The 55,235-nt window shown below is 70.5% G+C and carries 55 protein-coding genes (1 of these 55 running past the window's edge); 35 read left to right on the forward strand and 20 right to left on the reverse strand.

What is annotated here, in order from left to right; genetic code table 11:
* Positions 1-306 precede the first annotated feature (306 nt).
* Complete coding sequence (ftsH, locus tag ACRWK7_RS33425; RefSeq protein ID WP_431861899.1) at positions 307-2,082, reverse strand: ATP-dependent zinc metalloprotease FtsH; 1,776 nt, start codon at positions 2,080-2,082, stop codon at positions 307-309.
* A gap of 167 nt (positions 2,083-2,249) precedes the next feature.
* Positions 2,250-2,426 carry a CsbD family protein gene (locus tag ACRWK7_RS33430; RefSeq protein ID WP_431861901.1) on the reverse strand — a complete coding sequence of 59 codons (177 nt, stop codon included), beginning with the start codon at positions 2,424-2,426 and terminating at the stop codon, positions 2,250-2,252.
* 160 nt (positions 2,427-2,586) lie between these two features.
* On the opposite strand from ACRWK7_RS33430, the gene ACRWK7_RS33435 reads away from it, so the two are divergent.
* On the forward strand, positions 2,587-2,856 hold the full coding sequence (locus tag ACRWK7_RS33435) for a DUF3126 family protein (RefSeq protein WP_431861903.1): 270 nt from the start codon (positions 2,587-2,589) through the stop codon (positions 2,854-2,856).
* 158 nt (positions 2,857-3,014) lie between these two features.
* Positions 3,015-3,230 carry a hypothetical protein gene (locus ACRWK7_RS33440; protein ID WP_431861905.1) on the forward strand — a complete coding sequence of 72 codons (216 nt, stop codon included), beginning with the start codon at positions 3,015-3,017 and terminating at the stop codon, positions 3,228-3,230.
* A 24-nt stretch (positions 3,231-3,254) separates the two neighbouring features.
* Here ACRWK7_RS33440 and ACRWK7_RS33445 read toward each other — a convergent pair whose 3' ends face one another.
* The 3 genes from ACRWK7_RS33445 to ACRWK7_RS33455 form a co-directional block, all read right to left on the reverse strand.
* Positions 3,255-3,587, reverse strand: coding sequence for a hypothetical protein (locus ACRWK7_RS33445; RefSeq protein ID WP_431861907.1), 333 nt, complete (start codon positions 3,585-3,587; stop codon positions 3,255-3,257).
* Positions 3,588-3,763: 176 nt separating this feature from the next.
* Positions 3,764-4,234: a hypothetical protein gene (locus ACRWK7_RS33450; RefSeq protein ID WP_431861908.1), complete on the reverse strand. Its 471-nt coding sequence runs from the start codon at positions 4,232-4,234 to the stop codon at positions 3,764-3,766.
* A gap of 43 nt (positions 4,235-4,277) precedes the next feature.
* Entirely contained in the window at positions 4,278-4,442 is a 165-nt protein-coding gene (locus tag ACRWK7_RS33455; RefSeq protein WP_431861910.1) for a YdcH family protein, read from the reverse strand.
* 173 nt (positions 4,443-4,615) lie between these two features.
* Between ACRWK7_RS33455 and ACRWK7_RS33460 the strand changes: the two genes are divergently transcribed.
* The 3 genes from ACRWK7_RS33460 to queC all read left to right on the forward strand — a co-directional run bounded on the left by ACRWK7_RS33460 (position 4,616) and on the right by queC (position 6,303).
* Positions 4,616-5,110: a substrate-binding domain-containing protein gene (locus ACRWK7_RS33460; RefSeq protein ID WP_431861912.1), complete on the forward strand. Its 495-nt coding sequence runs from the start codon at positions 4,616-4,618 to the stop codon at positions 5,108-5,110.
* Between the two features lie 83 nt (positions 5,111-5,193).
* A complete protein-coding gene (locus tag ACRWK7_RS33465) occupies positions 5,194-5,535 on the forward strand; it encodes a hypothetical protein (RefSeq protein ID WP_431861914.1) in 342 nt (113 codons plus the stop codon).
* Between the two features lie 30 nt (positions 5,536-5,565).
* Positions 5,566-6,303 (forward strand): 7-cyano-7-deazaguanine synthase QueC, encoded by a 738-nt coding sequence (queC, locus tag ACRWK7_RS33470; RefSeq protein WP_431861916.1) that lies wholly within the window; start codon positions 5,566-5,568, stop codon positions 6,301-6,303.
* Here the strand turns inward: queC and ACRWK7_RS33475 are convergent.
* Positions 6,252-6,698, reverse strand: coding sequence for a hypothetical protein (locus ACRWK7_RS33475; RefSeq protein WP_431861918.1), 447 nt, complete (start codon positions 6,696-6,698; stop codon positions 6,252-6,254). The genes queC and ACRWK7_RS33475 overlap by 52 nt on opposite strands.
* Before the next feature lie 363 nt (positions 6,699-7,061).
* Here ACRWK7_RS33475 and fusA point away from each other — a divergent pair, with 363 nt between their 5' ends.
* Both fusA and ACRWK7_RS33485 read left to right on the forward strand, forming a co-directional pair.
* Positions 7,062-9,206, forward strand: coding sequence for an elongation factor G (gene fusA, locus ACRWK7_RS33480; RefSeq protein WP_431861920.1), 2,145 nt, complete (start codon positions 7,062-7,064; stop codon positions 9,204-9,206).
* Positions 9,207-9,309: 103 nt separating this feature from the next.
* The gene (locus ACRWK7_RS33485) at positions 9,310-10,302 is read left to right on the forward strand and encodes a threonine ammonia-lyase (RefSeq protein ID WP_431861922.1); all 993 of its coding nucleotides are present in this window, start codon (positions 9,310-9,312) and stop codon (positions 10,300-10,302) included.
* Between the two features lie 34 nt (positions 10,303-10,336).
* Here the strand turns inward: ACRWK7_RS33485 and ACRWK7_RS33490 are convergent, their stop codons facing one another.
* From ACRWK7_RS33490 to ACRWK7_RS33500, 3 genes are all read right to left on the reverse strand, one after another.
* Positions 10,337-11,119 carry an oxepin-CoA hydrolase, alternative type gene (locus ACRWK7_RS33490; protein WP_431861924.1) on the reverse strand — a complete coding sequence of 261 codons (783 nt, stop codon included), beginning with the start codon at positions 11,117-11,119 and terminating at the stop codon, positions 10,337-10,339.
* Positions 11,120-11,209: 90 nt separating this feature from the next.
* Entirely contained in the window at positions 11,210-12,046 is an 837-nt protein-coding gene (locus ACRWK7_RS33495; protein WP_431861926.1) for an alpha/beta hydrolase, read from the reverse strand.
* A gap of 141 nt (positions 12,047-12,187) precedes the next feature.
* On the reverse strand, positions 12,188-13,816 hold the full coding sequence (locus ACRWK7_RS33500; RefSeq protein WP_431861928.1) for an AMP-binding protein: 1,629 nt from the start codon (positions 13,814-13,816) through the stop codon (positions 12,188-12,190).
* Between the two features lie 239 nt (positions 13,817-14,055).
* On the opposite strand from ACRWK7_RS33500, the gene ACRWK7_RS33505 reads away from it, so the two are divergent.
* From ACRWK7_RS33505 to ACRWK7_RS33530, 6 genes are all read left to right on the forward strand, one after another.
* A complete protein-coding gene (locus ACRWK7_RS33505) occupies positions 14,056-15,468 on the forward strand; it encodes a hypothetical protein (protein ID WP_431862077.1) in 1,413 nt (470 codons plus the stop codon).
* A gap of 150 nt (positions 15,469-15,618) precedes the next feature.
* Positions 15,619-16,320 carry an ABC transporter ATP-binding protein gene (locus ACRWK7_RS33510; protein WP_431862079.1) on the forward strand — a complete coding sequence of 234 codons (702 nt, stop codon included), beginning with the start codon at positions 15,619-15,621 and terminating at the stop codon, positions 16,318-16,320.
* A 24-nt stretch (positions 16,321-16,344) separates the two neighbouring features.
* The gene (locus ACRWK7_RS33515; RefSeq protein WP_431861929.1) at positions 16,345-17,505 is read left to right on the forward strand and encodes an ABC transporter substrate-binding protein; all 1,161 of its coding nucleotides are present in this window, start codon (positions 16,345-16,347) and stop codon (positions 17,503-17,505) included.
* A 133-nt stretch (positions 17,506-17,638) separates the two neighbouring features.
* Positions 17,639-18,571 carry a branched-chain amino acid ABC transporter permease gene (locus tag ACRWK7_RS33520; protein ID WP_431861931.1) on the forward strand — a complete coding sequence of 311 codons (933 nt, stop codon included), beginning with the start codon at positions 17,639-17,641 and terminating at the stop codon, positions 18,569-18,571.
* Positions 18,568-19,536, forward strand: coding sequence for a branched-chain amino acid ABC transporter permease (locus ACRWK7_RS33525; protein WP_431861933.1), 969 nt, complete (start codon positions 18,568-18,570; stop codon positions 19,534-19,536). The genes ACRWK7_RS33520 and ACRWK7_RS33525 overlap by 4 nt, the downstream gene beginning before the upstream one ends.
* Positions 19,533-20,291 (forward strand): ABC transporter ATP-binding protein, encoded by a 759-nt coding sequence (locus ACRWK7_RS33530; RefSeq protein ID WP_431861935.1) that lies wholly within the window; start codon positions 19,533-19,535, stop codon positions 20,289-20,291. Before ACRWK7_RS33525 ends, ACRWK7_RS33530 begins: the two co-directional genes overlap by 4 nt.
* Positions 20,292-20,304: 13 nt before the next feature.
* On the opposite strand, the gene ACRWK7_RS33535 is transcribed toward ACRWK7_RS33530, so the two are convergent.
* Positions 20,305-20,664: a hypothetical protein gene (locus ACRWK7_RS33535; RefSeq protein WP_431861937.1), complete on the reverse strand. Its 360-nt coding sequence runs from the start codon at positions 20,662-20,664 to the stop codon at positions 20,305-20,307.
* Between the two features lie 2 nt (positions 20,665-20,666).
* Positions 20,667-21,731, reverse strand: a complete 1,065-nt coding sequence (locus ACRWK7_RS33540; protein WP_431861939.1) for a tetratricopeptide repeat protein — start codon at positions 21,729-21,731, stop codon at positions 20,667-20,669.
* Positions 21,732-21,930: 199 nt separating this feature from the next.
* Between ACRWK7_RS33540 and boxC the strand changes: the two genes are divergently transcribed.
* Genes boxC through ACRWK7_RS33555 form a run of 3 tightly spaced genes read left to right on the forward strand, consistent with a single transcriptional unit; the run spans position 21,931 to position 25,180 of the window.
* Positions 21,931-23,556: a 2,3-epoxybenzoyl-CoA dihydrolase gene (boxC, locus tag ACRWK7_RS33545; protein WP_431861941.1), complete on the forward strand. Its 1,626-nt coding sequence runs from the start codon at positions 21,931-21,933 to the stop codon at positions 23,554-23,556.
* A gap of 5 nt (positions 23,557-23,561) precedes the next feature.
* Entirely contained in the window at positions 23,562-24,986 is a 1,425-nt protein-coding gene (gene boxB / locus ACRWK7_RS33550) for a benzoyl-CoA 2,3-epoxidase subunit BoxB (protein WP_431861943.1), read from the forward strand.
* Positions 24,983-25,180, forward strand: coding sequence for an alpha/beta fold hydrolase (locus ACRWK7_RS33555; RefSeq protein WP_431861945.1), 198 nt, complete (start codon positions 24,983-24,985; stop codon positions 25,178-25,180). Before boxB ends, ACRWK7_RS33555 begins: the two co-directional genes overlap by 4 nt.
* A 16-nt stretch (positions 25,181-25,196) precedes the next feature.
* Here the strand turns inward: ACRWK7_RS33555 and ACRWK7_RS33560 are convergent, their stop codons facing one another.
* Together ACRWK7_RS33560 and msrA are read right to left on the reverse strand one after the other, a co-directional pair.
* Positions 25,197-25,412 carry a hypothetical protein gene (locus ACRWK7_RS33560; RefSeq protein ID WP_431861946.1) on the reverse strand — a complete coding sequence of 72 codons (216 nt, stop codon included), beginning with the start codon at positions 25,410-25,412 and terminating at the stop codon, positions 25,197-25,199.
* Between the two features lie 181 nt (positions 25,413-25,593).
* Entirely contained in the window at positions 25,594-26,199 is a 606-nt protein-coding gene (gene msrA, locus ACRWK7_RS33565; RefSeq protein WP_431861948.1) for a peptide-methionine (S)-S-oxide reductase MsrA, read from the reverse strand.
* Between the two features lie 305 nt (positions 26,200-26,504).
* On the opposite strand from msrA, the gene ACRWK7_RS33570 reads away from it, so the two are divergent.
* The 10 genes from ACRWK7_RS33570 (at position 26,505) to ACRWK7_RS33615 (ending at position 36,972) form a co-directional block, all read left to right on the forward strand.
* Complete coding sequence (locus ACRWK7_RS33570; RefSeq protein WP_431861950.1) at positions 26,505-27,560, forward strand: C-terminal binding protein; 1,056 nt, start codon at positions 26,505-26,507, stop codon at positions 27,558-27,560.
* A gap of 3 nt (positions 27,561-27,563) precedes the next feature.
* On the forward strand, positions 27,564-28,637 hold the full coding sequence (locus ACRWK7_RS33575; RefSeq protein ID WP_431861952.1) for an ABC transporter ATP-binding protein: 1,074 nt from the start codon (positions 27,564-27,566) through the stop codon (positions 28,635-28,637).
* Between the two features lie 67 nt (positions 28,638-28,704).
* Complete coding sequence (locus ACRWK7_RS33580; RefSeq protein ID WP_431861954.1) at positions 28,705-30,009, forward strand: ABC transporter substrate-binding protein; 1,305 nt, start codon at positions 28,705-28,707, stop codon at positions 30,007-30,009.
* Positions 30,010-30,163: 154 nt separating this feature from the next.
* On the forward strand, positions 30,164-31,114 hold the full coding sequence (locus tag ACRWK7_RS33585; protein WP_431861956.1) for a carbohydrate ABC transporter permease: 951 nt from the start codon (positions 30,164-30,166) through the stop codon (positions 31,112-31,114).
* A 10-nt stretch (positions 31,115-31,124) separates the two neighbouring features.
* Entirely contained in the window at positions 31,125-32,006 is an 882-nt protein-coding gene (locus ACRWK7_RS33590; RefSeq protein ID WP_431861957.1) for a carbohydrate ABC transporter permease, read from the forward strand.
* A gap of 1 nt (position 32,007) precedes the next feature.
* The gene (locus ACRWK7_RS33595; RefSeq protein ID WP_431861959.1) at positions 32,008-32,733 is read left to right on the forward strand and encodes a FadR/GntR family transcriptional regulator; all 726 of its coding nucleotides are present in this window, start codon (positions 32,008-32,010) and stop codon (positions 32,731-32,733) included.
* Between the two features lie 10 nt (positions 32,734-32,743).
* Positions 32,744-34,471, forward strand: a complete 1,728-nt coding sequence (araD, locus tag ACRWK7_RS33600) for an L-arabinonate dehydratase (RefSeq protein ID WP_431861961.1) — start codon at positions 32,744-32,746, stop codon at positions 34,469-34,471.
* Positions 34,472-34,600: 129 nt separating this feature from the next.
* Positions 34,601-35,347: an SDR family NAD(P)-dependent oxidoreductase gene (locus ACRWK7_RS33605; protein WP_431861963.1), complete on the forward strand. Its 747-nt coding sequence runs from the start codon at positions 34,601-34,603 to the stop codon at positions 35,345-35,347.
* Positions 35,348-35,361: 14 nt separating this feature from the next.
* Positions 35,362-36,105 carry an SDR family oxidoreductase gene (locus ACRWK7_RS33610; protein ID WP_431861965.1) on the forward strand — a complete coding sequence of 248 codons (744 nt, stop codon included), beginning with the start codon at positions 35,362-35,364 and terminating at the stop codon, positions 36,103-36,105.
* 24 nt (positions 36,106-36,129) lie between these two features.
* Entirely contained in the window at positions 36,130-36,972 is an 843-nt protein-coding gene (locus ACRWK7_RS33615) for an ureidoglycolate lyase (protein ID WP_431861967.1), read from the forward strand.
* Between the two features lie 55 nt (positions 36,973-37,027).
* On the opposite strand, the gene ACRWK7_RS33620 is transcribed toward ACRWK7_RS33615, so the two are convergent.
* The 5 genes from ACRWK7_RS33620 to ACRWK7_RS33640 all read right to left on the reverse strand — a co-directional run bounded on the left by ACRWK7_RS33620 (position 37,028) and on the right by ACRWK7_RS33640 (position 42,525).
* Positions 37,028-38,143: a THUMP domain-containing class I SAM-dependent RNA methyltransferase gene (locus ACRWK7_RS33620; protein ID WP_431861969.1), complete on the reverse strand. Its 1,116-nt coding sequence runs from the start codon at positions 38,141-38,143 to the stop codon at positions 37,028-37,030.
* Between the two features lie 48 nt (positions 38,144-38,191).
* Positions 38,192-39,553, reverse strand: a complete 1,362-nt coding sequence (locus ACRWK7_RS33625; protein ID WP_431861971.1) for an aspartate aminotransferase family protein — start codon at positions 39,551-39,553, stop codon at positions 38,192-38,194.
* A 24-nt stretch (positions 39,554-39,577) separates the two neighbouring features.
* Entirely contained in the window at positions 39,578-40,423 is an 846-nt protein-coding gene (locus tag ACRWK7_RS33630) for a hypothetical protein (RefSeq protein ID WP_431861973.1), read from the reverse strand.
* A gap of 4 nt (positions 40,424-40,427) precedes the next feature.
* Positions 40,428-41,258 (reverse strand): phosphonoacetaldehyde hydrolase, encoded by an 831-nt coding sequence (gene phnX / locus ACRWK7_RS33635; protein ID WP_431861975.1) that lies wholly within the window; start codon positions 41,256-41,258, stop codon positions 40,428-40,430.
* A 154-nt stretch (positions 41,259-41,412) separates the two neighbouring features.
* On the reverse strand, positions 41,413-42,525 hold the full coding sequence (locus ACRWK7_RS33640; protein WP_431861977.1) for a 2-aminoethylphosphonate--pyruvate transaminase: 1,113 nt from the start codon (positions 42,523-42,525) through the stop codon (positions 41,413-41,415).
* A 399-nt stretch (positions 42,526-42,924) separates the two neighbouring features.
* On the opposite strand from ACRWK7_RS33640, the gene ACRWK7_RS33645 reads away from it, so the two are divergent.
* The gene (locus ACRWK7_RS33645) at positions 42,925-44,457 is read left to right on the forward strand and encodes a hypothetical protein (protein WP_431861979.1); all 1,533 of its coding nucleotides are present in this window, start codon (positions 42,925-42,927) and stop codon (positions 44,455-44,457) included.
* Between the two features lie 10 nt (positions 44,458-44,467).
* On the opposite strand, the gene hisN is transcribed toward ACRWK7_RS33645, so the two are convergent.
* Positions 44,468-45,241: a histidinol-phosphatase gene (gene hisN / locus ACRWK7_RS33650; protein ID WP_431861980.1), complete on the reverse strand. Its 774-nt coding sequence runs from the start codon at positions 45,239-45,241 to the stop codon at positions 44,468-44,470.
* Between the two features lie 106 nt (positions 45,242-45,347).
* On the opposite strand from hisN, the gene ACRWK7_RS33655 reads away from it, so the two are divergent.
* From ACRWK7_RS33655 to eutC, 6 genes are all read left to right on the forward strand, one after another.
* The gene (locus ACRWK7_RS33655; protein WP_431861981.1) at positions 45,348-46,154 is read left to right on the forward strand and encodes a DeoR/GlpR family DNA-binding transcription regulator; all 807 of its coding nucleotides are present in this window, start codon (positions 45,348-45,350) and stop codon (positions 46,152-46,154) included.
* 151 nt (positions 46,155-46,305) lie between these two features.
* Positions 46,306-47,343, forward strand: coding sequence for a putative 2-aminoethylphosphonate ABC transporter substrate-binding protein (locus ACRWK7_RS33660; protein ID WP_431861982.1), 1,038 nt, complete (start codon positions 46,306-46,308; stop codon positions 47,341-47,343).
* A 76-nt stretch (positions 47,344-47,419) separates the two neighbouring features.
* On the forward strand, positions 47,420-48,541 hold the full coding sequence (locus ACRWK7_RS33665) for a putative 2-aminoethylphosphonate ABC transporter ATP-binding protein (protein ID WP_431861983.1): 1,122 nt from the start codon (positions 47,420-47,422) through the stop codon (positions 48,539-48,541).
* A complete protein-coding gene (locus ACRWK7_RS33670) occupies positions 48,538-50,262 on the forward strand; it encodes a putative 2-aminoethylphosphonate ABC transporter permease subunit (protein ID WP_431861984.1) in 1,725 nt (574 codons plus the stop codon). The genes ACRWK7_RS33665 and ACRWK7_RS33670 overlap by 4 nt, the downstream gene beginning before the upstream one ends.
* A 10-nt stretch (positions 50,263-50,272) precedes the next feature.
* Entirely contained in the window at positions 50,273-51,664 is a 1,392-nt protein-coding gene (locus tag ACRWK7_RS33675) for an ethanolamine ammonia-lyase subunit EutB (protein WP_431861985.1), read from the forward strand.
* Positions 51,661-52,389: an ethanolamine ammonia-lyase subunit EutC gene (gene eutC / locus ACRWK7_RS33680; protein WP_431861986.1), complete on the forward strand. Its 729-nt coding sequence runs from the start codon at positions 51,661-51,663 to the stop codon at positions 52,387-52,389. Before ACRWK7_RS33675 ends, eutC begins: the two co-directional genes overlap by 4 nt.
* Positions 52,390-52,393: 4 nt before the next feature.
* On the opposite strand, the gene ACRWK7_RS33685 is transcribed toward eutC, so the two are convergent.
* Positions 52,394-53,413, reverse strand: coding sequence for a zinc-dependent alcohol dehydrogenase family protein (locus ACRWK7_RS33685; RefSeq protein ID WP_431861987.1), 1,020 nt, complete (start codon positions 53,411-53,413; stop codon positions 52,394-52,396).
* A gap of 135 nt (positions 53,414-53,548) precedes the next feature.
* On the opposite strand from ACRWK7_RS33685, the gene ACRWK7_RS33690 reads away from it, so the two are divergent.
* Entirely contained in the window at positions 53,549-54,037 is a 489-nt protein-coding gene (locus tag ACRWK7_RS33690) for a hypothetical protein (protein ID WP_431861988.1), read from the forward strand.
* On the forward strand, positions 54,034-55,235 hold the 5' portion of the coding sequence (locus tag ACRWK7_RS33695) for a GAF domain-containing protein (RefSeq protein ID WP_431861989.1). It continues 148 nt past the right edge of the window; 1,202 of the gene's 1,350 nt are visible here — the first part of the coding sequence; it begins with the start codon at positions 54,034-54,036; the stop codon falls past the right edge of the window. Before ACRWK7_RS33690 ends, ACRWK7_RS33695 begins: the two co-directional genes overlap by 4 nt.

Below are 55,235 nucleotides of genomic sequence, written 5' to 3' on the forward strand. Positions count from 1 at the left end.
CGTCATCCCCGCGAAAGCGGGGATCCAGGAGAGTTGGCAAGGGGTTGATTTCCCAAGGTTCTCTGGATCCCCGCTTTCGCGGGGATGACGAAAAATGAAAGAAACGCGCACGAGGCCGTCACATCCCCGAGGTGGAAACTCGGAACCACAGAACTCTGCCGTTTCAGAAGCTTAAACACGTTCCCCGGACAGCTGTGCGCGAAGGCGGGGATCCATACGTTCCACAGCGGTGCGCTCCGGGACTTATGGATCCCCGCCTTCGCGGGGATGACGGCAAAATAGGGGCTTGCGGAAGGAGGCGGCGCTCTACGCCGCCTCGGTCTCCAGCTTCGGTTCGGCCATCGCGACGATCTCGGCGCCGCTCAGCGTCTCGCGCTCCAGCAGCGCTTCCGAGATGGCGTCCAGCGCGGCGCGGTTGCCGGTCAGCAGGCGCTTGGCGCGCTCCATGCCCTCGTCGGTGATGCGGCGGACCTCCTCGTCGATCAGCCAGGCCATGCGTTCGGAGGTGGCGTTGCCGGGCTCGGCGGCGTGGGCGACGAAGCCGACGCTCTCGCTCATGCCCCAGGCCTTGACCATGCGACGGGCGATGTCGGTGGCGGCGCGGAAGTCGGCTTCGGCGCCCGTCGTCACCGCGTCGGCGCCGAACACCAGCTCCTCGGCGGCGCGGCCGGCCATGGCCACGGCGATGTCGGCCAGCAGCTTGGCGCGCGACAGCGACACCCGGTCGCCCTCCGGCAGGCGCACCACCATGCCCAGCGCGCGGCCGCGCGGGATGACGGTCGCCTTGTGGATCGGGTCGGCCTCGGGGATCTTCACCGAGACCAGGGCATGCCCGGCCTCGTGCACCGCGGTCAGCTTGCGCTCGTGCCCGGAGAGCGCCAGGGTGCGGCGCTCGGTGCCCATCAACACGCGGTCCTTGGCGGCCTCGAAATCGTTCATGTGGATGATGACGCGGCCCTGGCGCGCCGCCGACAGCGCCGCCTCGTTCACCAGGTTGGCGAGTTCCGCGCCGGAGAAGCCGGGGGTGCCGCGCGCCACCGTCTTCAGGCAGACGTCGGTCGCCAGCTTGCAGCGGCCGGTGTGCACGCCGAGGATGGCCTCGCGCCCGGTCACGTCGGGCGGGCTGACGTGAATGTGGCGGTCGAAGCGGCCGGGGCGCAGCACCGCCGCGTCCAGCATCTCCACCCGGTTGGTGGCGGCGATGATGATGACGTCGCCGCCCTCGACCACGCCGTCCATCTCGACCAGCAGCTGGTTCAGCGTCTGCTCCTTCTCGGAGTGCGAGTTGGCCTCGCCGCGCTTGCCGGCCAGGGCGTCGATCTCGTCGATGAACAGGATGCAGGGCGCCTTGGCGCGGGCCTGCTTGAACAGGTTGCGCACGCGCGCGGCGCCCAGGCCGACGAACATCTCGACGAAGTCGGAGCCCGAGGCGGTGAAGAACGGCACCCCGGCCTCGCCGGCGGCCGCCTTGGCCAGCATGGTCTTGCCGGTGCCCGGCGGGCCGACCAGCAGCAGCCCCTTGGGCACGCGGGCGCCGGCCATGGCGAAGCGGTGCGGGTCCTTGAGGAACTCCACGGTCTCGCGCAGTTCCTCCTTCGCCTCGTCCACGCCGGCGACGTCGTCGAACTTGACCGAGCTGTCGTCGGGACGCAGGCGGGTGGCGCGGCCCATGCCGAAGAAGTTGCCGCCGCTCAACGCCAGCGCGCCGACCATCAGGCCGATGATGATCACCGGCGCCAGCTTGTCGAGCACCGTCATGGTCTGCGGCATCAGCCCGTCCGGACCGTCGTCGAAGGAGATGGCGATCTTGCGCCCGCGCAGCTCGCTCAGCAGGTCGTCGGTGACCGGCACGACGATGCGGTACTGCTTGCCGTCCGCGGCGGTGGCGTGCGCCACGTTGTTGCCGAACACCACCGAGGCGACGTCGCCGCGGGCCGCCATGTCGACGAATTCGGAGTAGGTGGCGTTGTCCTGCGCCGCCTTGCGCGAATAGTCGTTCCAGGCGGCGAAGATGAACCAGCCGCTCACCACGGCGAGTACGGCGGCAATGGCGATGGTCGCTCGGCGGGGCAGGTGCGGCATGTCCACTCATACGGCTTGGAACGCAATTCGGATCATGAATGCGTTGCCCGAGCCGCGGCATCAACCGCTTTCATTGTGCGGCTTTTCTTTGACACGGATGAAGAAGCGTGGACGCTGCCGTAAATACACGGCGGGACGGGGTGTCGGCCGTCCCGCCGTGTTGACGCTTACTTGTTGCCGCGCAGGGCGTCCTTGATGCCGCCGATGGCGTTCTGGATCTTGCCCTTCACCTTGTCCATGGCGCCTTCCTGCTGGAGCTTCTGGTCACCGGTGACGCGGCCGGCGGCCTCCTTCAGGTCGCCCTTCATCTTGGTGCCGGAACCTTCGATGCGATCGCGGTCCATGGGTCTCCCCTCCAAAGCTGTGTCGCCACCACAAACAGGGGCGGGGCCGGGAAGTTTCGCGGAAAATGCATGGCTGGGGCTGTCCGGTGCAGTTCGGCCTTCCCATATCGCGGCGAGGCACTATTGTCGCGCCCACCAGACACAACCCTGCGGAACCGCCATGCCGCCCAGCAAGCCGACACAGGCCACCAAGTTTTCCGACACCGAGATCGCCCGCGTGCAGATGTACCTGCGCCGGACGTTCGGCAACGACAAGATCGCCGTGGAGGCGCCGCAGAAGGCCGGCCAGTCCGCCGAGGTGACCATTGCCGGCGAGTTCGTCGGCACGCTGCACCGTGATGTCGAGGACGACGAGGTCTCCTACGCCCTGCACGTGGTGATTCTGGAAGAGGACCTGCCGACGCCGCAGGTGCCGAAGCCGGGACGCTGACGTCCCGCCCGCCGCCTCCGCCCCAGGACCTACCTTAGGCGGAGGGGAATAGGCGGTTTGAAGCGGCCGTTAACCCCTCTGTCCGGCTGGGCGCCGCGGCGCCCTTCCGGTAAAAGGCGCCCCCAACGAACTAGGGGGCTTTCGCCCGAGGGGAAAACGTGCCGCGTCTGTTCTGCGCCTGCTGTGGTCGTCCGTTCGAACGCTCGTCGACCCGCGGGCCTTCTCCGCTCTACTGCTCGGCCGATTGCCGCCGCCAGATGGCGGTGCGCCGCCGCGCCTGGACCCGCGCCGACCTGATCGGCCCGCTGACGCTGGCGCAGCCGGGCGGGCGCGACGCCGAGCGCGCGCCCGGCCACGGCCGCTATGCGGCCTGACCTGGCCGGTTGTGACTGAGGGACTTACTCGCCGCGGGGCGGCGGGCGCAGCGGGCGGCGCTCGACGATCGGGGCCGGGCGCGGCTTGTTGAAGCCGCCGCCGGGGCCGCCGCCGTAGCCGCCCGAGGCCGGGCGCGGCGGCGCCGAGTCGTAGGAGGGCATGTCGCGCACGCGGAACACCCCGCGCTCCGCCGGCAGGCTCTCCGCCAGGACCACCACCGAGTTCAGCGAAACCTGCCCGTCGGCGGCGCCCGCGAAGGGCTTCAGCCGGCCGTCGGCCACGTAGCCGCTGACCTCCTCGACGGTGCATCCCAGCCACTTGGCAGCTTCGGTGAGAGAGAGCGGCTGATCGCGCATGGTGGGTCCCTGTGCCTTGGCGTTGTCTTGCGTGTCGTCTCGACTATTCACATGGTCGGCGCTGCAGGGACGGAACAGCCCCGCCGCGCCGCGGCGGCGCACCGCAGGACGGTGCGTTCCACCCGTGACAATAGGCGGTTTGCACGCGCGTGTCGCGCGTTGTGTGCGCCGCTGCGCTACTTTCGCCGGAGCATGCGCAGCGCCAGCGCCGCGCCGACGCCCCAGGCGCCGTTGACCAGCGGGCCGACCAGCACGCCGGGGAGGCTCCAGCCGCCGGCGGACGGCAGCCCCTTCAGCGGCTGCACGACGAACCACGCCACCAGCGTCGGCCCCAGCGCGCCGAACGCCGCGGCGGCCAGCCAGTACCCGGCGCCGCGCGGGAAGTGCCTGGCCACGCCGGCCAGCGCCACGCCCCACACCCCGCCCCAGAAGGCGGAGGACAGCACCGCCGGCACGCCCAGCGGCGGCACCGGCTGCAGCTGGAACGGCGCGCGCGCGACGAGGCCGGCGAGGTGGAGCAGCCCGACCATGCCCTGGTGGAACACCAGCACGGCGAGGAAGCCGGCCAGAAAGCCGGCGAGGGCGCCGGCCGCCGGGCGGCGGAAGCGCGGTTCGGGATGCGGGATGGGGAATTGGGTGTCGGTCATGCGGGGCAGGGCGGCGCCCAGGCGCCGCCCGCCGTTGATCGCGTCAGTGGGACAGCCGTTCGATCTCTTCCTTGAGGTGCAGCTTCTCCGTCTTCATGCGCGAAACGGCGACGTTGTCGTAGCTGTGGTGGGACTCCGCCTCGCGGATGCGCGTGTCCAGCTCGGCGTGACGCTGGCGGAGTGCGGAAATGTGGGATTCCTTGTTCATGGGACTGTCCCCCTGTTTGGCTGGAAGGCAAGGCGATCAGCGGGCGCCAGCGACAGAGTCTGCTTTCTTGGGCGGTTCCGCCGCCTGCCCGGAGCAACCGCCGCGCTGCGGCGTTTCCCGGTCCGGAGAGTCATTATGCTCCTGTTTCATCGGAGGGCGACGTGAAATTTCGCATGGGTCACTTGGCCGCTGTCGTGGCGGCAACCGTGCTGGCGGGCTGCCAGTTCCCCGGCTTCGCCACGTCGCAGCAGGCGGCGCTGCCAGCCCCGCCCCCCAAGCGCGCCGAGCCGCCGGCCGCGCGCGGCATCTGGATGGTCGGCACCCGGTCGGTCGAGCCGCGCATCCGCGCGGCGTCCGCAAGTTACGAGGGGACGCCCGACACCAAGCCGAACCTGACCGCCGAGGGCACCGCCTCGGGCCTGCGCGCGCTGTGCGCCGGCACCGGGGTGGAGCATCCGGACATGGCGCTCGCCGACCGCGCCATACGGGCCGAGGAGCTGCGGCGCTGCGCCGCCAAGGGAATTACGCTGACCGAATACGCGCTGGGGCCGAAGCAGTTCGTCTACGTGAAGGACGCGCACATGATGGCCATCCCCGGCGTTCGCGACTTCGTGGGCAGCTGGGGCGTGCAGGGCAAGCCGGTGAGCCCGGCCACCCAGCCGAGCTAGGCCCAAGCGGGGATGGGGGTACGGCGCTCAGGTGGATTGGCAGCGCGGAGCGCGGTGCCACCTTCTAATGAAGGAGGTGGCGCATGGACGACGAAGCCGCACTCCGCAGCGCGCTGCGCGCCGTGGATTACCTGCTCGGGCACATCGGCGACGATCCCGCGGTTTTGGCCGCGGCGGTCCGGCGGATGGCGGAGGTGGCCCGGCTGCTGCCGGCCGGCGGTCCCGGCGGGGGCGACGCCGCCGGCGCGGTGAGCGCCGCCGTCACCATGGCGCTGGAGGCCGGCGGCGACCGGACGCTGGCCGCGGCGCGGCTGCGGCTGGGCTGGATGGCGGCGGTGCGCTCGCTGGCCCGGCGCACGGGATTGCACGCGGTTCCCGGCCTCCCCGCCGACATTTCCCTCCCGCGGACGACCGGCGACGGGTAGGGTGGCGCGTCGTCAGCGAGGGGGCGTGCCGTGGCGGAGCAGGGCGGAGCGTTGGTGCTGTTTTCCGGCGGGCAGGATTCCACCGTCTGCCTCGCCTGGGCGCTGGACCGGTACCCGCGGGTGGAGACGGTGGGCTTCGACTACGGCCAGCGCCACGCCGTCGAGCTGGCATGCCGTGGCGGCGTGCGCGCCCGGCTGGCGGCGGAGAACCCGGCCTGGGCGCCGCGCCTCGGCGACGACCACACCGTGGATCTGCGCGGCCTGTCCGCCATCAGCGACACCGCGCTGACCCGCGAGGCGGAGATCCGCATGACCGCCGAGGGGCTGCCGAACACCTTCGTGCCCGGCCGCAATCTGATCTTCCTGGCCTACGCCGCGGCGCTGGCCTACCGGCGCGGGCTGACGCACATCGTCGGCGGCATGTGCGAGACCGACTATTCCGGCTATCCCGACTGCCGCGACGACACCATCAAGGCCATGCAGGTCGCGCTGAACCTCGGCATGGACCGCCGCTTCGCGCTGCACACGCCGCTGATGTGGCTGGACAAGGCCGAGACCTGGGGCCTGGCCCAGCGGCTGGGCGGCGCGGCGTTCGTGGACCTCGTGGTCGAGGAGACGCATACCTGCTATCTCGGCGACCGCACGCGGCGGCACGCCTGGGGCTACGGCTGCGGCACCTGTCCGGCGTGCGAGCTGCGCGCCAGGGGGTGGGAGCGCTACGCCGCCGCCCGCTCGCCGTCCTCCGCCGCCGGACGCACGTCCTCGTAGGGAATGGCGCGGAAGCGCGGGCCGGGGCCGGACCGCACGTGGCCGAGCGCCTCGCTGAACACCCGGTACTTGCCGTGCACGAGGTCGATGCCGACGATCTCGCCCTCCACCTCGACGCGGTTCCAGGCGCGGTCGTTGGTGACCACGCGAATCGCCGCGCCGTAGGCCAGCGCCGGCTGGATCCCGTGGTGCGCCACCCAGGCGGCGACCAGCCGGTCGTGCGCCCGCAGCCGCTCGACGGTGAAGTCCTCGGGCGCGCCGCCGCGTTGCGCCAGCGCGTGGGCGGCCATGTCGCGGACGATGGGCAGGCCCAGGGAGGGGCGCCGGCGGGGCGTGGTCCTGGCGGCGACGAAGCGGTCGGGGTCGGGGAGAGCGTGCAGGCGCGGGGCGTCCATGCCGGGGCCTCCTGTGTTGCGGAACCATGACATCTCGCCCGCACTAGGCGCCCAATATGGTTAACGAGAGGTGACCGCCCACATACGCCCTTGCCTTGCGCGCCGTAAGGGACTATCTGAGTGCGCCATAAGGCGCCCCCGTGTTGGTCACAGTGGCGCACGGGCTGTCGGCTGTGATAGAAGGCGGCCTGGAAATTGGGATCAACCGCGACGGAACGTCCGGGCGTGAGAGCGCGCGGGTGTTTCGCCTAACGTTCATTGTGCCTTAACCGAACACCCGTAAAACCCCAAACCACCCGCCGGAGCGGACGGCCTGATCGTCGTAGCTTCGCGTACAGGTTTACACCGTAACGGACCCGCCACATGCCGCGCCAAACGCCTCTTTCCGATCTCCGCAACATCGGCATCATCGCCCACGTCGACGCTGGCAAGACCACGACGACCGAGCGTCTCCTGTACTATACCGGCCGTAAGCACACGATCGTCGACGTGCACGAGACCAAGGATCTCAAGTCGTCGACCACGACCGACTACATGGAGCAGGAGCAGAAGCGCGGCATCACGATCCAGTCGGCCGCGGTCTCCGTGACCTGGCGCGGCAAGAAGATCAACGTCATCGACACCCCGGGCCACGTCGACTTCACCATCGAGGTGAACCGTTCCCTGCGCGTGCTCGACGGCGCGGTCGTGGTGTTCGACGGTGTGGCCGGCGTTGAGCCGCAGTCGGAGACCAACTGGCGTCTGGCCGACAACTACGACGTTCCGCGCATCTGCTACGTCAACAAGATGGACCGCTCCGGCGCCAACTTCCGCCGTTGCGTCGACATGATCCGCACCCGCCTGGGCGCGCGTCCGCTGCCGGTGATGGTTCCGATCGGGTCGGAAGACAACTTCCGCGGCATGGTCGATCTGGTCGAGATGAAGGCCCTGGTCTGGACTGCCGACGATCGCGACGCCAAGCCCGAGGTGTGGGAGATCACCGACGATCTGGCGGCGAAGCTGAACCTGTCGGTCAAGGAAGACCTCGACAACATCGCCAGCATCCCCGAGCTGCGCGCCGAGCTGATCGACACCTGCCTGGAGCAGGACGACGCGGCGATGGAAGTCTACCTCGAGACGGGTGAGGAGCCGTCGGCCGACGTGCTGCGCGCCTGCCTGCGCAAGGGCACCATCGCCGGCGCCTTCAACCCGGTGCTGTGCGGCTCGTCGTACAAGAACAAGGGCCCGGTCCAGGTTCTGGACGCGGTCGTCGACTACCTGCCGGCGCCGACCGACGTCGCCGCCATCAAGACGGTCGACCAGGACGGCAACCCGAACGGCGAGCGCATGAGCTCGGACGACGAGCCGTTCTCCGCGCTGGCCTTCAAGGTGATCAACGACACCTACGGCTCGCTGACCTTCATCCGCGTCTATTCGGGCGTGCTGACGAAGGGCATGTCGGTCATGAACTCGACCCGCGGCAAGCGCGAGAAGATCGGCCGCATGGTCGAGATGTTCGCGAACCAGCCGCACCCGCTGGAAGAGGCCCGCGCCGGCGACATCGTCGCCCTCGTCTCGCTCACCGAGACGGACACCGGCGACACGCTGTGCGACGCCGCCCATCCGGTGATCCTGGAGCGCATGCGCTTCCCCGAGCCCGTCATCAGCGTCTCGGTCGAGCCGAAGACCCGCGGCGAGCAGGAGAAGTTCTCGATCGCGCTGGGCAAGATGGTCCGCGCCGATCCGTCGCTCCGCCTGGAGACCGACCGCGAGACCGGCCAGACCATCCTGCGCGGCATGGGCGAGCTGCACCTCGAGGTGACGCTGGACCGCATGCGCACGGAGTTCGGCGTGGAAGGCAACATGGGCAAGCCCCAGGTCGCCTACCGCGAGACGATCACCAAGCCGGTCGAGTACACCTACACCCACAAGAAGCAGACCGGCGGTTCGGGCCAGTTCGCCGAGGTGAAGATCATCTTCGAGCCGCGGGAGCGTGGTGAAGGCTTCGAGTTCAAGGACGAGACGGTCGGCGGTTCGGTGCCGCGCGAGTACGTTCCGTCCGTGGGCAAGGGCCTGGAGCTGCAGAAGGAAGAGGGCGTCATGGCCGGGTACCCGACCGTGGACTTCCGCGCCCGCCTGGTGGACGGCAAGTACCACGACGTCGACTCGAACGCGCTGACGTTCGAAATCGCCGCCAAGGCCTGCTTCCGCGAGGCGCTCAAGCTCGCCAGCCCGATCCTGCTCGAGCCGGTGATGAAGGTCGAGGTCGTGACGCCGGAGGACTACCTCGGCGACGTGATCGGCGACATCAACCGCCGCCGCGGCATGGTCAACGGCCAGCTGGAGCGTGGTGCGAACATCGCCGTGGAGGCCCACGTGCCGCTGAACGAGATGTTCGGCTACATCGGCCAGCTGCGCGGCATGACCTCGGGCCGTGCGAGCTACACCATGGAGTTCAGCCACTACGAGCCGGTGCCGCGCAACGTCGCCGACGAGATCGTGGCCGGCCGCAACGCCAAGGCCGCCTGATCTCCAGGTTCGGTTTGAAGAACACGGCCGGCGGAGCGATCCGCCGGCCGTTTCTTTTTGTGCTATACAGGGCGCACAAGAACACAGGGATTGGGGAGAGACCATGAGCACCGACGCGCTCGCGATCCGCTTCGCCGACGTCGAAGCGGCGTCCGGACGTCTGGCCGGCAAGGCGGTGGTGACGCCGCTGCTGGAGAACCGTTTGCTCAACGACCGTGTCGGCGGGCGCGTGCTGCTCAAGCCGGAGGTCCTGCAGGTCAGCGGCTCGTTCAAGTTCCGCGGCGCCTACAACCGCCTCAGCCAGCTCGACGAGGCGCAGCGGCGCGCCGGGGTGGTGGCGTGGTCGTCGGGCAACCACGCGCAGGGCGTGGCCGCGGCGGCGCAGATGCTCGGCATCCCCGCGACCATCGTGATGCCCGAGGACGCGCCGGCGCTGAAGATCGCCAACACCCGCGGCTACGGCGCCGAGGTGGTGCTGTACGACCGCTGGCGGGAGAGCCGCGAGGGCATCGCCGCCGCCATCGCCGGGGAGCGCGGCGCCGTGCCGGTGCCACCCTACGACGACCCGCACATCATGGCCGGGCAGGGCACCGCGGGCCTGGAACTCGCCTGTCAGGCGCGCGACCTGGGGGCGACGCTCGACGTGGTTCTGGCGCCGTGCAGCGGCGGCGGGCTGGTCGGCGGCATCGCCACGGCGGTGAAGCACTTCTCGCCCCAGACCGAGGTCTACAGCGCCGAGCCGGCCGGGCTGGACGACCTCGCGCGCTCGCTGAAGGCCGGCGAGCGGGTGCGCAACGACCCGGCGGCGCGTTCCTTCTGCGACGCGCTGATGGCGCCGACGCCGGGCGAGCTGACCTTCCCGATCCACCGGGCGTTGCTGGCCGGCGGCGTGGCGGTGACCGACGACGAGGTGGCGGCGGCGATGGCCTACGCCTTCACCGTGCTGAAGCTGGTGGTCGAGCCGGGCGGCGCCGTGGCGCTGGCCGCCGTGCTCAGCGGCAGGGTGCCGACCGCCGGCCGCACCATCGGCGTGGTGCTGAGCGGCGGGAACGTCGATCCGGCGCTGTACGCGGAGGTGCTGGGGCGGGGGCGGTAAGCCCCTCCCCCGTGCGGGAGAGGGGCTATGTGCGTCACCGCTTGTGGAACACCGGCGGGCGCTTCTCGAAGAAGGCGGTGATCGCCTCGTGCGCCTCGGGGTGGTGCAGGGCCTCGACGAACTGGTCGCTCTCGCGGCCGAGCTGGGCGAGCAGGGACGTGTAGGCCTGCTCGATCAGCCGCTTGGCGCGGCCGATGGCGACCGTCGGGCCTTCGGCGAGGCGCTCGCCCCAGGCCACCGCCGTCTCCAGCGCCGTGCCCTTCGCCACCACCTTGTTGACCACGCCCAGCGTGTAGAGCCGCTGCGGGTCGACGCCGCCGCCCTCGAACAGAAGCTCGGCGGCGAGCTGCGGCGGCAGCGCACGGGCCAGCGAGCCGGAGATGCCGCCGTCCGCCGTCAGGCCGACCTTGGCGTAGGCGGCGATGAACTGGGCGTCCTCCGCCGCGACGATCAGATCGGACGCCAGCGCCAGCGCGAAGCCGGCGCCCGCGGCCGGCCCCTCGACCGCGGAGATCACCGGCTTCGGGCAGTCGCGCATGGCGCGGATCCAGCCGTGGAAGCGCTCGATGCCGTTGCGGTTCTCGGAGCGCGCCTGGGTGCGGTGGTTGTAGAGGCGCCCCAGGTGGCCGCCGGAGCTGAAGGCGTCGCCCGCCCCGGTCAGCACGACCGCGCCGACCCCGGGGTCCTGGACCGCCTGGTCGAAAGCGTCCCGCGCCCCGTCCATCATCTCCACGCCCAGCGCGTTGCGGCTCGTCGGGTCGTTCATGGTGAGGACCAGGACACGCCCCTTCCGTTCGACGTCGATGCGGCCGGCCATGCGTTCGCTCCCCCGATGATTTGGATTGGGAGCAATGATGCGCCTGTCCGGCCGCGCCGTCCAACGCGCCGTTGCCGCAGGGGCGCGCCGCTACCCCATCAGCGACTCGACCGTCCGCCACAGCTTGCCGTAGGGGGAGGCGAGGTCGTCGAGGACGTCGAAGTGGTGCCGGCCCTCGATCTCCATCAGCTTTGCCCCGGTCGCGGCGGCGTATTCGGCGGACTGGCGGCGGAACTCGTCGCTCTCCGCGCCGCCGACCGCCACGGCCAGCGGCACCGGGACGCTGTGCAGGTGGCGCATCGGGCTCTGCGCCAGGATCTCGTCGCCGCTCAGCTGCAGGGCGGGTTGCAGCCAGGACCAGCGCAGCGGCTCCAGGTCGAACAGGCCGCTGATCGGCAGCGCCGCCTTGATGAGGGTGTCGGGGATGCCGTAGTCGCGCTGCCACGCGGTGCTCAGCATCCGCGCCGTCAGGTGGCCGCCGGCGGAGTGGCCGGAAACGCCGATGCGGTCGCGGTCGCCGCCGAACTCCGCGATGTTGGCCCAGGTCCAGGCCAGCGCGGCGCGGCACTGGCGGACGATCTCGCCGATCGGGACGGCGGGGCAGAGCGCGTAGTTGACCACCACCGTGCACACGCCGCGCGCCACCGGCCCCTCGGCGATGAAGGAGAAGTCGCGGGCGCTGAAGGAGCGCCAGTAGCCGCCGTGCAGGAACACGTGCACCGGCGCGTTCGGCCGCGTCGTCGGGAAGACGTCCACGTACTCCGCCAGCGTCGGCCCGTAGGGCAGGCCGAGCCGGCCGCCGAGCTTGCGCCGCGCCTCCTCACTGCGCCGCGCCCAGCCGGCGAACCACCCGTCCACGTCCGGCACGCCCAGGCGCGGGTTGTAGGCGCGGTCGATCTCGTCCTGCGTGGTGAGGTGGCGGTACATGGAGATCCTTCTCAAACCCTCCCTCGCCTCCGGCGGGGGAGGGAGGGGCCCGCGCAGCGGGAGGGTGGGGGCCCGGACTCTCGGGGAGGCCGATGCCCCCACCCTAACCTCCCCCGCCGGAGGCGGGGGAGGGGTTTTCCGTCAGCTCGCCTTCGAGAGCCTTTGCTCTTCCATCTGGCGCAGCTTGAAACGCTGCACCTTGCCGGTCTCGGTGCGCGGCAGGCTGTCGATGAACTCCACCGCGCGGGGGTATTTGTACGGCGCGATGGTCTGCTTGACGAAGTCCTGCAACGCCTTCGCGTCGCGCGGCGCGCCGGGGCGCGGCACCACGAAGGCCTTGACGATGGCGCCGCGGTCGGGATCCGGCGCGCCGATCACCGCGCACTCCGCCACGTCGGGATGGGCCAGCAGCGCCTCCTCCACCTCGGGGCCGGCGATGTTGTAGCCCGAGGAGATGATCATGTCGTCGTTGCGCGCCTGGAACCAGAAATAGCCGTCCTCGTCCATCACGTAGGCGTCGCCGGTGATGTTCCAGCCATTCTCCACGTACACCGTCTGCCGCGGGTCGGCGAGGTAGCGGCATCCCGTCGGCCCGCGCACCGCCAGCCGGCCGGGCTCGCCGGGGGGCAGCGGGTTGCCCTCGGCATCGACGATGCGCGCCTCGTAGCCGGGGATCGGCTTGCCGGTGGCGCCGGGGCGGATGTCGTCGCCGGCCGTGGCGATGAAGATGTGCAGCATCTCGGTGGAGCCGAGGCCGTCGATGATCCTGATCCCCGTGGCGTCGTAGAACGCCTGCCACGTCGGCAGCGGCAGCGTCTCCCCCGCCGACACGCATTTGCGCAGCGAGGAGATGTCGTGCGCCGGCAGCAGCGGCAGCATGGCGCGATAGCCGGTGGGCGAGGTGAAGCAGACGCTGGCCCGGTGCCGCTCGATCGCCTCGGCCAGCAGCACCGGCGGCGAGGCGGCAGGCAGCAGCAGCGTCGAGGCGCCGAAACGCATCGGGAAGATCACCAGCCCGCCAAGACCGAAGGTGAAGGCCAGCGGCGGGCTGCCGCAGAACACGTCGTCCGGCTCCGGCTTCAGGGTCGAGCGCGGGAAGCAGTCCGCGATGGCCATGACGTCGCGGTGGACGTGCATGGTTCCCTTCGGCACGCCCGTCGTGCCGGACGTGAAGGCGATCAGGCAGACGTCCTCGGCGGCCGTGTCGACGTTGGCGAAATCGCCGCCCTTGGCGCGCATCCGCGCCTCCAGGCCGTCGGCGGCGTCGGTGCCGAAATAGGCGAGGTGGCGCAGCGTCGGGCACTTCGGCCGCGCCACCTCCATCTCGTCGGCCAGCGGGGCGGCGCACAGGGCGTGCGTCACCCGCGCCTTGTCGATGATGGTGCACAGCTCCTTGGCGCGCAGCAGCGGCATGGTGGACACCGCGATGCCGCCGGCCTTCATCACCGCGAACCAGCAGGCCACCATCATCGGCGCGTTGGCCGAGCGCAGCAGCACCCGGTTGCCGGGCACCAGCCCCATGTCCTCGGTCAGCACGCGGGCGATGCGGTTGGCCTTGTCCAGCAGGTCGGCGTAGGTCCAGCGCTCGGTCGGGGAGAGCACGCAGGGACGGTCGGCGAAGCCGCCGGCCACCATGCGGTCCAGCAGCTCGACACTGCAGTTCAGGCGCTTTGGGTACTGAAGTTCAGGAAGATCGAAGCGGATGTCCGGCCACAGCTCGCGCGGCGGCAGGTTGTCGCGGGCGAAGGTGTCCACATGCGCGGTGTGCATCGTGCCTCCCCTGGGTGCCGTGCCGGCACGCGCCGAGTCTCCGCCTTCTGTCGGGCGTTTTGCTTGAAGCTTAAAATTGGCTCGGACGATTGTCCATGTGGAATTCGGCCTATCCCGGCATGACTCTCGGACAGGTGTTGTCGGCGTGGGCTGGACTTTGCGGCAAATCGCGTGCACCATCCGGACACAAGGTGCTTTAAGCTTAAACGAACGCGCCGAGCAGGGAGGCAGCGGTGACCATGTGGCGCCCGCCGCAACGCATCGAGCACCGGCCGACGCCGGGCCGCTGGCCCGACGCCGCGGAGGCGGCATCCTCCCGCCTGTTCCAGCCGGTCCGGCTCGGCCCGGTGACTCTCGCGCAGCGCACCTGGGTGCCGGCCATGGTGCCGTGGCGCGCCACCGACGAGGGCTTCGTCAGCGACGGCGTGCTCGACTGGTACCGCCGCTTCGCCGAGGGGCGGCCCGGCGCCATCGTGGTGGAGGCGACGGGAATCCGCGACGTGCCCTCCGGCCCGCTGCTGCGCATCGGCCACGACCGCTTCCTGCCGGGTCTGGCCACGCTGGTGGAGACGGTGCGGGAGGCGTCCGGCGGCGAGACGCGGCTGTTCATCCAGATCATCGACTTCCTGACGATCCGCCGCCGCCCGACGCGCGAGGCGTTCCTCGGCCGCTTCCTGGCGGTCACCGACCGGCACCGGGAGGCGCTGGGCGTGTCCGACGGCGCGGAGGTGCGCCGCCGCCTGCTGGAGATGCCGCCGGAGGAGGCCGACGCGATCCTCGATGAGCGCGAGCGCGAGAGCCTCGCCTCGGGCTACCGGGAGCGGGTCACCGACACGCACCTGCGGCACATCGCCGACCTGCCACGGGTGCTGCCCGGCCTGTTCGCCGACGCCGCGGCGCGGGCGCGGGACGCGGGCTTCGACGGGGTGGAACTGCACTACGCGCACGCCTACACGATGGCGTCCTTCCTGTCGGCGCGGAACGACCGGGCGGACGGCTACGGCGGCGCGCGGGAGAACCGCGTGCGGCTGCCGCTGGAGGTCTACGCCCGGGTGCGCGAGCGGGTCGGGCCGGGCGTCGCCGTCGGCTGCCGCTTCCTGGCCGAGGAGTGCATCGCGGGTGGCGGCACGGTGGAGGATGCGGCGCACTTCGCCACTGAATTCGCGCGCGCCGGCATGGATTTCCTGTCCACCTCGCGCGGCGGCAAGTTCGACGACGCGGCGCAGCCGCGGGTGGGGGAGGCCGCGTACCCCTACACCGGGCCGAGCGGCTACGAATGCATGCCGCAGTACATCTCGGACGAACACGGCCCGTTCGGCCGCAACGTGACGCCGACCGCGCGGATCCGCCGGGCGGTGCGCGACGCCGGATTCGCCACGCCGGTCGTCGTCACCGGCGGGATCCACAACTTCGAGCAGGCCGAGGGCATCCTGGCGCGCGGCGACGCCGACGTCGTCGGCATGGCGCGGCAGTCGCTGGCCGATCCCGACTGGTTCCGCAAGGTGCGGACGGGCCGCGGGGCGGAGGTGCGGCTGTGCGAGTACTCCAACTACTGCGAGGGCCTCGACCAGAAGCACAAGCCGGTGACCTGCAAGCTGTGGGACCGCGCGGGCGGGCAGCGGCGGATGGTGGCGCCGGGGTGGGAGGGGTGAGAATGCCCCTCCCCCGCCGGAGGCGGGGGAGGGCGATACTCGAAGCTTGAAGAAAAGGATTGAGCCGCCGTCCGCGTGGCTTATCCTGCTGATACGAAACGCCGGACACACGGCGCGGGGAGGTGGAGAGCGATGGGAACGGCCGGGCCGATGCTGGAGGTGTCGGGCCTGCAGGCGTCGTACGGCGCCGGGCAGGTGCTGTTCGGCGTCGACCTGCGCGTGGGCGAGGGGGAAGTCGTCACGCTGCTCGGCCGCAACGGCATGGGCAAGACCACCACCGTCAACGCCATCATGGGCCTGCTGGCGCCGAAGGCCGGGCGCGTCGCCTTCTGCGGGCGCGAGCTGACCGGCCGTCCGGCGCACGAGGCCGCCCGCGCCGGCCTGGGGCTGGTGCCGGAGGGGCGGCAGATCTTCCCGAATCTCACGGTGCGCGAGAACCTGGTGGCGACGGCCAATGGCGGGGCGGACGGGCGCGGCGCCTGGACCCTGGAGCGCGTCTTCGCGCTGTTCCCGCGCTTGCAGGAACGGCAGGACCAGATGGGCAGCAGCCTGTCGGGCGGCGAGCAGCAGATGCTCGCCATCGGCCGGGCGCTGATGACCAACCCGCGCCTGCTGCTGCTGGACGAGGCGACGGAGGGGTTGGCGCCGCTGATCCGCAAGGAGATCTGGCAGGTGCTGCTGAGCCTGAAGCGCGCCGGCCAGTCGATCCTGGTCATCGACAAGAATGTGAAGGCGCTGAAGCGCATCGCCGACCGCCACTACGTGCTGGAGAAGGGGCGCATCGTCTGGCAGGGCTCCAGCGCGGAGCTGGAGGCGGAGCGCGAGCGGCTGGAACGGCATCTCGGCGTGTGAGGACAACGGGGAGGGGGTACGAGGATGAAGAGGACTGTTCTGGCGGCGGCCCTGATGGCCGGACTGGCGCTGCCGGCGGAGGCGCAGGAGCTGCGCATCGGCCTGATGTCGACGCTGACCGGGCCGCAGGCGGTGACCGGGCAGCACCTGCGCGACGGCTTCATGCTGGGCGTCGAGCACGCCGGCGGCAAGCTGGGCGGGCTGGAGACCAAGGTCACCATCGTGGATGACCAGCTGAAGCCGGACGTCGCGGTGCAGGAGGTCGAGGGCCTGCTGAAGCGCGACAACGTCAACATCGTGGCCGGCGTCGTCTACTCCAACATCCTCATGGCGGTGTACAAGCCGGTGGTGGAGTCCGATGCCTTCCTGATCTCGGCCAACGCCGGGCCGGCGCCGGTGGCGGGCAACCGCTGCTCGGAGAACTTCTTCAACACCTCCTGGCAGAACGACCAGACGCACGGCGCGGTCGGCAAGTACGTGTCGGACAGCGGCATCAAGAAGGTCTTCCTGCTGGCGCCGAACTACCAGGCGGGCAAGGACGGCCTGACCGGCTTCAAGCGCCACTTCAAGGGCGAGGTGGTGGACGAGGTCTACACCAAGCTCGGCCAGCTCGATTTCTCCGCCGAGATCGCCAAGATCCAGTCGGCGAAGCCCGACGCGGTCTACACCTTCATGCCCGGCGGCATGGGCGTCAATCTGGTGAAGCAGTACGCGCAGGCCGGGCTGAAGGACAAGATCCCGCTGTTCTCCGCCTTCACGGTGGACGAGACGACGCTGCCCGCCACCGAGGATGCCGGGCTGGGTCTGTTCAGCGCGTCGATCTGGGCGCCGGACCTGGACAACGCCGCCAACAAGAAGTTCGTCGAGGACTTCCGCAAGAAGTACGGCTACGTGCCCGCCTACTACGCGGCGCAGGCCTACGACGCGGCGCGCCTGATCGACGCGGCGGTGAAACAGGCCGGCGGCGTGAAGGATAAGGCGAAGCTGCGCGCGGCGCTGCGGCAGGCCAAGTTCGACAGCGTGCGCGGGTCGTTCACGTTCAACAAGAACCACTTCCCGGTCAGCGACTTCTACCTCGTCGAGGCAGCCAAGCTGCCGGACGGCGCGCCGGCCATGCTGAAGCGCAAGGTGGTGTTCGAGAAGTACGCCGACGACTACGCCGGCGAGTGTTCGATGAAGTGGTAGCGACTTGCCCCCTCCCTAACCCTCCCCCGCTGGCGCGGTGGAGGGAACTCCGCCGCTCTGCCCCCTCCACCGCGAAGCGGGGGAGGGATGGGGAGGGGGCCACCCGCTTTGTTTTTTTTGCGCCAAGGACCCCATGGACCCCATCCTGCTCGCCGTCCAGACGTTGAACGGGTTGCAGCTCGGCGTGCTGCTGTTCCTCGTGGCCGCCGGGCTGACGCTCGTGTTCGGCATCATGGACTTCATCAATCTGGCGCACGGCGTGCAGTACATGGTCGGCGCCTACTTCGCCGCCACCTTCACGGCGGCGACGGGCTCGTTCCTGCTCGGCGCCGCGCTGGCGCTGCCCGCCGCGGTGCTGGTCGGCGTGGTGCTGGAGCGCGTCGTGTTCCGCCACTTCTACGGCCGCGACCATCTCGACCAGGTGCTCGCCACCTTCGGCGTCATCTTCTTCCTGACCGAGCTGGTGCGGGTCGTCTGGGGGCCGACGCCGCTGTCCTTCCCGGTGCCGGCGTGGGCCAGCCACTCGGTGACGCTGTTCGGCGGCGCCACCTACCCGGCGTACCGGCTGTTCATCATCGGCGGCGGGCTGGCGGTGGCGGCGGGGCTGTACGTGCTGGTGGCGCGCACGCGCTTCGGCATGCTGGTGCGCGCGGGGGCGAGCAACCCGCGCATGCTCCAGGCGCTGGGCACCGACATCAAGCGGCTGTTCCTGCTGGTCTTCGCGCTGGGCGCCATGCTCGCCGGCTTCGCCGGGCTGATGGCCGGGCCGATCCTGTCGGTGGAGCCGAGCATGGGCGACAACCTGCTGATCCTCGCCTTCGTCGTCATCGTCATCGGCGGCCTTGGCTCGATCCAGGGGGCGTTCCTGGGGGCGCTGCTGGTCGGGCTGGTCGACACGCTGGGGCGCTCGTTCCTGACCGACGCGGTGAAGCTGGTGCTGCCGGCCTCGGCGGCGGTCGACGTCGGGCCGGCGCTGTCGTCGATGCTGATCTACGTGCTGATGGCGGTGGTGCTGATCGTCTCGCCCACCGGGCTGCTGCCCGCCGCCAGGGGAGCCGCGCGGTGAGCGCCGACACCCTGTCCGCCCGGCCGCGCCCGTTTCGGTACCGCGGCGCGCTGCTGCCGCTGGCGCTGTTCGCGCTGCTGGCTGCGGTGCCGTTCGTGGCGGGCGCCCTCGGGCAGCCCTTCTACGTCAGCCTGTTCACCCGCATCATGATCTTCGCCGTCGCGGCGCTGGCGCTCGACCTCGTGCTGGGGTACGGCGGCATGGTCAGCCTGGGGCACGCGGCGTACATGGGCGTGGGCGCCTACGCGGTCGGCATCCTGTCGTTCCACGGGGTGGACAGCGGCTGGGTGCAGTGGCCGCTGGGCATCGGGGCGGCGGCGCTGGCGGCGCTGGTGATCGGAGCCTTGTCGCTGCGCACGCGCGGCGTCTACTTCATCATGATCACGCTGGCCTTCGCGCAGATGCTCTACTACACGGCCAACGCGCTGAGCACCTACGGCGGCGACGACGGGATGACGCTGTGGAGCCGCAGCACCTTTTCCGGCCTGCTCAAGCTGTCGGACGCGCGGACCTTCTACTGGGTCGTCTTCGCCGCGCTGGCGCTGAGCTATCTCGGCTTGAGGCGAGTCGTGGCGTCGAAGTTCGGCCGGGTGCTGCGCGGCTGCAAGGAGAACGAGCGGCGCATGACCGCCATCGGCTACAACACCACGCTCTACAAGCTGGCGGCGTTCGTGCTGTCCGGCGCGCTGGCCGGGCTGTCGGGCGTGCTGCTGGCCAACCACACGGAGTTCGTCTCGCCGGCCTACATGAGCTGGGTGCGTTCCGGCGACCTCATCGTCATGGTGGTGATCGGCGGGCTGGGGACGCTGCACGGCCCGATTGTCGGCACGGTGCTGGTGCTGGTGCTGGAGGAGGTGCTGTCGAAGCTGACGCAGCACTGGTGGCTGATCTTCGGCCCGCTGATCGTGCTGACGGTGTGGCGGGCCAAGGGCGGCGTGGTGCGCCTGTTCGGGGGGCGGGCATGACGCTGCTGTCGGTCGGCCACCTCGCCAAGAGCTTCGGCGCCGTCGCCGCCACCCGCGACCTGTCGCTGGACGTGGCCGAGGGCTCCATCCACGCCGTCATCGGTCCGAACGGCGCCGGCAAGACGACGCTGGTGGCGCAGCTGGCCGGGGAGCTGCGCCCCGACGCCGGGCGCATCCTGTTCGACGGGCGGGACGTCACCCGGCTGCCGGTGCACCGGCGGGTGCGGCTGGGGCTGGCGCGCTCGTTCCAGATCTCCAACACGCTGCTGAGCTTCTCGCTGCTGGAGAACGTGGCGCTGGCGGTGCAGGCGCGGCACGGGCACAGCTTCCGCTTCTGGGCCGACGCGGCGCGCGACGGGCGCATCAACGCGGAGGCGCTGGCCGTGCTGCAGACGGTCGGCCTCGCCGACCGCCGCGACCGGCTGGCGTCGGAGGTCAGCCACGGCGAGCGGCGCCTGCTGGAGATCGCCATCGCGCTGGCGACCGGGCCGAAGATGCTGCTGCTGGACGAGCCGATGGCCGGCGTCGGCCCCGAGGAGGGGCAGCGCATGGTGGAGATGCTGCGCACGCTGCGCGGCCGCGTGACCATCCTGCTGATCGAGCACGACATGGACGCGGTGTTCCGCCTCGCCGACCGCATCACCGTGCTGGTCTACGGCCGCGCCATCGCCACCGGCACGCCGGACGAGATCCGCGCCGACGCCGCGGTGCGCGAGGCCTACTTGGGCGAGGAGGACGACGAGCTGGTGGCGTGACCTGCTTCTTCGCCTACTTCTTCACCGGCGGCCGCAGGTTCAGCCACACCTTCTCGATCCGCGGCAGCGATTCCGTGCGGCCCTTGAGGTCGGTCGACGAGACCGTGTCCACACCGCACTGGAAGTCGTAGTAGACGAAGCGGTGCACCGCGCTGACGTAGAAGGCGCCCTCGAACAGGTCGCCGTGCCGCTCGATGTGTTCGCTCTCGATCTTCAGGCCGGCGATCTTCGGCACCCGCTCGGCCGCCTTCAGCAGGCATTCGAGCGCCAGGCGCTGGCTCTCCGAATCGCCGGGGACGCCGCCGGAGGCCCAAGCGGCGGGCGAGGCGAGCAGGGCGGCGCCCAGCAGGGCGCAGGCGAGGGGGCGGCGCATGATCAGAAGCCCGTCGGCGCCTGGAGCGCCGCGCCGTACTCGTGGAAGTACCGGACTTCGGTGCTGGTGTGGGCGAGGGCGTCGCGGAAGGCGACCACCGCCTCCTCCTGGCGGCCCAGCTTGCTCAGCAGCGTGCCCAGCATGTGGTAGTTGGCGGGGTCGTCCGGGCGCATCTCGATGCCGCGGCGCAGCCGGGCGACCGCTTCGTCGGTGCGGCCCAGGCGGTCGTACGCCTTGCCGAGCGCCACATACACGTCGCCCATCCGGGGATTCAGCTCCAGACCGCGGTCGTACGTGGCGATGGCTTCCTCCGTCTTGTCCTGCGCCGCGAGGATGAGGCCCTTGGTGACGTACAGGCTGCCGTGGTTAGGTCTGGCCGCGATGCCCTGCTCGATGACGCGCATCGCCTGCTCGGGCTTGCCCTGGAGCAGCAGCGTGCGGGCCCACAGGTTGTGCAGCAGGTGAAGCTCGCCCGGCTGCATCGCCACGAACGCCTTGCCGATGTACTCCATCGTGCGCGGGAAGTCCTTGCTGCCGGCCCGCTCCTCGGCACGGCGGACGGACAGGGTGACCAGATAGGGGTCGATCACCATCATGGCGTCGTTGGCGACCGATTCGATGATGCGCGGCACCTCGTCGATCGGGCCGCGGTACTTGATGTCGCGGATCTGCCCCTCGCGCGGGTAGGCGCGCAGGCGGAACTCCACCTCGTTGCCCTGCATCACAAGTTCGCCGGCGAAGTGGTAGGGCACGAGGCCGCCCATCTGGCGCACCGCGTCGATCACCGGCGTGATGTGCAGGTAGTCGGACACCGCGACCATCGAGCGGTCGGTCTGCCCGAAATCGACGTCCACCGACCGGAGGCTCGATTTCGCCTGTTCGCCGATGCGCCGGACGGCGTCGGTCAGGTGGCGGGTGACGACCTCGGACGTGTAGCCCTGGTCCTCCAGCGCGTGCGGCACCGGCACCTTCTCGAACACGATCTCCGGGCCGGAGTAGATGCTGTATCCCAGCAGGCCCAGTGCGCCGACGATGGGAATGGTCAGAATTCCGAAGTCGAAGATCATCCCCGCATCCCCCCGCACGATCCCCTTGTGAGTACTACCATGGTAGCACCGGCACCGTGCGCGGCGTCAAGACGCGCCAAGCGTCGCCGTCCACGTCGACCACCGTCCAACTTGACAACGCGATCCGTTCGCAACACCATTATGGCAATCCGGTACCGAATTAGAAAATACACCGGATGCAGCCCTGGGGAGGGAGGCCATGGAGCGCAACGCTCTGATCGATTTCCGCACGCATCCGGACCGCTACCGGCATTGGCGGCTGGCCGTCGATGGCGACGTGGCCACGCTGACGCTGGACGTCGCCGAGGACGGCGGGCTGGTGCCGGGCTACCAGCTGAAGCTCAATTCCTACGACCTCGGCGTCGATATCGAGCTGAACGACGCCGTGCAGCGCCTGCGCTTCGAGCACCCGCAGGTGCGCGCCGTGATCGTCGCCTCGGGCAAGGACCGGGTGTTCTGCGCCGGGGCCAACATCCCGATGCTGGCGCAGTCCTCGCACCACCACAAGGTGAACTTCTGCAAGTTCACCAACGAGACCCGCAACGCCATCGAGGAGGCCGCGGGCAAGGCCGGCCAGACCTGGATCAGCGCCATCAACGGCACCGCGGCCGGCGGCGGGTACGAGCTGGCGCTCGCCACCGACTGGATCGTCATGGCCGACGACGGCTCGACCGCGGTGTCGCTGCCGGAGGTGGCGCTGCTGGCGGTGCTGCCGGGCACCGGCGGGCTGACCCGGCTGGTCGACAAGCGCAAGGTCCGCCGCGACCACGCCGACGTCTTCTGCACCCTGGAGGAGGGCATCCGCGGCCGCCGCGCGGTGGACTGGCGGCTGGTCGACGAGGTGGTGCCGCGTTCCAAGCTGATGGAGGCGGCGCAGGCGCGGGCGAGGGAGTTCGCCGGCCGCTCGCCCCGCACCGGCGAGGGTATCGCGCTGCCGGCGGTGGAGCGCCGCGTCGAGGGCGACCGCATCGACTACGCGCACGTCTCGGCCGTGCTCGACCGCGCCGCCGGCACCGTCACCATCACCGTGCGCGCGCCCGCCGAGGCCCCGAGGCGGGAGGACGGCGCGGCCTTCTGGCCGCTCGCTATGGCGCGGGAGCTGGACGACCTGATCCTGCACCTGCGCTTCAACGAGACGACGCTCGGCACCTGGGTGCTGACGACGCACGGCGACCCGGCGCTGGTCGAGGCGGCCGACGCGGCCCTGCTCGCCGACCCGGAGGACTGGTTCCTGCGCGAGACGACGCTGCACCTCGCCCGCGTGCTCAAGCGGCTGGATGTCACGGCGCGCAGCCTGTTCGCGGTGATCGACCAGGGATCCTGCTTCGCCGGCACGCTGCTGGAACTCGCGCTGGCGGCCGACCGCAGCTACATGCTGGACGGCGGCGACGACGCGCCGGCGATCCGGCTGACGCCGATGAACTTCGGCCCCTTGCCGATGCCCAACGGCCTGACCCGCCTGCAAAGCCGCTTCCTCGCCGCCCCCGACCATGCCGAGGCGTTGCGGAGTTCCATCGGCGAGGACCTGGACGGCGACGACGCGCTGGACCAGGGCCTGGTCACCTTCGCCCCCGACGACATCGACTGGGACGACGAGATCCGCGTGGCGCTGGAGGAGCGCGCCGGCTTCTCCCCCGACGCGCTGACCGGCATGGAGGCGAGTTTGCGCTTCGGCGGGCCGGAGACCATCGAGAGCAAGATCTTCGCCCGCCTCTCCGCCTGGCAGAACTGGATCTTCCAGCGCCCGAACGCCGCCGGGGAGGCCGGTGCCCTGAAACTCTACGGAACCGGCCGCCGCGCCGAGTTCGATAAGGTGAGGGTGTGACGCTCATGACCACCGCCATCGACTACGTCAGCCGCATCCCCAACAACGTCAACCTCGCCGACGACAAGCGGCTGCAGCGCGCGCTGGAGCAGTGGCAGCCGGGCTTCCTGCGCTGGTGGCAGGACCTGGGGCCGGTGGGCACCGGCGACCTAAACGTCTACCTGCGCACCGCGGTCGGCGTGGACGCCGGGGGCTGGGCGCACTGGGGCTACGTCAAGATGCCGGAGTACCGCTGGGGCATCTTCCTCACCCCGCACGACCAGGACCGCCGCATCGCCTTCGGCGTGCACAAGGGCGAGCCGGCGTGGCAGCAGGTCCCCGGCGAGCACCGCGCGACGCTGCGCCGCCTGATCGTGACGCAGGGCGACACCGAGCCGGCCTCGGTCGAGCAGCAACGCCACCTCGGCCAGACCTGCCCGTCGCTGTACGACCTGCGCAACCTGTTCCAGGTGAACGTCGAGGAGGGGCGGCACCTGTGGGCGATGGTCTACCTGCTGCACGCCTATTTCGGCCGCGACGGCCGCGAGGAGGCGGAGGCGATGCTGGAGCGCCACTCCGGCGACCCGGACAAGCCGCGCCTGCTCGGCGCCTTCAACGAGCGCACGCCGGACTGGCTGTCGTTCTTCATGTTCACCTTCTTCACCGACCGCGACGGCAAGTACCAGCTGGCCTCGCTGGCCGAGAGCGGCTTCGACCCGCTGGCGCGCTCCTGCCGGTTCATGCTGACCGAGGAGGCGCACCACATGTTCGTCGGCGAGACCGGGGTGGGGCGCGTCATCCAGCGCGCCTGCGAGCTGATGCGCGAGCACCGCGCGCAAGACGTGCGCCGCTTCGGCGGCATCGATCTTGCGACCTTGCAGAAATACCTGAACTTCCACTTCTCGGTGTCGCTGGACCTGTTCGGGCAGGAGCTGTCCACCAACGCCGCCAACTACTACACCCTTGGCCTGAAGGGCCGCTTCAACGAGGAGAAGATCGACGACGACCACGTGCTGGAGGACGCCGCCTACACCGTGACCACCGCCGAGGAGGGCCGCATCGTCACCAAGCAGGCGGCGGCGCTGACCGCGCTGAACGAGCGGCTGCGCGACGACTACATCAAGGACTGCCAGCGCGGCGTGGACCGCTGGAACAAGATCATCGAGGCGCAGGGCATCGACGTGCGGCTGACCCTGCCGCACCGCGCCTTCCACCGCGCCATCGGCAGCCTGTCGGCGCTGCACGTCGATCCCCAGGGGCGACCGCTGCCGGCCGACGAGTGGCAGCGCCGGCGGTACGAGTGGCTGCCGTCGCCGGAGGACGAGGCCTATGTCGCCTCGCTGATGGTGCCGGTTACGGAGCCCGGCAAGTTCGCCGGCTGGATCGCCCCGCCGGCCAAGGGCCTGGACGGCCGCCCGCTGGACTTCGAGTACGTGCGGCGTGGGCATTGACGGCGTGCGTCTGCACGTCGAACTGGCCGGCCCAGACGGCGCCCCGCCCGTCGTGCTGCTGCACGGCTTTCGCGGCGCTGGACCTTTGCGACGACGGCCGGCTGGTGCGTTTCGAGCGGGCGACGCACTGGCTGCAGCATGAGGAGGCGGAACGCGTCAATCGGGAGCTGATCGCCTTCCTGCGCGGTGGGTGACACCGGGAAGCCCGTATCACGCGAGGGAGCGCGGCTCGCCCTTCAGCAGCCCGGCCCGGGCCAGCGCCCACATGGCCTTCGTCCAGGCCGCCTCGACGCCCAGCGACCTCTGCCGGGCCCGCAACACTTCCACGGCGATTTCGATCGAGGAGACCTCGTCCATTCGCCGGCGAACCGAGGCGTAGGTCTCGCACACCGCCGCCGCGTCCTCGTCTCTGAGATCTTTGTCCATCGCCACCCCCACTGACAGCGCCCGGTCACAGGCACACTATGGCGGGATTCTTAAGATTCGTTTGATCCACATCAACGGAGATTTGGCATATCTCGGAATCCGCTTTTTGTCACAGCAGTCTAGCCACAAACAAGCCACAAAGATACCCGTGACACGCTTCGTGCTACATTGCCGTTGTACTTCAGCCGGCGGGCTGGTTGCCCCAGACCTGTTCCAGCCGCTGGTCGCGGCCACACGTGTAGCGATAGTATTTATAACGCAGCGGGTTCTTTTTGTAATAGTCCTGGTGGTAGTCCTCCGCCGGGAAGAAGGTCGCGGCCGGCAGCACCGGGGTCACCACCGGCTTGCCGAGGCGCTTGGCGATCTGTTCCTTTGAGGCTTCCGCCTTTTGCCGCTCCTCGTCGGTGGCGACGAAGATGGCCGTGGTGTACTGCTTGCCGCGGTCGCAGAACTGGCCGCCGGAGTCGAACGGATCAACCTGCCGCCAATAGACCTCCAGCAGCGTGTCGTAGGTCACCTTCTTTGGGTCGTAGCGCACCTGCACCGCCTCGTAATGCCCGGTGCGGCCGGCGGAGACCTGCTCGTAGGTGGGGTTCGGCACCATGCCGCCGGTGTAGCCGGAAATTGTCGCCACCACGCCGTCGAGCTTGTCGAAGGGCGGCTCCATGCACCAGAAGCAGCCGCCGGCGAACACCGCGGTCTTCGTCTCCGGCGCGTCCTGCGCCAGCGCCGACGCGCTCATGCCGAGCGCCACGGCCAGCAGCATTCCCGTCCACGCGGTGCGCATCTCATCCTCCCTGGCTCCATGTCGCGCCACTATAAGCCTGGGGCGCCGGACGCGGGTGTCACGCCTGATCACATCAGCGCGATCCGCTGAAAGAGGTACCTCTTCTGCGCTTCGGTCGGGCTTGACGGACGGCGCGCCGGGGAGGATGGTTATTTGTATGACGAATGATCCGTGACACGGATCACTCGCGCCGAGACCGGGGAAAACCGGCCGGTTCAGGGAGGGAGAGACACCATGCCCAGGATCCGCGCTGCGGGGCCTTCGCCCCTGCACGCCGGGCGGGCGCGCGAGCGGCGCGAGGGCCCATGCGCGTCCTGATTCCCGATGCCAAGTTCACCGACGCCGCGGAGATCGAGAGCGGCGTCGCCGGCCGCGCCATCGCCTTCGTGCCGCGCCGCCACCTGCCGCAGGCCGAGATCCCGGTCGAGGACTGGGAGACCTGCGACGGCGTCCTCGCCTACGACGAGGTGCGGCTGGACAAGCACTGGCTGGAGCGCATGCCGCGCTGCCGCGTGGTGGTGCGGGCGGGCGTCGGCTTCGACAATGTCGACCTGGACGCCGCCGGCCGCCTGGGCATCGCGGTGTGCAACGTGCCGGACTACGGCACCACCGACGTCGCCGACCACGCTATCGCCATGCTGCTGACGCTGACGCGCGGCACCGCCGGCTTCGACGAGGCGATGCGGCGCGACCCCGTCGCCGGCTGGAAGTTCGACGGGCCGCCGCTGCTGCGCCGCCTGCGCGGGCTGGTGTTCGGCGTGGTCGGGCTGGGCCGCATCGGCCTCGCCACCGCGCTGCGCGCCAAGGCGTTCGGCATGGAGGTGATGTTCTTCGACCCCTACAGGCCGACCGGGACCGAGCTGTCGCTGGGCTTCGGCCGGGCGGACAGCCTGGCCGAGCTGATGGGGCGGGCCGACGTGGTCAGCGTGCACACGCCGCTGACCCGGGAGACGCACCGGATGCTCGACGCGGCGGCGTTCGCGGCGTCGAAACCGGGGCAGATCCTGGTCAACACGGCGCGCGGGCCGGTGGTGGACCTCGATGCGCTGCACGAGGCGCTGGCGGGCGGACGGCTGGCCGGAGCGGCGCTCGACGTCATGCCGGTGGAGCCGATCGCCCGCGACATCGACCACCCGCTGTTCACCGCGTGGCGCAACGCCGAATCCTGGATCGCCGGGCGCCTGCTGCTCAGCCCGCATTCGGCCTTCTACTCGCCGGACAGCATCCGCGACCTGCGCCGCAAGTCGGCCGAGGTGGTGACGGCGGCGCTACGCGACGGGCGGCTGATCAACTGCGTCAACCGCGCCTGGCTGTCGGACGCGCGCGGCTGGCCCCTGGAAAAAGATGGGGCGGAGGGATAACGCATGGCGTCGGTCGATATCCGCAAGGTGCGCAAGGCCTTCGGCGTGCACGAGGTGATCCACGGCATCGATGTCGACATCGGCGACGAGGAGTTCGTCGTGCTGGTCGGCCCGTCCGGCTGCGGCAAGTCGACGCTGCTGCGCATGATCGCCGGGCTGGAGCAGATCAGCGGCGGCGAGATCTCCATCGGCGGCCGGGTGGTCAACCAGGTGCCGCCGAAGGAACGGGACATCGCCATGGTGTTCCAGAACTACGCGCTGTACCCGCACATGAACGTCTTCGACAACATGGCGTTCAGCATGAAGCTGCGTAAAGCCCCCGCCGACGAGATCAAGAAGCGGGTGGAGCAGGCGGCGGACATCCTCGACCTCGGGCCGTACCTGGGACGCTACCCGCGCCAGCTCTCCGGCGGGCAGCGGCAGCGGGTGGCGATGGGGCGCGCCATCGTGCGCGATCCGCAGGTGTTCCTGTTCGACGAGCCGTTGTCCAACCTGGACGCCAAGCTGCGCGTGCAGATGCGCACGGAGATCAAGGCGCTGCACCAGCGGCTGCGCACCACCTCGGTCTACGTCACGCACGACCAGATCGAGGCGATGACCATGGCCGACCGCATCGTCGTCATGCACGACGGCCACGTCGAGCAGATCGGCACGCCCTTGGAGCTGTACGACCGCCCGGCCAACCTGTTCGTCGCCGGCTTCATCGGCTCCCCCGCCATGAACCTGTTCCGCGGCCTGCTGCGCCGCCGGGACGGGAAAACGTTCGTGGTCACCGACGACACCCTGGCGCTGGAGGTCGAGCCCGGCGTGGGCGGCGAGGAGGGGCAGAAGGTCGTCTACGGCATCCGGCCGGGCCACCTGCGCATCGCCTCGGACGCCGAACAGGGGCTGCCCGCGGAGGTGGAGGTGATCGAGCCGACCGGCGACAACACGCTGGTGTTCTGCAAGGTCGGTGGCACCATTGCCTGCGCCGCCACCACCGAGCGCCACCCGCTGCGCCCCGGCGAGCGGCTGCGCCTCGTGCCGAAGCCGGGCGCGGGGCACGTGTTCGACGCGGCGAGCGGGCAGCGGCTTTAGCGGGAGCAGAACGGGAAACCAACGGCCGACCGGCGGAGCCGGCGACCCAACCAAGGGAGGGACGGTCATGGAGTTCACCAGACGCGACGTTCTGAAGGCGGGCGCCGCGGTGTCGGCCTTGAGTTTGGCCCCGGGCAGCAGCTTCGCGGCGGACTTCAAGCTGGAGCCCGAGAAGGGCGCCGAGCTGCGCGTGCTGCGCTGGAAGAAGTTCGTCCAGGGCGACGAGGACGGCTGGATGGCGAACACCGAGAAGTTCACCAAGGCCACCGGCATCAAGGTGCGCATCGACGCGGAATCCTGGGAGGACATCCGGCCGAAGGCGGCCGTCGCGGCGAACGTCGGCTCCGGGCCGGACATCATCTTCGGCTGGTTCGACGACCCGCACCAGTACCCGGACAAGCTGGTGGACCTGACCGACCTCGCCGAGTACCTGGGCGCCAAGTATGGCGGCTGGTACGACGCGCCGAAGCGCTACGGCATGCGCGACGGCAAGTGGATCGGCCTGCCGGTGGGCGCCGCCGGCAACTGCATCGTCTACCGCAAGTCCTGGCTGCAGGAGGCCGGCTTCGAAAAGATGCCGACGGACACCGACGGCTTCCTCAAGGCCTGCAAGGCGATGCACGCCAAGGGGCACCCGGCCGGCTTCGCGCTGGGCAACGCGGTGGGCGACGGCAACACCTGGACGCACAGCTTCCTCTGGGCGTTCGGCGGCCGCATGGTGGACGACAACAACAACGTCGTCATCAACAGCCCGGAGACGGTGCGCGCGCTGGAGTACGTGGCCGAGCTGTACAAGACCTTCATCCCCGGCACGCTGTCCTGGCTCGACCCCAACAACAACAAGGCCTTCCTGGCCGGCGAGATCGGCTGCACGGCGAACGGCATCTCGGTCTACTACTCGGCCAAGAACTCGCCGGATCCGGCGATGCAGGCGATGGCCAAGGACATCGAGCACGCCAACATGCCGGTCGGCCCGGTCGGCCGGCCGACCGAGCTGCACCTGTTCTCCCAGGGCATGGTGTTCAAGTATTCCAAGTACCCGAATGCGGCCAAGGAGTACCTGCGCTTCATGATGGAGAAGGAGCAGTACGAGCCCTGGCAGCAGGCCGCCATCGGCTACGTCACGCAGCCGCTCGCCGCGTACGAGAGCAACCCGATCTGGACCTCCGATCCCAAGCACACGCCGTACCGCGACACGGTGAAGAACATGCTGTGGAACGGCTACAGCGGGAAGCTCGGGCCGGCGTCGGCGGCGGCGATGGCCGACTACGTGGTGGTCAACATGTTCGCCGAGGCCGCCTCGGGGCAGCAGACGCCGAAGGACGCCGCCGCCCGCGCCGAGAAGCGGGTCATGCGGTACTACAAGACGTAAGCGGCGTCCGGGAATGGTCCCCTCTCCCCTCCGGGGAGAGGGTGGCCCGCAGGGCCGGGTGAGGGGGTTCGCGAGGGACGCCGGACGTCCGCGACGCAGGACCCCCTCACCCTGACCCTCTCCCCGGAGGGGAGAGGGGAGTGGGAGGCTCACGATGTACGTCGACACCAAGGCCCACGGCGCCACGGCCGCGTCCCGGCATGCCCCGCGCTTCCGCCTCGCCGAGAGCCGCGGGTTCCTCGGGCTGCTGTTCATGCTGCCCGCCGCCACCGTGCTGCTGCTGTTCCTCGCCTACCCGCTGGGGCTGGGCGTCTGGCTCGGCATGACCGACGCGCGGGTCGGGCGCGGCGGCTCGTACATCGGCCTCGAGAACTACGAGATGCTGTGGACCGACACCGTGTTCTGGCTGTCGGTCACCAACACGCTGCTCTACACGGTGGCCGCCAGCGTGTTCAAGTTCGCGCTCGGCCTCTGGCTGGCGCTGCTGCTGAACCACCACCTGCCGTTCAAGGCGTTCCTGCGCGCCATCGTGCTGCTGCCGTGGATCGTGCCGACGGCGCTGTCGGCCATCGCCTTCTGGTGGATCTACGACCCGCAGTTCTCCATCGTGTCGTGGATCCTGGTGCGGCTCGGGCTGATCGACCACTACATCAACTTCCTGGGCGACCCGGCGTGGGCGCGGGCCAGCGTCATCATGGCGAACATCTGGCGTGGCATCCCCTTCGTGGCGATCACGCTGCTGGCCGGGCTGCAGACCATCCCGCCGTCGCTGTACGAGGCGGCGGTGATCGACGGCGCCACGCCGTGGCAGCGCTTCCGCTTCGTCACCTTCCCGATGCTGACGCCGATCATCGCGGTGGTGATGACCTTCTCGGTGCTGTTCACCTTCACCGACTTCCAGCTGATCTACGTGCTGACCCGCGGCGGGCCGCTGAACGCCACGCACCTGATGGCGACCCTGTCGTTCCAGCGCGCCATCCCCGGCGGCAACCTGGGCGAGGGCGCGGCCATCGCGGTGTCGATGATCCCGTTCCTGCTGGCGGCCATCCTGTTCAGCTATTTCGGCCTGCAACGCCGCCGCTGGCAACAGGGCGGCGGCGATTGAGGAGGACACCATGGCGCGCAACAAAGACGAGGCGCCCGCCGACGGCATGGACTACCTGACGTCCATCCCGCGCCGCTGGGTGACGGTGTACATCCCGCTCTTGCTGTTCCTGTTCGTGCTGCTGTTCCCGTTCTACTGGATGGGCATCACCGCCTTCAAATCGAACGAGGAACTGTACGACTTCCAGAACTTCAGCCCGTTCTGGGTGGCGCACCCGACCCTGGCCAACATCGAGAAGCTGCTGTTCCGCACCGCCTATCCGGAGTGGCTGCTCAACACGCTGCTGGTCTCGGTGGTCTCCACCTTCCTGTCGCTGTTCTGCGCGGTGTGCGCCGCCTACGCCATCGAGCGGCTGCGCTTCAAGGGCGCCCGTTTCGTCGGGCTGGCGATCTTCCTCGCCTATCTGGTGCCGCCGTCGATCCTGTTCATTCCGCTGGCCTCCATGGTGTTCGCCTACGGGCTGTTCGACACCAAGTGGGCGCTGATCCTCACCTACCCGACCTTCCTGATCCCGTTCTGCACCTGGCTGCTGATGGGCTATTTCCGCTCGATCCCCTACGAGCTGGAGGAATGCGCGCTGATGGACGGCGCGTCGCGCCTGCAGATCCTGGTGAAGATCCTGCTGCCCCTGGCGGTGCCGGGGCTGATTTCGGCGGGCATCTTCGCCTTCACGCTGAGCTGGAACGAGTTCATCTACGCGCTGACCTTCATCCAGTCGTCCGAGCAGAAGACCGTCCCCGTCGGCGTCATCACCGAACTGGTGGAGGGCGATGTCTACCACTGGGGCTCGCTGATGGCGGGGGCGCTGCTGGGCTCGCTGCCGGTGGCGATCCTCTATTCCTTCTTCGTCGAGCACTACGTCGCCAGCATGACCGGCGCGGTGAAGGAGTGACATGCTCGACGCTCCGGCCCCAACGCTCAACGCGCGGCGCAGCCTGCACGGGCGGGTGGTGCAGGACCTGGGCGCGCGCATCGCCGGCGGCGGCTACGAGCCGGGCGCGCTGCTGCCGTCGGAGGCGGTGCTGGGCGCGTCCTTCGGCGTCAGCCGCACCGTGCTGCGCGAGGCGGTGAAGGTGCTGGCCTCCAAGGGGCTGGTCGAGGCGCGCCCGAAGATCGGCACCCGCGTCCGCCCGCGCGCGGACTGGAACATGCTCGACCCCGACGTGCTGGCGTGGCAGTGCGCCGGCGCCGACCTGCCGGGCGTGGCCGAGGACCTGATGGAGATCCGCCGCGTCGTCGAGCCGCACGCCGCTGCGCTCGCTGCCGGACGCGCCAGCGAGGCGGAGATCGCGGAGATTGCCGCCGCCTACGCCGACATGGAGCGCGCCCCGGACATCGAAAGCTCGGTGGACCCCGACGTGCGCTTCCACCTCGCCGTCATGGCCGCGACGCACAACGCCTTCCTGCGCCCGCTCGGCGCGCTGATCCGCGCGGCGCTCAGCGCCAGCTTCCGCCTGTCGAAGATGCCGCCCGGCGCGCACGAACGGTCGATGCCGCGCCACCGCGCGGTGCTCGACGCCATCCGCGACCGCGACGCGGAAGCGGCGCGCGCCGCGATGCGCGACCTGCTCGAGCACGCCGCCGAGGACATCCGCAACGCCAAGGAGACCATTCGATGAGGAGGGGTCGATGACCGAACGGAAAAAGCTGCGCTCCCAGGCGTGGTTCGGCGGACACGACAAGGACGGCTTCATCCACCGCTCCTGGATGCGCAACCAGGGCCACCCCAGCCACATGTTCGACGGCCGCCCGGTGATCGGCATCTGCAACACCTGGTCGGAGCTGACGCCCTGCAACGCCCATTTCCGCCTGCTGGCCGAGCGGGTGAAGCGCGGCGTGCTGGAGGCCGGCGGCTTCCCCCTGGAGTTCCCGGTCATGTCGCTGGGCGAGACCAACCTGCGCCCGACCGCCATGCTGTTCCGCAACCTGGCGTCGATGGACGTGGAGGAGTCGATCCGCGGCAATCCCATCGACGGCGTCGTGCTGCTTTGCGGCTGCGACAAGACCACGCCGTCGCTGGTGATGGGCGCGGCGAGCTGCAACCTGCCGACCATCGTGGTGTCCGGCGGGCCGATGCTGAACGGCCACTACCGCGGCGGGCTGATCGGCTCGGGCACCGCGGTGTGGCAGTTCAGCGAGGACGTCAAGGCCGGCAAGATGAGCCTGGAGGACTTCATGGACGCCGAGGCGTGCATGTCGCGCTCGGTCGGCCACTGCATGACCATGGGCACCGCCTCCACCATGGCGTCGATGGTCGAGGCGCTGGGCCTCGGCCTGCCGCAGAACGCCGCCATCCCCGCAGCCGACTCCCGCCGCAACGTGCTGGCGCACATGGCCGGGCGGCGGATCGTCGAGATGGTCCATGAGGACCTGACGCTCGACAAGATCATGACGAAGGCGAACTTCGAGAACGCCATCCGCGTCAACGGCGCCATCGGCGGCTCGACCAACGCCGTCATCCACCTGATCGCCATGGCCGGCCGCATCGGCGTGGAGCTGTCGCTCGACGACTGGGACCGGCTGGGCCGCGAGGTGCCGACGCTGGTCGACCTGATGCCGTCCGGCCGCTTCCTGATGGAGGACTTCTACTACGCCGGCGGCGTGCCCGCCGTGGTGCGGGCGCTGGGCGAGCAGGGGCTGCTGCACAAGGACGCGCTGACGGTGAACGGCCGCACCCTCTGGGAGAACTGCGAGAGCGCCAAGAACTGGAACGAGGAGGTCATCCGCGGATTTGACCGGCCCCTGGTCGAGCACGGCGGCGTCGCGGTGCTGCGCGGCAACCTGGCGCCGGACGGCGCGGTGCTGAAGCCGTCGGCGGCCTCGCCGCACCTGATGAAGCACCGGGGGCGCGCGGTGGTGTTCAGCAGCATCGAGGACTACCACGCGCGCATCGAGGACCCGGCCCTGGACATCGACGAGACCTGCGTGATGGTGCTGCAGAACTGCGGCCCCAAGGGCTATCCCGGCATGGCCGAGGTCGGCAACATGGGCCTGCCGCCCAAGGTGCTGCAGAAGGGCATCACCGACATGGTGCGCATCTCCGACGCCCGCATGTCCGGCACGGCGTACGGCACGGTGGTGCTGCACGTCTGCCCGGAGGCGGCGGCCGGCGGCCCGCTGGCGCTGGTGCGCGACGGCGACCAGATCGAGCTGGACGTCGAAGCGCGCACCCTGCACCTGCACGTCTCCGACGCCGAACTGGAGCGCCGCCGCGGCGAGTGGACGGCGCCGGAGCCGGCGATGAAGGGCGGCTACCAGTCGCTGTACGTCGAGCACGTGATGCAGGCCGACAAGGGCGCGGACTTCGACTTCCTCGTGGGGTGCCGGGGGGCGGCGGTGCCGCGGGAATCGCATTGATTTGAAAAGTGCTCGCGTAGGGCCCCCCTCCTAACCTCCCCCACTTCGCGGGGGGAGGAACTGAGCCCTCCCCCGCGCAGTGGGGGAGGGTTGGGTGGGGGCCCAGCGCAGAGACCTTAGGGAGGACACATGAACCGCATCGACCTCGACGGCCGGCGCGCCGTCGTCACCGGCGGCGCCCAGGGCATCGGGCGGGCCGTCGCCGAACGGCTGCTGGCGTCCGGCGCCACGGTCGCCCTGTGGGACCAGGACGCCGCCCTGGCCGGGCAGGCCGCAGCGCAATTGGGACCCGCGGCGCACGGCGTCGCCGTGGACGTCACCGACGCCGCCAGCGTCGACGCGGCGCTGGCCGAGACCACCGGACGCCTCGGCGGCATCGACATCCTGGTCGCCAACGCCGGCATCTCCGGCCCCAACCTCAAGGTCTGGGAATACCCGCCGGAGGAGTGGCGCCGCGTGCTGGAGATCGACCTGACCGGCGTCTTCCTGTGCTGCCGCGCCGTGGTGCCGGGGATGATCGCGCGGAACTACGGCCGCATCGTCTGCACCGCCTCCATCGCCGGCAAGGAGGGCAATCCCAACGCCTCCGCCTACAGCGCCGCCAAGGCCGGCGTCATCGCGCTGACCAAGTCGCTGGGCAAGGAGCTGGCCGGCCACGACATCGCCGTCAACGCCATCACCCCCGCCGCCGCGCGCACCCGGATCTTCGAGCAGATGACCGAGGAGCACATCGGCTACATGCTCTCCAAGATCCCGCGCGGGCGCTTCGTGCAGGTGGAGGAGATCGCGTCGATGGTGGCGTGGCTGGTGTCGGCCGAGAACTCCTTCACCACCGGCGCGGTCTTCGACCTCAGCGGCGGCCGGGCGACGTACTGACCAGGAGGGGAACCATGGCGGACCGACTGAAGGGAAAGACCGCGCTGATCACCGCGGCGGGGCAGGGCATCGGGCGCGCCTCGGCGCTCGCCTTCGCGGCGGAGGGGGCGCGCGTGCTGGCCACCGACATCAACGAGCCGGCGCTCGCCGCGCTGGCGAAGGAGAACCCGGCCATCGAGGTTCGCCGGCTCGACGTGCGCGACAACGCCGCGGTGAACGCGCTGGCGGCGGAGGTCGGCGCGGTGGGCGCGCTGTTCAACTGCGCCGGCTTCGTGCACGCCGGCACGGTGCTGGAGTGCACCGAGGAGCAGTGGGACTTCGCCTTCGACCTCAACGTCAAGTCGATGTGCCGGATGATCAGGGCCTTCCTGCCGGCCATGCTGAAGGCGGGCGGCGGCAGCATCGTCAACATGTCCTCGGGCGCCAGCAGCATCAAGGGCGCCCCCAACCGCTTCGTCTACGGCACCACCAAGGCCGCGGTGATCGGCCTGACCAAGTCGGTCGCGGCGGACTTCATCACCCAGGGCATCCGCTGCAACGCCATCTGCCCCGGCACCGTGCAGACCCCCTCGCTGGACGAGCGCATCGCCGCGCAGGGCGATCTGGAAAAGGCCCGCGCCGCCTTCATCGCCCGCCAGCCGCTGGGCCGGCTGGGCCGGCCGGAGGAGATCGCCGCGCTGGCGGTATACCTGGCCTCCGACGAGTCTTCCTTCACGACCGGGGCGATCCACGTTATCGACGGTGGCTGGACGCTGTAAAACACATAAGGGAACAGAGACACCATGAAGCTGCTGCGCTACGGCCCCAAGGGCCAGGAGAAGCCCGGACTGCTCGACGCGGAGGGCCGCATCCGCGACCTGTCCGGCACGCTGGACGACGTCGCCGGCGACGCGCTGACCCCCGCCGGGCTGGCGAAGCTGCGCGGAATCGACCCGGCCTCGCTGCCGCTGGTCCAGGGCACGCCGCGCCTCGGGCCTTGCGTCGGCCGGGTCGGCAAGTTCGTCTGCATCGGCCTCAACTACGCCGACCACGCCGCCGAATCCGGCATGCCCGTGCCGAAGGAGCCGGTGGTCTTCATGAAGCCGACCAGCTGCATCGTCGGCCCCGACGACGACGTGGAGATCCCGCGCGGCTCCGAGAAGACCGACTGGGAGGTCGAGCTGGGCATCGTCATCGGCGCGCCGGCCAAGTACGTCTCCGAGGAGGACGCGCTGAAGCACGTCGCCGGCTACTGCATCGTCAACGACGTGTCGGAGCGCGCCTTCCAGCTGGAAGGCACCGGCCAGTGGGTGAAGGGCAAGAGCCACGACACCTTCGGCCCGGTCGGCCCGTGGCTGGTGACGGCCGACGAGGTGGAGGACCCGCAGGCCCTGGACATGTGGCTGGAGGTGGACGGCAAGCGCTACCAGAACGGCTCGACCCGTACCATGGTGTACGGGGTGAAGCATCTGGTCAGCTACCTCAGCCGCTTCATGAGCCTGCAGCCGGGTGACATCATCTCCACCGGCACGCCGCCGGGCGTCGGCATGGGCCAGAAGCCGCCGGTGTTCCTGCGCGCCGGCCAGACCATGAAGCTGGGCGTCCAGGGGCTGGGCGTGCAGACGCAGAAGACCGTGTCCGCCTGACGCGTTCCGGCGGGTGGTCCGAGGGTTTGCCCCTTGGTCCACCCGCGTCCGGGCTTCAGGGCAGCGGGCCGGTCTGGTGCAGCGTCACCCGGATGCCGCCATGCGACACCGGAGCGCCCGGCGGCGCGAAGGGCAGGCCGGTCGCCTTGGCGAGCGACGCCTCGTTGGTCACCAAGCCGACGCGCCAGCCGGAAAACCCGCCCAGCAGCGTCTGCCCGAGCGCGTGGTAGAGCGGGTAGAGCTGCTTGGTGTCGCCGATGCGGCCGCCGTAGGGCGGGTTGACGATGACGAGGCCGGGCGGCCCCTCGGGCGCCGTGAGGTCGCTGATCGCGTGCTGGCGGAACTCGGTGAAGCCGGCGACGCCGGCGCGCTCGGCGTTGGCGCGGCTCATGCTGACGGCGCCCGCGTCGCGGTCGCTGCCGTGGAAGCGGACGGTGGGCGTGACGCCGTCGCCGGTGCCGCGCAGACGCTGCCACGCCGCGGCGTCGAAGCTGGCGAGCTGCTCGAAGGCGAAGCTCCGCGACCGGCCGGGGTTCAGGCCGGCGGCGATCTCCGCCGCCTCGATGACGAAGGTGCCGGACCCGCACATCGGATCGACCACCGGCTCGCGCCCGTCGAACCCGCACTGGCGCAGGAAGAGGGAGGCCAGCGTCTCCCGCATCGGCGCCTTGTTGACCGCTTCCTTGTGGCCGCGCTTGTGCAGGGACTCGCCGGACGTGTCGATGCTGATGGTGCAGAGGTCGTCGTCGATGCGCGCCTTGATCACGACCGCGGCCTCGTCGGAGACCGGGGCGCCCAGCTCCTCGCGGATGGCGCGCTCGATGCGCTGCGCGGCGGCGCCGGCGTGGTAGATGCGCGAGCCCTTGCAGGACGCCTCGACACGCACCGGCACGTCGGGGCGCAGGATCTCCGCCCAGGGGACGCGGCGCGCCCGCTTGTCGAGCTGGGCGAGGTGGAACGCCCGGAACGCGGCGACGCGCGCCAGCACGCGGGTGGCGCCGCGCAGCTCCAGGTTCGCCCGCCAGACCTCCGGCCAGCCGCCCTTCAGCGTCACGCCGCCCTTGCCGGGCGTCGGCTCGCGGAAGCCCTTGGCCTGCGTCTCCGCGCACAGCACCGATTCCAGGCCGGGGGCGGTCACCACGTAGATCTCGAAGTCGGCGTCTGTGCTCATGGCGCCTACATAGCGCAAGGCCGGCCGCCAGCGACAGCTTTCTCGCGCTCAGCTGGCCGCAAGGCACTCCTCAAGGATGTCCAGCGCGCGGTCGAGATCCTCGCGGGCGATGGTCAGCGGCGGCGACAGGGTCAGCACGCTGCCCATCGTCGTCTTGAAGCTCAGCCCGCGCTCCAGCGCGGCGTACAGCACCGCCTCCGCCCGGTCGGCGTCGGGCGCGCCGTCCGGGCGCACCAGCTCGACGCCGATCAGCAGGCCGGCGCCGCGCACCTCGGCCACGCCGCCGACGCGGGCCGCCATCTCCTCCAGCCGGGCGCGGGCGTAGGCGCCGAGGTCGGCGGCGCGCTCGACCAGCCCCTCGTCGCGGATGATGTCCAGCGTCGTCAGGCCGGCGCGGGCGAGCAGCGGGTTCTTCTCGTGCGTGTAGTGCCCCAGCGCCCGGTCGGCGGCGACGTCCAGTCCGTCGCGGGCGATCACCGCGGCCAGCGGCAGCATGGCGCCGCCCAGCGCCTTGCCCAGCACCAGGATGTCCGGCGTCGCGCCGAATGGTTCGTGGCTGAACAGCGCGCCGGTCTTGCCGAGGCCGGTCGGGATCTCGTCGAAGATCAACAGCGCGCCGGCCTCGTCGCAGGCCTGCCGCACGGCGGCCCAGAACCCCGGCGGCGGCACGTAGGGGACGGCGCGCACCGGCTCGGCCACCACGGCGGCGACGTCGCCCTCCTTCTCCAGCGCGTAGCGCACCATGCGGGCGCAGGCCATGCGACAGGCGTCGAGGTCGGGAGCACCGCTCCTTGACGGGAAGCCGTAGGGGCAGCGCGAGCAGGCGAAGGGGGCGACGTGCTCGGTGCCGGGCAGCAGCGGGCCGATGCCGTGCGAGCGGAAGACGGACTCGCCGCCGACGCTGACCGCGCCGAAGCCGGCGCCGTGGAAGGCATCCCAGAACGACACCGTCTTGAAGCGGCCGGTCGCCACGCGGGCGAGCTTCAGCGCGATCTCGATCCCCTCCGACCCGCCCGGCGCGAACAGCACCTTCGACCCCGGACCGGTCGGCGACAGGGAGGCCAGCCGCTCCGCCAGCTCCGCCGCCTCCTCGCAGGCGAAGCGGCGCGGCGCGAAGGTGAGGTCGTCGAGCTGGCGCTTGAGCGCGTCCCGCAGGCGCGGGTGGGCGTAGCCGATGTGGTGCGCGCTGTTGCCGTGGAAGTCCATGAAGCGCCGGCCGTCGGCGTCCTCGATCCAGATGCCCTCGGCCTTGCGCACGGCGCTCAGGCAGGGGGTGGACAGCGACTGGCGCAGGAAGGCGCGCGCGTCGCGCTCGACCAGTTCGCGGGAGCGCGGGCCGACTTGCCGCTCGGCCCAGGCGGCGCGCCGGGGGCCCAGGTTGATGTCGCCTTCGGAGCGTTCGCCGGTCACCGCACCCTCCCTTTCACTGGCCCATCACCGGTTCAGCACGATCAGCACGATTCCCGCGGCCACCACCAGCGAGGCGCCGAGCCGCGCGGCGAGGTTCCGCTCGCCCAGCCACAGCGCCCCCATCAGCACCGACAGCGGGATGGAGGCCTGCCGCACGCTGGTCACCGCCGCGACGCTGCCGCCGAGCTGGTAGACCAGCAGGATCAGGTAATACGACGCGTAGGCGATGGCCCCCGCCGCCATGCCGCTCAACAGGCCGCGGCGCCCGCCCAGGCGCACCGGCATGCCGATCAGGCGGAAGGCCAGAAGTTCCACCGGCAGCGCCAGGCCCTGCGCCCAGACCAGCACCAGCTCCGGCGAGGCCAGCTGCATGGCGCGCCCGTCGGCGACCGAATAGACCGCCGAGCCGAGCATGGCGACCACCGCCGCCGCCAGCGTGGGCGGGTCGTCGAAGCGCTTGCCCGGCCGCGCCTGTAGCAGGAAGCCGCCGGCCAGCACCAGCGCGATGCCGACCAGCAGCGGCGCGCCGTAGCTGCGCCCCTCGACCAGCCAGCCGAAGCCCACCACCGCCACCGGCGAGGCGCGCACGACCGGGTAGTAGGCGGACAGGTCGCCGCGCCGCAGCGCGAGCGCCAGCGCCGTGCCGTACAGCATCTGCCCGCCGGCCGAGGCCAGCAGTGCCGGCCACACCTCGGCCGACGGCCACAGCGCCACGCCCGTGGCCAGCGCCTGCACGATCCCGATCCCCACCAGCGTGCTGCCGAGGATCAGGAAGGAGCCCGCCGGGCTGGCGTCGCGCTTGACCAGGACGTTCCAGACCGGGTGCAGTGCGGCCGACAGCAGGACCAGGGCGGCGAGGGAGAACGGCACGGGGCTACGGCGTCTCCCCGCGGGCCAGCCGCGCCTCGATCACGTCGAGCAGCGGCAGCGCGTCAGCCAAGCTCGGCACCACGTAGTGCGCCCCGGCGCGCGCCAGCTTGTCGGCGGCGGGGGCGCGCAGCGCGGCGCGCTTCTCCTCCGGCAGGGAACGCCACTCGGCCAGCGGCAGGCCGACCTCGTTGCCGGTGTCGGTCAGCGCGATGGTCCACATGCCGGCGTTCAGCCCCTCCTCGACGTCCACCACCGTGTCGCCGATCTTCACGCAGGCCTGCACGGGCGAGACCTGCAGATCGATCAGGCACTTCAGCGCCATGTAGGGGCCGGGGCGGCCAGCCGGCGTCTCGCCGGCGCAGACGACGCAGTCGGGACGGTAGCCCTGCTTCGCCGCCTCGGCGATCACCACCTCCATCACCGGCGCCGGGTAGCCGGTGGTCGAGCCGATCCTGAGGCCGCGGGCGCGCATGGCCTCGACCGCGTCGAGCGCGCCGGGGATCAGCGCCGAATGCTCGGCCACCACGCCGACCTGGAGCGGCAGGAAGCGCTCGTACAGCGCGTCCACGTCGACGTCGGTCGGCGCCTCGCCACGCTTGGCGGCCCACGCCTGGGCGACGGGGGGCATGCGGGTGATCGCCTGGATGTGGTTCCACTTGGGCATGCCCATGGGGGCGCGCGCCTGCTCCAGCGTGATGTCGACGCCGGACCGGCGGAACGCTTCCATGAAGGCGGCGGCCGGGGCGAGGCAGCCGAAATCGACGGTCGTGCCGGCCCAGTCGAGCACCACGGCCTTGAGCGGGCCGGTGTAGCGGCGGGTGTAGGTGTGGGTCATCTGCCTTGATTCCCTCGTCGATCGGCGTTTTTTCGTTCGTCATCCCCGCGAAGGCGGGGATCCATACGTTCCACAACCGCGTGCTTTGGGGATTATGGATCCCCGCCTTCGCGGGGGTGACGTTGAAAGAACCGATCCGTGTGTAAGGAGTGCGTTACGCCGGTGCGCCGGAGCGCACCCCCATCTCGTCCAGCGTCGCGCGGATGGCGGCCAGCGCCGCCTCCATCTCCGCGGCGCCCAGCCGGCCGATGCAGCCGATGCGGAAGCTGTCGGCGACCGTCAGCTTGCCGGGGTAGATGACGAAGCCCTTGTCGCGCAGCCGGTCGTAGAAGCTCTCGAAGACGAAGGCCGGGTCGGCCGGCATGCGGAAGGTGACGATGATCGGCGCCTGCAGCCCGTCCGGCAGCAGCGTGCGGAAGCCGAGCGCCCGCATGCCCTCCACCAGGATCCGGCAATTGGCGGCGTAGCGCGCGCCGCGGCCCTCGACGCCGCCCTCGGCCGCGTGCTCGTCGATCGCCTGCCCGAAGGCGGCCAGCACGTGGGTGGGCGGGGTGAAGCGCCACTGCGCGTTGGCCTCGAAGCCCTTCCACTGGTCGTGCAGGTCGAGGCTGAGCGAATGCGCGTTCCCCTTGGCCGCCGCCAGCGCGTCGCTGCGGACGATGACGAAGCCCATGCCGGGCGCGCCCTCCAGGCACTTGTTGGACGACGCGGCGACCGCCTCGAACGGGATGGCGGCGGCGTCCAGCGGCAGGGCGCCGAAGGCGCTCATGGAATCGATCAGCAGCCGCCGGCCGTGCCGCGCCACCACCACCGCCACGTCGCCGACCGGGTTGAGGATGCCCGACGTGGTTTCGCAATGGACCACCGCCACGTGGCTGATCGCCGGGTCGGCGGACAGCGCGCGGTCGAGCGCACCGACGTCCACCGGCTGGTCCTCCGCCGCCTCGATGGCCGTCACCGCGCGCCCGATCACCTCGGCCATGCGGACCATGCGCTTGCCGTAGGCGCCGTTGACCAGCACCAGCAGCTTGCCCCCGCGCGGCACCAGCGTGCCGATCATCGCCTCCACCGCGAAGGTGCCGGATCCCTGCATGGGCACCGCGACGTGCGTGCCCGTGGCACCCGCCAGCTCCGCCAGCCGCGCACGGATGCGGGTGTTGAGCGCGATGAAGGCGCCGTCGCGCGAGCCCCAGTCGCGCAGCATCGCCTCCTTGACGGTGCGCGAGGTGGTCAGCGGGCCGGGTGTCAGCAGATAGGGTTCCTGCATCGGGGTCTCCCTGTCGAACGGTGAGGTGATTGCACCGCGCGGGCTTCCATAAATCAAATCCATTCTGTCTATGGCTGCATGGATGAAATCTATGAAAAAACGCAGGCACATCGCCCGCGCGACAAACTCACACATGTGCGCTCCACGCACGAGGGAATATCTTTACGATTAGATCCACCTGTGGTGAGGTTTCGTGGTCACCCATCGGCCACGTTCCGAACCGTGTGATCGGTGGGGCAAGCAGGCAAAAGGCTCGCGGACGCCATGCACATTCAGTCGATTTCCAGGTCGGCCGTCGCGGCGCAGCCGACACCTTCGCCCGTGCCATCGCCGAGGGCGACCATCCGGGACAGCGCGGCCATTATCGACACGGTCACGCTCTCCGCGACGGCGCAGGCGATGCTGAGTGCTTCGGCGCAGCGGACCTCCGCCCCATCGACCGTCTGGGGATCGCAGGAGGTCGGGAACGCGCTGGCCGCGCTCAACGACACCAGCGGCCGGACCGCGGTCGCTGACCAGATCGCGTCCTACAAGGCGCTCAGCGCGATGGTGGCGGACAGCGCGAATTTCGACACCGATGAAAAGCGCGCGGAAGCGTCCGGCGTCGTCGCGGCCTTTCTGGACTCCGCGTACGCGCAGCGTCTGCAAGACGTCTTCAGCACCGTGGAGACACGCGCGCGGACGACCCAATTCGGCTTCACGCCCGAGTCGTTGCAGAGCACGCTGAAGACGTTCGATGCCTTGTCGGCCGACGACCAGCAGACGTTCCTGGCCGCGAAGAACCTCTACAGCGGTTCGGTGCGGCAATCTCCCGATGGAGCCCCGGAGGCCTTTGCGTCCGCCGAGTCCTACCGCGCCAACCTGACGGCGCGCATCGGCATTATGCGGGAACTCGGCGTTGCGTTGGCCGATCCCGCCTACACCGAAAAGATCCGCGAGGAGCTGGCGCGGGAGCCGCGCGCCGGGGAGCAGGTCGAGAGCGACAATCACCGCACGCTCAAGGTCATCGGGGCCGTGGCGCAGGCGGCGGGCGATCAGCGGACGCTCGACCTTCTCGGTCTGGTGACGACGTCCCAGGAGAGCGATTCCTGGACCGCCAGGGCCGAAGCGCATGCTGCGGCCTTCGGGCCGCCGCCGGAGACCGGGCCGCCGGAGACCGGGTCGTCGCTCGGTCCGGTCGATTGGACGTGGCCGGAGAAAACGCCGGGCTACCAGCGGCCGACCAACGCCGAGCTTGCCTCGGCGCTGTCGGTCATCAACGACAACAGCGGGCGGACGCCGCTGCTGGATCAGGCGAAGGCCTTCACGACGGTGAACCGCTACCTCTCGGAAGCGGGGGACATGGGTCCGACGCGCTTTGCCATCATGAGGAACTGGGAGTCCTCCGGCATCCTGCCCAAGCTCTGGGCTGCGGAGCAGCGCGTGGCGGACGCGCAGAACAGCTTCCTGCCCGAGATCATCCGCCGGGACGAGGTGGGCGAGGCGTTCTCGGGATACGAATACATGCTGAAGGCGCTCAACAAGGTCTCGGAGAGCGACCAGCAGTTCTACTTCGCCATGTACGGCAGCAACCGGTTCGGCTACGCCCCGACGGGCACCGAGACCGTGCTGTACGGCTCGCTGGCGGAATACAAGACGGCTTTGGCGGAGCAGGCCGACGCGTACGTCTCGCAGCAGAAGGACGCGCCCGGCCCCCGCGGCGCCGCCAAGGCGTTGCAGACCCTGGAGGAGGAGGCGAAGGCGGCCAAGGCCACCACGAAGGGCAAGGCAGCTTCGGCGAAGCCCGTAGCCTTCCATCCGCCGACGCTGCCGACCTCTGCGTCCATCAACGCGTCCATCGCCCTGGAGGTGCTGACGCGGATGTCCAGCGTCGGCAACGTGGCGGCGGACAGGCCAGCGCATCCCGAGCGTACGCCGGTGCCGGGCCGCTGATGCGGCGCCGTCACAACGCCTCCAGGATCGCCCGGTGCAGCTCCGGCGTCGCCGCGGCGACGATGCGGCCGTCGGAGTCGATGCCGGGCGGGCGGCCCTGCCAGTCGGTGATGACGCCGCCGGCCCCCTCGATCACCGCGACCAGCGGCAGGTAGTCGTAGGGCTGCAGGCCGACTTCCACCACCGCGTCCACCGTGCCCGTCGCCACCAGCGCGTAGGCGTAGCAGTCGCCGCCGAAGCGGCGCAGCCGCGCCTTGGCGCTCACCCGCGCGAACGCCTCCGCGTCGGCGCCCGCGAAGATGTCGGGGGTGGTGGCGTAGAGCACCGCGTCCTCCAGCCGCGTGCAGGCGCGGGTCCGGCAGGGCCGGCCGTTCAGCGTCGTGCCGCGGCCGGCGACGCCCACCCAGCGCTCGCGCAACGGCTGGATCTCCACCACGCCCAGCACCGGCCGCCCCTCGTCGAGCAGCGCCAGCAGCGTGCCGAACAGCGGCAGGCCGGTGATGAAGCTCTTGGTGCCGTCGATGGGGTCGATCACCCAGACGAAGCGACGGCCCATGTCCTGCCGCCCGTACTCCTCGCCGAGGATGCCGTGGTCGGGGAAGCGCTCGCGGATGGCGGCGCGCAGCATCTCCTCGACCGCGCGGTCGGCGATGGTGACGGGGGAGCCGTCACCCTTCTCCTCCACCGACAGCGGCTGGCGGAAGAAGCGGTCGATCACCGGCCGCGTCCGCTCGGCCAGGCTGTCGGCGAAGGCGGCGAACGCATCGAGCGGGGCGTCGGTCATGGGATCGTCCTTTCGGTGAGGTCGTGCGGAAAGGCTAGACGGAAATCCACACATATGCAAATCTCCACAAAAGAACACACGCCCGCGACCTAGGTCGGAGTTGCCCATGTGGGCGCAGGACCGCCACCAGCGCATCCGCAACCTCCTCCACGCCCGCACCCGCGTGACGACGGAGGAGATCGCCCGCGAGCTGTCCGTCTCGCGCGAGACGGTGCGGCGCGACCTGCTGGAGCTTGAGGCGGCGGGGGAACTGATGCGGGTGCACGGCGGCGCCATGCTGCCGGCCGCGGCGGCGGAGGAGCCGTTCACCGCGCGCCTCACCCGCAACCGCCCGCAGAAGCAGGAGATCGCCCGCGCCGCCGCCGCGCTGTTCCGGCCGGGGCAGAGCTGCTTCATCGACGCCGGCACCACCACCGCGCTGTTCGCCGAGCAGCTGGCCCAGGTGCCCGACGTGACGGTGGTGACCAACTCCATCGACGTGGCGATGGCGCTGCGCGGGTCCGCCGCGGGCGGCGCGCACTTGCTGGGCGGCGAACTGGCGCGCGAGGTGCCGGCGACGCTGGGCGCGCGCACGCTGGCGGAGATCGCGCGCTTCCAGCTGGACGTCGCCGTGCTGTCCCCGGTGGGCCTGCACCCGCAGCAGGGCGCCATGGACTTCGAGATCGCCGAGGCGGAGGTCGCCGCCGCCATGATCCGCCATGCACACAGCGTGATGATGCTGGCCGACGGGTCGAAGCTGGGGATCGGCAGCCGGGCGCAGATCTGCCCGTGCGGGCGGGTCGATACGCTGGTCACCGACCGCAGCGCCGAGCCGGAGACGGTGAAGGCGCTGCTGCGCGCCGGCGTGCGCGACGTGGCCGGCGTCGGGCCGCGCGCCGCTGCGGAAAATTTCATCAGGGCGGCGGGCGACTGACGCCGAAATAATCAGTCATAAAAGTTTCACCCAATCAGGCTTTTGATTTTCAAGGAGTCCGGATAAGGCATAGTTCTTGAAAGGCGACGCCAAGAGACTGGCGGAACATCGTCATGACGCCGATGACGGAACCAAATGGAGGGTTAGAGAAATGCTGCGTCACAGCCACGCCGTTGCTTTGACTGTTTCGGCCGCTTTTACGATGATTGCTGCGTCCCTCCCGGCATCGGCGGCGACAAAGCTGACCGTCTACACGGCGCTGGAGAACGAACAGCTGGAGCCCTACAAGAAGGCGTTCGAGGCGGACAACCCCGGCATCGAGCTGCGCTGGGTGCGCGATTCCACCGGCGTCATCACCGCCCGCCTGCTGGCCGAGAAGGACAACCCGCAGGCCGACATCATCTGGGGCGTGGCGGCGTCGAGCCTGATGATCCTCGACCAGGGCGGCATGCTGGAACCCTACGCCCCCAAGGGCTACGACAAGCTGAAGGCCAACTTCAGGGACCAGAAGGCGCCGCCGACCTGGGTGGGCATGGACGCGTGGCTGGGCGCCGTCTGCTACAACACCGCCGAGGCGGCGCGCGAGAAGATGCCGGCCCCGGCCACCTGGGCCGACCTCGTCAAGCCGGTCTACAAGGGCAAGCTGGTGATGCCGAACCCGGCGTCGTCCGGCACCGGCTACCTCGCCGTCTCCGGCTGGCTGCAGCAGATGGGCGAGGAGGCCGGCTGGAAGTACATGGACGCGCTGAACGAGAACATCGCCGTCTACACCCATTCCGGCTCCAAGCCGTGCCGCATGGCGGCGCAGGGCGAGTACACGCTGGGCATCTCCATCGAGTACACCGGCGCCAGCCTGAAGACCAAGGGCGCGCCGCTGGAGATCATCCTGCCCACCGAGGGGTCGGGCTGGGAGATGGAGGCGACCGCCATCGTCAAGGGCACCAAGAACCTCGATGCCGCCAAGACGCTGGCGGACTGGGCGGTCACCAGGAAGGCCAACGAGGCGTACAACGCCTTCTACGCCGTCACCGCCTATCCCGGCGTGAAACGGGACATCCCCAACTACCCGCCCAACGCCGAGGACCAGATGATGAAGTCCTACGACTTCAACTGGGCGGCGGCGAACCGCGACCGCATCCTGGCGGAGTGGTCGAAGCGCTACAACGCCAAGTCCGAACCGAAGACCTGAGCGCGACGGCCGGGCGGGGCCATCGGCGTCCCGCCCGGACGGTCCTTCGTTCCATCCCGCGAGCAGGCAGGCGAGCATGACGGCCCCGTCCCCCCAGGAGCCAGCCCTGGAACCGCCGGTTTATCTCCGGCTGCAGACCATCTCGAAGCATTTCGGCACCTTCCACGCGCTGCGCGACGTCAGCCTCAGCATCCGCAAGGGGGAGTTCGTCTGCTTCCTCGGCCCCTCGGGCTGCGGAAAGACGACGCTGCTGCGCGCCATCGCCGGGCTGGATCCGCAGAATTCCGGCCGGATCGAGCAGGGCGGGCGCGACATCTCCCGCCTGCCGCCGGCGCAGCGCGACTTCGGCATCGTGTTCCAGTCCTACGCGCTGTTCCCCAACCTGACGGCGGCGGAGAACATCGGCTACGGCCTGAAGAACCGCCGGGTGCCGGGGCACGAGATCCGCGCGCGGGTCGAACGGCTCGCCACGCTGGTGCACCTGTACGAGCACCTTCACAAGTATCCGTCGCAGCTCTCCGGGGGACAGCAGCAGCGCGTGGCACTGGCCCGCGCGCTGGCGCTGTCGCCGGGGCTGCTGCTGCTGGACGAGCCGCTGTCGGCGCTCGACGCCCAGGTGCGGCAGTTCCTGCGCCGGGAGATCAAGGAGGTTCACAGGCGCCTCGGCATCACCACCATCATGGTGACGCACGACCAGGAGGAGGCGCTGACGCTGTCCGACCGCATCGTGCTGATGAACCGCGGCGTGATCGAGCAGGTCGGCACGCCGACCGAACTGTACCGCACGCCGCGCACCGCCTTCGCCGCCGCCTTCGTCGGCCAGAGCAACTTCCTGCCCGGCCGGCTGCGCGCCGACGGCACGGTGGCGGTCAACGGCGTGCCGCTGCGTCCCGGCGTTGGCGTGCAGGCCGGTACGCCGGACGAGCCGGTGCAGGTCTGCCTGCGGCCGGAGCAGGTGGAACTGCGCCCGGCCGGCGCCGGCGGCCACGCCGCGCAGGTCACCGACGTGGAGTTCTGCGGCAGCTTCTGGCGCGTCACCCTGTCGGTGGAGGCGCTGGGCTGCCGCCGCCTCGTCGCCGACGTGCCGCCGGGGCTGGGCGGCGCGCTGGCTCTGGCCGAAGGGGCGGTGGTCGACGCGCTGGTGCCGGACGGCGTCGCCCAGGTGTTCCCCGAGGTGCTCGCCGAGGCCGCGGCATGAGCCAGTCCGTCCGCATCCCCTCCCTCGCCCCGGCCGCCCGCACGCCGCGCCGCCTGCGCCTGAGCATGGGCCGCGAGGACTGGATCATGGCCGGCGGCATCCTGGCGGTGGGGGCGTTCCTCGTCGTCGCGGTGGCGCTGCCGTTGCTGGCGCTGTTCGTCAAGGCGTTCGAGAACCGCGCGGGGGAGTTCGTCGGGCTGGCCAACTTCGCCGCCTACTTCTCGACGCCGTCGCTGACCCAGTCGATCTGGAACAGCCTGTTCGTGGCCTCGGCCAGCACGGTCATCACCGTGACGCTGGGCTTCGTCTTCGCCTATGGGCTGACGCGCACCTGCATGCCGCTGCGCGGCGTGCTGAAGGCGATGGCGATCACGCCGATCCTGTCGCCGTCGATGCTGCCGGCGATCTCGCTGGTCTACCTGTTCGGCAACAAGGGCTTCGCCAAGGGGCTGCTGTTCGGCAACTCCATCTACGGCCCGATCGGCATCATCATGGGCGAGGTCTACTACACCTTCCCGCACGTGCTGCTGATCCTGGTCACCGCGCTGTCCATGGCCGACGCGCGCCTGTACGAGGCCGCCGACGCGCTGGGCACCAGCCGCTGGCGCACCTTCTGGACGGTGACGCTGCCCGGCGTGCGCTACGGCCTGGTCAGCGCGGCGGTGGTCGCCTTCACGCTGGCGCTGACTGACTTCGGCGTGGCCAAGGTGGTCGGCGGGCGCTTCAACGTGCTGGCGACCGACGTCTACAAGCAGGTCATCGGCCAGAAGAACTTCCCCATGGGGGCGGTGGTCGGCCTCGTGCTGTTGATGCCGGCGCTGCTGTCCTTCCTCGTCACCCGGCATGTGCAGAAGCGGCAGAAGGCGCAGCTCTCCGCCCGCTCGGTGCTGCTGGCGCCGCAGCCGCAGAAGGGGCGCGACCTCGTGTTCTTCGCGCTCTGCTCGGTCATCGCGCTGGCCATCGCCACGATGCTGGGCACCTCGGCCTTCGCGTCCTTCATCAAATTGTGGCCGTACGACCTGACGCTGTCCCTGTCGAACTACGACTTCTCGCTGGTCGATTCCTCGGGCTGGACGAGCTACACCAACAGTCTGGTGATGGCGTCCAGCGTCGCGGTGATCGGCACGGCGGTGGTGTTCGGCGGGGCCTATCTGGTGGAGAAGGGGCGCAGCCTGCCGCTGCTGCGCCACGCCATCGGCGTGCTGGCCCTGCTGCCGCTGGCGGTGCCGGGGCTGGTGCTGGGCATTGCCTACATCTTCTTCTTCAACCACCCGGCCAACCCGCTGGGCTTCCTGATGGGGACGATGGCGATCCTGGTGATCAACACGCTGGCGCACTACTACACGGTCGCGCACCTGTCGGCGTCCACCATCCTGAAGCAGGTGGACGGCGAGTACGAGGCGGTGTCCGCCTCGCTCAAGGTGCCGTTCTGGCGCACCTTCGTCCTGGTGACGGTGCCGGTGTGCCTGCCGACCATCCTCGACATCTTCGTCTACCTGTTCGCCACCGCGCTGACCACCGCGTCCTCGCTGATCTTCCTCTACACGCCCGACACCAAGACGGCGTCGGTGGCGGTGATCAGCATCGACGATGCCGGGAACATCGCGTCCGCCGCCGCCATGGCGATGGTGATCGTCTACACCTCGGCCGCGGTGCGCGGGATCGACCTGCTGGTGCGGCGCTTCGGGCTGGCGCGCTTCCAGCGCTGGCGTCGCCGGTAGGAGTCGGCCCATGCCCTACGCCGCCACGCTCGGCCACACCCGCCACGCCTTCGCCGATCTGAAGGCGGTGCTCGCCTGCGCCGGCCCGCACCGTTCGGGCGACGCGCTGGCCGGGCTGGCGGCGGACAGCGACGAGCGGCGGGTGGCGGCCCGCCTCGTGCTCGCCGACCTGCCGCTCACGGTCTTCCTGGAGGAGCCGGCGGTCCCCTACGAGGACGACGCGGTGACGCGGTTGATCCTCGACACGCACGACGCCGCGGCCTTCGCGCCGGTGAAGGCGATGACGGTGGGGCAGTTCCGCGACTGGCTGCTGTCCGACGCCGCCGACGGCGCCGCGCTGGCCGCCCTGGCGCCGGGGCTGACCCCGGAGATGGCGGCGGCGGTGTCGAAGCTGATGCGCAACCAGGACCTGATCGCGGTGGCGCGCAGGATCCGCGTGGTGACGGCGTTCCGCGACACGCTGGGGCTGCCGGGGCGGCTGTCGGTGCGCATCCAGCCGAACCACCCCACCGACGACCCGCAGGGGGTGGCCGCGGCGATCCTCGACGGGCTGCTGATGGGGTGCGGCGACGCGGTGATCGGCATCAACCCGGCGGCGGACAGCCTGCAGGGCTGCACGGATCTCCTGCATCTGGTGGACGGCGTCCGCCAGCGCTACGCCATCCCGACGCAGAGCTGCGTGCTCACCCACGTCACCAACACCATCGCCATCATCGAGCGCGGCGCGCCGGTGGACCTCGTCTTCCAGTCCATCGCCGGCACCGAGGCGGCCAACCGCGCCTTCGGCATCGACCTCGCCGTCCTGAAGGAGGGCCGCGAGGCGGCGCTGTCGCTGAAGCGCGGCACGGTCGGCGACAACGTCATGTACTTCGAGACCGGCCAGGGCTCGGCGCTGTCGGCCGACGCGCACCACGGGGTGGACCAGCAGACGCTGGAGGCGCGCGCCTACGCGGTGGCCCGCGCGTTCAAGCCGCTGCTGGTCAACAGCGTGGTCGGCTTCATCGGGCCGGAGTACCTGTACGACGGCAAGCAGATCGCCCGTGCCGGGCTGGAGGACCATTTCTGCGGCAAGCTGCTCGGCCTGCCGATGGGCATGGACGTCTGCTACACCAACCACGCCGAGGCCGACCAGGACGACATGGACAGTCTGCTCACCCTGCTGGGCGTGGCGGGGGTGAACTTCATCATGGGCGTGCCGGGCGCCGATGACGTGATGCTGAACTACCAGAGCACCTCCTACCACGACGCGCTGTACCTGCGCTCGGCTCTGAACCTGCGCCCGGCGCCGGAGTTCGAGGCGTGGCTGGAGGGCATGGGCATGCTGGGCGACGACGGCCGCGTCAAGGAACTGCCGCCGTCCAGCCCGGCGCTGCTGCGTTTCCTGGGTGGGGAGGCGGCATGAGCGATCCCTGGACGCGGTTGCGGCAGGCGACGCGGGCGCGCATCGGGCTGGGGCGTTGCGGCGACGGGCTGCCGACCACGGCGCTGCTGGAGTTCCAGGCGGCGCACGCGCGGGCGCGCGACGCCGTGCACACGCCGTTCGACCCGGCGCTGGTGGAGGCCGGCCTGGAGGGCCGCCCGGTCATCCGGGTGCGCAGCCGCGCCGCCGACCGCGCCATCTACCTGCAACGCCCCGACCTCGGCCGCCTGCTCGCGGAGGAGGACGAGGAAAAGCTGAGCCCCGGGGCCTACGACGTGGCCTTCGTGATCGCCGACGGTCTGTCGGCCACCGCGGTGCATGCCCACGCCGCCAGCACGGTGAACGCCGTGCTGGAGCGGCTGCCGGGCTGGAGCGTGGCGCCGGTGGTGATCGTCTCGCAGGGGCGAGTCGCCATCGGCGACCCCATCGGCCAGCACCTGGGCGCTGCGATGGTGGCGGTGCTGATCGGCGAGCGGCCGGGCCTGACCTCCGCCGACAGTTTGGGCGCCTACCTGAGCTGGGCGCCGCGCCCCGGTCTCGTGGACGCCGAGCGCAACTGCTTGTCCAACATCCGTCCGCCCGACGGGCTGGACTACGCGACGGCCGCCCACAAGCTGGCTTGGCTGATGACGGAGGCACGCCGGCTGAAGCTCACCGGTGTCGGCCTGAAGGACGACGCGACGCCGCTGCTGGCCGGTGGGCCGTAAGCGGCTACGAAAACGCCACGCCCACCTTGCCGATGTGCCCGCCCTCGGGCAGGCGGCGGATCGCCTCGGCGACCTCCTCGAACGCGTAGACCGTCTCGTCGATGACCGGCCGCATCCGGTGCAGGGTGATGGCGCGCAGCATGTCCTCGAAGGCGTCGCGGCTGCCAACCGTGACGCCCTGCAGGCGGATGTTCTGCGTCACCACGTGGCCCAGGCCGACCTCGGCCGCGGCGCCGCCCAGCACGCCGATCAGGCTGATGGTGCCGGCGCCGCGCACGGCGCGGACCGATTGCGCCAGCGTGCCGGCGCCGCCCACCTCCACCACGTGGTCGGCCCCCGCGCCGTCGGTCAGCGCACGGACGGTGCGGCCCCACTCCGGCTCGGCGCGGTAGTTGACGAGGTGGTCGGCGCCGAGCGCCCGGGCCCGCTCCAGCTTGGCGTCGCTGGAGGAGAGCGCGATCACCCGCGCCCCCTGCATCTTGGCGAACTGCAGCGCGAACAGTGACACCCCGCCGGTGCCCTGCACCACGACGACGTCGCCGGCCTTCACCGGGTTCTGCGCCACCACCGCGCTCCACGCCGTCACCGCGGCGCAGGGCAGGGCGGCGGCCTCCAGGTTGGAGAGGAAATCGGGCACACGGACGGCCGCGTGTTCCTCGACCGCCATGAACTCCTGCATCACGCCGTCGCGCGGCCCGCCGAGCTGCGAGCGCCACCAGCCGTCGCGGAACGGGCCGCTGACCCAGTCCTGGAAGAAGGTCGGGCAGGCGCGGTCGCCGGGCTTGAAACGCGTCACCGCCGCTCCGACCGCCACCACCTCGCCCACGCCGTCGGACACCGGCACCAGCGGCAGCGCGCCGCTGCGGTTGCCATAGCCGCGCCGGACCAGCACATGGTCGCGGTAGTTCAGCGTCGCCGCCTTCATGCGCAGCAGGATCTGAGTCGGCCCCGGCACGGGCTCCGGACGCTGCGCTTCGACGATGTGGTCCACCGACCAGTCGCCGCGGATCTCCATGACGCGCATCGCCGCCCCTCCTCTTTCCTGCTCCCCCGAGTGGACACCGCTTCGTCCGTCACGGCAAGCCGCCCTGTCCAACAGCCCACGAGCAAAGCGCGCCGGATGGGGGTATTCTGAGGTCTGCATACGATCAGGGTGCGCATGGTGGACCAGACGCGGAGCCTCAGCCCGGCGCTGATCGCCTTCTTGCAAGGCGACGTCAGCCTCACGCTCGCGTGTCGGGACGCGGCCGGGTGGCCGACGCTCGGCCGGGCGCTCGCCTGCGAGGTGTCGTCCGATGGCGGGCGCCTGACCGTCTACCTCGCAAGGACGCCGAACGCCGCTCTGCTGGCGGCGGTGATGGAGAGCGGGTTGGCCGCCCTGGTGGTCACCAAGCCCAGCACCCACCATTCGGTCCAGTTGAAGGGCCGGGATGCGGCGGTGGTCCTGGCCGGGGAGGGGGCCGGTCCTGCGGTGGCGCACCACGTCGCCGGCTTCACCCGCGACGTCGGGCTGATCGGCTTCAGCGCGGCGTTCTCGCGGACGCTGATGGCGCACGACCCGCGCGACCTCGCGGCGGTGACCTTCACGCCGGAGGCCGCCTTCGACCAGACGCCCGGCCCGCGGGCGGGAGACCCGGTGCAGCCATGAGCCCCGACAGCAGCCCCGCCATCAGCCTGGACGCGATCCGCCCCTGTCTGGAAGGCGTCATCCCCGCCGCCATCGCCACCACCGACCGCGAGGGGGTGCCCAACGTCTCGCTGCTGTCGCAGGTCCACTACATGGACCCGACGCACGTCGCGCTGTCCTACCAGTTCTTCAACAAGACGCGGCGGAACATCCTGGCGAACCCCCACGCCACGCTGCAGCTGATCGACCCGGAGACGGTCGCGCAGTACCGCATGCGCGTGCGCTACCTGCGCACCGAGACCGCCGGGCCGCTGTTCGAGAGCATGAAGGCGAAGCTCGCCGGCATCGCCTCGCACACCGGCATGGCCGGCGTCTTCCGCCTGCTGGGCGCCGACGTGTTCGAGGTGCTGGGGATCGAGGCGGTGCCGGGCGCCACGCTGCCGGCGCCGGTGCGCACGCGCAGCCTGCTGGCGGCGACGCGGCGCTGCTGCGAGCGGCTGTCCGCCTGCACCGACCTGGAGGAGTTGCTGGACCGCACGGTCACCGACCTGCGCGCCCTCTTCGGGATCGACCACGCCATGGTGCTGATGGCCGACGCGGCCGGCGGGCGGCTCTACACCGTCGCCAGCCTGGGCTACCGCGCATCGGGCATCGGGTCGGAGATCGCGCTGGGCGACGGGGTGATCGGCGTGGCGGCGCGCGAGCGCACGGCGATCCGCATCACCCACGCCACCTCCGACTACGCCTACGGCCGCGCCGCGCGCGACAGCAGCCTGGAGGCGGGCAGGGCCGGCGACGCGCGGGAGATCCCGTTCCCCGGCCTCGCCGCCCCGCACAGCCAGCTCGCGGTGCCGATCCTCGCGGGTGGGGACCTGATCGGGGTGCTGTTCGCCGAGAGCCCGGAGGCGATGCGCTTCTGCTACGACGACGAGGACGCGCTGGCGACGGTCACGGCGGCGCTCGGCGCCATGATCCACACCGTGCGGCAGTCCCCGGCGGTCGAGCCGGCGCCGGAGGGCGCTGCGGCGGCCGAACCCAGCGGCGCGCCGGCGCGGCTGCACCACCACGCCGCCGACGACAGCGTGTTCGTCGACCACCAGTACCTCATCAAGGGGGTGGCCGGGGCGATCCTCTGGTGGCTGGTGCGCCAGCACGCCCAGCACGCCCGCACCGAGTTCTCCAACCGCGAACTGCGGCTGGCCCCGTGCATCCGCCTGCC

Source organism: Azospirillum sp. (assembly GCF_050789165.1).

Excerpts from the sequence above, each read along its gene's own strand:
- ftsH (WP_431861899.1), bottom strand. The coding sequence starts at position 2,082 with ATGCCGCACCTGCCCCGCCGAGCGACCATCGCCATTGCCGCCGTACTC.
- ACRWK7_RS33430 (WP_431861901.1), bottom strand. The coding sequence starts at position 2,426 with ATGGACCGCGATCGCATCGAAGGTTCCGGCACCAAGATGAAGGGCGAC.
- ACRWK7_RS33435 (WP_431861903.1), top strand. The coding sequence starts at position 2,587 with ATGCCGCCCAGCAAGCCGACACAGGCCACCAAGTTTTCCGACACCGAG.
- ACRWK7_RS33445 (WP_431861907.1), bottom strand. The coding sequence starts at position 3,587 with ATGCGCGATCAGCCGCTCTCTCTCACCGAAGCTGCCAAGTGGCTGGGA.
- ACRWK7_RS33450 (WP_431861908.1), bottom strand. The coding sequence starts at position 4,234 with ATGACCGACACCCAATTCCCCATCCCGCATCCCGAACCGCGCTTCCGC.
- ACRWK7_RS33455 (WP_431861910.1), bottom strand. The coding sequence starts at position 4,442 with ATGAACAAGGAATCCCACATTTCCGCACTCCGCCAGCGTCACGCCGAG.
- ACRWK7_RS33460 (WP_431861912.1), top strand. The coding sequence starts at position 4,616 with ATGGGTCACTTGGCCGCTGTCGTGGCGGCAACCGTGCTGGCGGGCTGC.
- ACRWK7_RS33465 (WP_431861914.1), top strand. The coding sequence starts at position 5,194 with ATGGACGACGAAGCCGCACTCCGCAGCGCGCTGCGCGCCGTGGATTAC.
- ACRWK7_RS33475 (WP_431861918.1), bottom strand. The coding sequence starts at position 6,698 with ATGGACGCCCCGCGCCTGCACGCTCTCCCCGACCCCGACCGCTTCGTC.
- fusA (WP_431861920.1), top strand. The coding sequence starts at position 7,062 with ATGCCGCGCCAAACGCCTCTTTCCGATCTCCGCAACATCGGCATCATC.
- ACRWK7_RS33485 (WP_431861922.1), top strand. The coding sequence starts at position 9,310 with ATGAGCACCGACGCGCTCGCGATCCGCTTCGCCGACGTCGAAGCGGCG.
- ACRWK7_RS33490 (WP_431861924.1), bottom strand. The coding sequence starts at position 11,119 with ATGGCCGGCCGCATCGACGTCGAACGGAAGGGGCGTGTCCTGGTCCTC.
- ACRWK7_RS33495 (WP_431861926.1), bottom strand. The coding sequence starts at position 12,046 with ATGTACCGCCACCTCACCACGCAGGACGAGATCGACCGCGCCTACAAC.
- ACRWK7_RS33500 (WP_431861928.1), bottom strand. The coding sequence starts at position 13,816 with ATGCACACCGCGCATGTGGACACCTTCGCCCGCGACAACCTGCCGCCG.
- ACRWK7_RS33505 (WP_431862077.1), top strand. The coding sequence starts at position 14,056 with ATGTGGCGCCCGCCGCAACGCATCGAGCACCGGCCGACGCCGGGCCGC.
- ACRWK7_RS33510 (WP_431862079.1), top strand. The coding sequence starts at position 15,619 with ATGCTGGAGGTGTCGGGCCTGCAGGCGTCGTACGGCGCCGGGCAGGTG.
- ACRWK7_RS33515 (WP_431861929.1), top strand. The coding sequence starts at position 16,345 with ATGAAGAGGACTGTTCTGGCGGCGGCCCTGATGGCCGGACTGGCGCTG.
- ACRWK7_RS33520 (WP_431861931.1), top strand. The coding sequence starts at position 17,639 with ATGGACCCCATCCTGCTCGCCGTCCAGACGTTGAACGGGTTGCAGCTC.
- ACRWK7_RS33530 (WP_431861935.1), top strand. The coding sequence starts at position 19,533 with ATGACGCTGCTGTCGGTCGGCCACCTCGCCAAGAGCTTCGGCGCCGTC.
- ACRWK7_RS33535 (WP_431861937.1), bottom strand. The coding sequence starts at position 20,664 with ATGCGCCGCCCCCTCGCCTGCGCCCTGCTGGGCGCCGCCCTGCTCGCC.
- ACRWK7_RS33540 (WP_431861939.1), bottom strand. The coding sequence starts at position 21,731 with ATGATCTTCGACTTCGGAATTCTGACCATTCCCATCGTCGGCGCACTG.
- boxC (WP_431861941.1), top strand. The coding sequence starts at position 21,931 with ATGGAGCGCAACGCTCTGATCGATTTCCGCACGCATCCGGACCGCTAC.
- boxB (WP_431861943.1), top strand. The coding sequence starts at position 23,562 with ATGACCACCGCCATCGACTACGTCAGCCGCATCCCCAACAACGTCAAC.
- ACRWK7_RS33560 (WP_431861946.1), bottom strand. The coding sequence starts at position 25,412 with ATGGACAAAGATCTCAGAGACGAGGACGCGGCGGCGGTGTGCGAGACC.
- msrA (WP_431861948.1), bottom strand. The coding sequence starts at position 26,199 with ATGCGCACCGCGTGGACGGGAATGCTGCTGGCCGTGGCGCTCGGCATG.
- ACRWK7_RS33570 (WP_431861950.1), top strand. The coding sequence starts at position 26,505 with ATGCGCGTCCTGATTCCCGATGCCAAGTTCACCGACGCCGCGGAGATC.
- ACRWK7_RS33575 (WP_431861952.1), top strand. The coding sequence starts at position 27,564 with ATGGCGTCGGTCGATATCCGCAAGGTGCGCAAGGCCTTCGGCGTGCAC.
- ACRWK7_RS33580 (WP_431861954.1), top strand. The coding sequence starts at position 28,705 with ATGGAGTTCACCAGACGCGACGTTCTGAAGGCGGGCGCCGCGGTGTCG.
- ACRWK7_RS33585 (WP_431861956.1), top strand. The coding sequence starts at position 30,164 with ATGTACGTCGACACCAAGGCCCACGGCGCCACGGCCGCGTCCCGGCAT.
- ACRWK7_RS33590 (WP_431861957.1), top strand. The coding sequence starts at position 31,125 with ATGGCGCGCAACAAAGACGAGGCGCCCGCCGACGGCATGGACTACCTG.
- ACRWK7_RS33595 (WP_431861959.1), top strand. The coding sequence starts at position 32,008 with ATGCTCGACGCTCCGGCCCCAACGCTCAACGCGCGGCGCAGCCTGCAC.
- araD (WP_431861961.1), top strand. The coding sequence starts at position 32,744 with ATGACCGAACGGAAAAAGCTGCGCTCCCAGGCGTGGTTCGGCGGACAC.
- ACRWK7_RS33605 (WP_431861963.1), top strand. The coding sequence starts at position 34,601 with ATGAACCGCATCGACCTCGACGGCCGGCGCGCCGTCGTCACCGGCGGC.
- ACRWK7_RS33610 (WP_431861965.1), top strand. The coding sequence starts at position 35,362 with ATGGCGGACCGACTGAAGGGAAAGACCGCGCTGATCACCGCGGCGGGG.
- ACRWK7_RS33615 (WP_431861967.1), top strand. The coding sequence starts at position 36,130 with ATGAAGCTGCTGCGCTACGGCCCCAAGGGCCAGGAGAAGCCCGGACTG.
- ACRWK7_RS33620 (WP_431861969.1), bottom strand. The coding sequence starts at position 38,143 with ATGAGCACAGACGCCGACTTCGAGATCTACGTGGTGACCGCCCCCGGC.
- phnX (WP_431861975.1), bottom strand. The coding sequence starts at position 41,258 with ATGACCCACACCTACACCCGCCGCTACACCGGCCCGCTCAAGGCCGTG.
- ACRWK7_RS33640 (WP_431861977.1), bottom strand. The coding sequence starts at position 42,525 with ATGCAGGAACCCTATCTGCTGACACCCGGCCCGCTGACCACCTCGCGC.
- ACRWK7_RS33645 (WP_431861979.1), top strand. The coding sequence starts at position 42,925 with ATGCTGAGTGCTTCGGCGCAGCGGACCTCCGCCCCATCGACCGTCTGG.
- hisN (WP_431861980.1), bottom strand. The coding sequence starts at position 45,241 with ATGACCGACGCCCCGCTCGATGCGTTCGCCGCCTTCGCCGACAGCCTG.
- ACRWK7_RS33655 (WP_431861981.1), top strand. The coding sequence starts at position 45,348 with ATGTGGGCGCAGGACCGCCACCAGCGCATCCGCAACCTCCTCCACGCC.
- ACRWK7_RS33660 (WP_431861982.1), top strand. The coding sequence starts at position 46,306 with ATGCTGCGTCACAGCCACGCCGTTGCTTTGACTGTTTCGGCCGCTTTT.
- ACRWK7_RS33665 (WP_431861983.1), top strand. The coding sequence starts at position 47,420 with ATGACGGCCCCGTCCCCCCAGGAGCCAGCCCTGGAACCGCCGGTTTAT.
- ACRWK7_RS33670 (WP_431861984.1), top strand. The coding sequence starts at position 48,538 with ATGAGCCAGTCCGTCCGCATCCCCTCCCTCGCCCCGGCCGCCCGCACG.
- ACRWK7_RS33675 (WP_431861985.1), top strand. The coding sequence starts at position 50,273 with ATGCCCTACGCCGCCACGCTCGGCCACACCCGCCACGCCTTCGCCGAT.
- eutC (WP_431861986.1), top strand. The coding sequence starts at position 51,661 with ATGAGCGATCCCTGGACGCGGTTGCGGCAGGCGACGCGGGCGCGCATC.
- ACRWK7_RS33685 (WP_431861987.1), bottom strand. The coding sequence starts at position 53,413 with ATGCGCGTCATGGAGATCCGCGGCGACTGGTCGGTGGACCACATCGTC.
- ACRWK7_RS33690 (WP_431861988.1), top strand. The coding sequence starts at position 53,549 with ATGGTGGACCAGACGCGGAGCCTCAGCCCGGCGCTGATCGCCTTCTTG.